This window comes from Pseudomonas sp. GM50 (assembly GCF_000282375.1).
Classification (GTDB): domain Bacteria; phylum Pseudomonadota; class Gammaproteobacteria; order Pseudomonadales; family Pseudomonadaceae; genus Aquipseudomonas.
This window is the reverse complement of record NZ_AKJK01000058.1, coordinates 1-57671: the sequence shown is the minus strand read 5'-3', so window position 1 is coordinate 57671 and position 57671 is coordinate 1. Positions and strand designations below refer to the sequence as shown.

At 59.3% G+C, this 57671-nt stretch carries 48 protein-coding genes, 2 tRNA genes and 1 pseudogene (1 of these 51 running past the window's edge); 32 read left to right on the top strand and 19 right to left on the bottom strand.

Translation table 11 applies throughout. The features are described from left to right. The 4 genes from hflC to PMI30_RS15165 form a co-directional block, all read left to right on the top strand. On the top strand, positions 1-386 hold the 3' end of the coding sequence (gene hflC, locus PMI30_RS15150; RefSeq protein WP_008009823.1) for a protease modulator HflC. 484 nt of this gene lie to the left of the window's left edge; the window shows 386 of its 870 coding nt (coding positions 485-870); its start codon lies off the left edge, out of view; the stop codon is at positions 384-386. Positions 387-701: 315 nt separating this feature from the next. Then, positions 702-1889, top strand: a complete 1188-nt coding sequence (locus tag PMI30_RS15155; RefSeq protein WP_007902665.1) for an ATP phosphoribosyltransferase regulatory subunit — start codon at positions 702-704, stop codon at positions 1887-1889. A 54-nt stretch (positions 1890-1943) separates the two neighbouring features. Next, the gene (locus tag PMI30_RS15160; protein WP_007902666.1) at positions 1944-3233 is read left to right on the top strand and encodes an adenylosuccinate synthase; all 1290 of its coding nucleotides are present in this window, start codon (positions 1944-1946) and stop codon (positions 3231-3233) included. Between the two features lie 149 nt (positions 3234-3382). Next, positions 3383-5317, top strand: coding sequence for a methyl-accepting chemotaxis protein (locus PMI30_RS15165; RefSeq protein ID WP_008009821.1), 1935 nt, complete (start codon positions 3383-3385; stop codon positions 5315-5317). 120 nt (positions 5318-5437) lie between these two features. Here the strand turns inward: PMI30_RS15165 and PMI30_RS15170 are convergent, their stop codons facing one another. The 4 genes from PMI30_RS15170 to PMI30_RS15185 form a co-directional block, all read right to left on the bottom strand. After that, positions 5438-7003 carry an ABC transporter permease gene (locus tag PMI30_RS15170; RefSeq protein WP_008009819.1) on the bottom strand — a complete coding sequence of 522 codons (1566 nt, stop codon included), beginning with the start codon at positions 7001-7003 and terminating at the stop codon, positions 5438-5440. After that, entirely contained in the window at positions 7003-8013 is a 1011-nt protein-coding gene (locus PMI30_RS15175; protein ID WP_008009818.1) for an iron ABC transporter substrate-binding protein, read from the bottom strand. The genes PMI30_RS15170 and PMI30_RS15175 overlap by 1 nt, the downstream gene beginning before the upstream one ends. Positions 8014-8353: 340 nt before the next feature. Further along, a tRNA-Leu gene (locus PMI30_RS15180) sits at positions 8354-8440 on the bottom strand. 165 nt (positions 8441-8605) lie between these two features. Beyond that, positions 8606-8692: transfer RNA gene (locus tag PMI30_RS15185), tRNA-Leu, on the bottom strand. A 226-nt stretch (positions 8693-8918) separates the two neighbouring features. Here PMI30_RS15185 and rnr point away from each other — a divergent pair. The 13 genes from rnr (at position 8919) to PMI30_RS15250 (ending at position 27227) form a co-directional block, all read left to right on the top strand. Next, positions 8919-11549 (top strand): ribonuclease R, encoded by a 2631-nt coding sequence (gene rnr / locus PMI30_RS15190; RefSeq protein WP_008009816.1) that lies wholly within the window; start codon positions 8919-8921, stop codon positions 11547-11549. Next, positions 11546-12313 carry a 23S rRNA (guanosine(2251)-2'-O)-methyltransferase RlmB gene (rlmB, locus tag PMI30_RS15195; RefSeq protein WP_008009813.1) on the top strand — a complete coding sequence of 256 codons (768 nt, stop codon included), beginning with the start codon at positions 11546-11548 and terminating at the stop codon, positions 12311-12313. Before rnr ends, rlmB begins: the two co-directional genes overlap by 4 nt. Positions 12314-12629: 316 nt before the next feature. After that, positions 12630-13052: a 30S ribosomal protein S6 gene (gene rpsF, locus PMI30_RS15200; RefSeq protein WP_007902678.1), complete on the top strand. Its 423-nt coding sequence runs from the start codon at positions 12630-12632 to the stop codon at positions 13050-13052. Between the two features lie 28 nt (positions 13053-13080). Then, entirely contained in the window at positions 13081-13311 is a 231-nt protein-coding gene (gene rpsR, locus PMI30_RS15205; RefSeq protein WP_002551829.1) for a 30S ribosomal protein S18, read from the top strand. A gap of 36 nt (positions 13312-13347) precedes the next feature. Further along, positions 13348-14241, top strand: coding sequence for a hypothetical protein (locus tag PMI30_RS15210; protein ID WP_008009810.1), 894 nt, complete (start codon positions 13348-13350; stop codon positions 14239-14241). 19 nt (positions 14242-14260) lie between these two features. Further along, positions 14261-14707 carry a 50S ribosomal protein L9 gene (rplI, locus tag PMI30_RS15215; protein ID WP_003197251.1) on the top strand — a complete coding sequence of 149 codons (447 nt, stop codon included), beginning with the start codon at positions 14261-14263 and terminating at the stop codon, positions 14705-14707. Positions 14708-14830: 123 nt separating this feature from the next. Next, positions 14831-16225 (top strand): replicative DNA helicase, encoded by a 1395-nt coding sequence (gene dnaB / locus PMI30_RS15220; protein ID WP_007902695.1) that lies wholly within the window; start codon positions 14831-14833, stop codon positions 16223-16225. Between the two features lie 189 nt (positions 16226-16414). Beyond that, positions 16415-18718: a YgiQ family radical SAM protein gene (locus PMI30_RS15225; protein ID WP_008009808.1), complete on the top strand. Its 2304-nt coding sequence runs from the start codon at positions 16415-16417 to the stop codon at positions 18716-18718. A gap of 217 nt (positions 18719-18935) precedes the next feature. Beyond that, a complete protein-coding gene (locus tag PMI30_RS15230; protein ID WP_008009806.1) occupies positions 18936-19856 on the top strand; it encodes a hypothetical protein in 921 nt (306 codons plus the stop codon). Further along, the gene (locus PMI30_RS15235) at positions 19853-20311 is read left to right on the top strand and encodes a hypothetical protein (RefSeq protein WP_008009804.1); all 459 of its coding nucleotides are present in this window, start codon (positions 19853-19855) and stop codon (positions 20309-20311) included. Before PMI30_RS15230 ends, PMI30_RS15235 begins: the two co-directional genes overlap by 4 nt. Before the next feature lie 175 nt (positions 20312-20486). Further along, the gene (locus PMI30_RS15240) at positions 20487-23762 is read left to right on the top strand and encodes a transglutaminase family protein (protein ID WP_008009802.1); all 3276 of its coding nucleotides are present in this window, start codon (positions 20487-20489) and stop codon (positions 23760-23762) included. A gap of 88 nt (positions 23763-23850) precedes the next feature. Continuing rightward, the gene (locus PMI30_RS15245) at positions 23851-26337 is read left to right on the top strand and encodes a circularly permuted type 2 ATP-grasp protein (RefSeq protein WP_008009800.1); all 2487 of its coding nucleotides are present in this window, start codon (positions 23851-23853) and stop codon (positions 26335-26337) included. Then, entirely contained in the window at positions 26337-27227 is an 891-nt protein-coding gene (locus PMI30_RS15250) for a transglutaminase family protein (RefSeq protein ID WP_008009798.1), read from the top strand. The genes PMI30_RS15245 and PMI30_RS15250 overlap by 1 nt, the downstream gene beginning before the upstream one ends. A 224-nt stretch (positions 27228-27451) precedes the next feature. On the opposite strand, the gene PMI30_RS15255 is transcribed toward PMI30_RS15250, so the two are convergent. After that, entirely contained in the window at positions 27452-27640 is a 189-nt protein-coding gene (locus PMI30_RS15255) for a hypothetical protein (RefSeq protein WP_007902706.1), read from the bottom strand. A gap of 68 nt (positions 27641-27708) precedes the next feature. Further along, positions 27709-28296 carry a TIGR00730 family Rossman fold protein gene (locus tag PMI30_RS15260; RefSeq protein ID WP_008009795.1) on the bottom strand — a complete coding sequence of 196 codons (588 nt, stop codon included), beginning with the start codon at positions 28294-28296 and terminating at the stop codon, positions 27709-27711. 344 nt (positions 28297-28640) lie between these two features. On the opposite strand from PMI30_RS15260, the gene azu reads away from it, so the two are divergent. Further along, entirely contained in the window at positions 28641-29087 is a 447-nt protein-coding gene (azu, locus tag PMI30_RS15265; RefSeq protein ID WP_008009790.1) for an azurin, read from the top strand. A gap of 163 nt (positions 29088-29250) precedes the next feature. On the opposite strand, the gene nadE is transcribed toward azu, so the two are convergent. The 3 genes from nadE to PMI30_RS15280 form a co-directional block, all read right to left on the bottom strand. Further along, positions 29251-30078 (bottom strand): ammonia-dependent NAD(+) synthetase, encoded by an 828-nt coding sequence (gene nadE, locus PMI30_RS15270; RefSeq protein ID WP_008009789.1) that lies wholly within the window; start codon positions 30076-30078, stop codon positions 29251-29253. Between the two features lie 4 nt (positions 30079-30082). Next, the gene (gene pncB, locus PMI30_RS15275; RefSeq protein WP_008009787.1) at positions 30083-31309 is read right to left on the bottom strand and encodes a nicotinate phosphoribosyltransferase; all 1227 of its coding nucleotides are present in this window, start codon (positions 31307-31309) and stop codon (positions 30083-30085) included. Between the two features lie 341 nt (positions 31310-31650). Continuing rightward, on the bottom strand, positions 31651-33108 hold the full coding sequence (locus PMI30_RS15280; RefSeq protein ID WP_008009785.1) for an alanine/glycine:cation symporter family protein: 1458 nt from the start codon (positions 33106-33108) through the stop codon (positions 31651-31653). 174 nt (positions 33109-33282) lie between these two features. On the opposite strand from PMI30_RS15280, the gene PMI30_RS15285 reads away from it, so the two are divergent. Then, the gene (locus PMI30_RS15285; RefSeq protein WP_032835450.1) at positions 33283-34092 is read left to right on the top strand and encodes a helix-turn-helix domain-containing protein; all 810 of its coding nucleotides are present in this window, start codon (positions 33283-33285) and stop codon (positions 34090-34092) included. 110 nt (positions 34093-34202) lie between these two features. Here the strand turns inward: PMI30_RS15285 and PMI30_RS15290 are convergent, their stop codons facing one another. Next, positions 34203-35114: a LysR family transcriptional regulator gene (locus PMI30_RS15290; RefSeq protein WP_008009781.1), complete on the bottom strand. Its 912-nt coding sequence runs from the start codon at positions 35112-35114 to the stop codon at positions 34203-34205. A 184-nt stretch (positions 35115-35298) separates the two neighbouring features. Here PMI30_RS15290 and amaB point away from each other — a divergent pair, with 184 nt between their 5' ends. The 8 genes from amaB to PMI30_RS15330 all read left to right on the top strand — a co-directional run bounded on the left by amaB (position 35299) and on the right by PMI30_RS15330 (position 45348). Continuing rightward, complete coding sequence (gene amaB / locus PMI30_RS15295; RefSeq protein ID WP_008009780.1) at positions 35299-36789, top strand: L-piperidine-6-carboxylate dehydrogenase; 1491 nt, start codon at positions 35299-35301, stop codon at positions 36787-36789. A gap of 153 nt (positions 36790-36942) precedes the next feature. After that, complete coding sequence (amaA, locus tag PMI30_RS15300; RefSeq protein ID WP_008009778.1) at positions 36943-38226, top strand: L-pipecolate oxidase; 1284 nt, start codon at positions 36943-36945, stop codon at positions 38224-38226. Positions 38227-38589: 363 nt separating this feature from the next. After that, positions 38590-39723 (top strand): ABC transporter substrate-binding protein, encoded by a 1134-nt coding sequence (locus PMI30_RS15305; RefSeq protein WP_008009776.1) that lies wholly within the window; start codon positions 38590-38592, stop codon positions 39721-39723. A gap of 240 nt (positions 39724-39963) precedes the next feature. Next, positions 39964-40878 (top strand): ABC transporter permease subunit, encoded by a 915-nt coding sequence (locus PMI30_RS15310; RefSeq protein ID WP_008009775.1) that lies wholly within the window; start codon positions 39964-39966, stop codon positions 40876-40878. 3 nt (positions 40879-40881) lie between these two features. After that, complete coding sequence (livM, locus tag PMI30_RS15315; RefSeq protein WP_008009773.1) at positions 40882-42165, top strand: high-affinity branched-chain amino acid ABC transporter permease LivM; 1284 nt, start codon at positions 40882-40884, stop codon at positions 42163-42165. Beyond that, positions 42162-43034, top strand: coding sequence for an ABC transporter ATP-binding protein (locus PMI30_RS15320; protein ID WP_008009771.1), 873 nt, complete (start codon positions 42162-42164; stop codon positions 43032-43034). Before livM ends, PMI30_RS15320 begins: the two co-directional genes overlap by 4 nt. Continuing rightward, positions 43031-43747, top strand: a complete 717-nt coding sequence (locus tag PMI30_RS15325; RefSeq protein ID WP_007902726.1) for an ABC transporter ATP-binding protein — start codon at positions 43031-43033, stop codon at positions 43745-43747. Before PMI30_RS15320 ends, PMI30_RS15325 begins: the two co-directional genes overlap by 4 nt. 839 nt (positions 43748-44586) lie before the next feature. Next, a complete protein-coding gene (locus PMI30_RS15330) occupies positions 44587-45348 on the top strand; it encodes an SDR family oxidoreductase (protein ID WP_008009768.1) in 762 nt (253 codons plus the stop codon). Positions 45349-45468: 120 nt separating this feature from the next. Here PMI30_RS15330 and PMI30_RS15335 read toward each other — a convergent pair whose 3' ends face one another. The 7 genes from PMI30_RS15335 to PMI30_RS15365 form a co-directional block, all read right to left on the bottom strand. Beyond that, a complete protein-coding gene (locus PMI30_RS15335; RefSeq protein WP_008009766.1) occupies positions 45469-46596 on the bottom strand; it encodes an AGE family epimerase/isomerase in 1128 nt (375 codons plus the stop codon). A gap of 186 nt (positions 46597-46782) precedes the next feature. Then, positions 46783-47355: a HupE/UreJ family protein gene (locus PMI30_RS15340; RefSeq protein ID WP_008009765.1), complete on the bottom strand. Its 573-nt coding sequence runs from the start codon at positions 47353-47355 to the stop codon at positions 46783-46785. Positions 47356-47383: 28 nt separating this feature from the next. Then, positions 47384-47998 (bottom strand): urease accessory protein UreG, encoded by a 615-nt coding sequence (ureG, locus tag PMI30_RS15345; RefSeq protein WP_008009762.1) that lies wholly within the window; start codon positions 47996-47998, stop codon positions 47384-47386. 37 nt (positions 47999-48035) lie between these two features. Then, positions 48036-48710, bottom strand: a complete 675-nt coding sequence (locus tag PMI30_RS15350; RefSeq protein ID WP_008009761.1) for an urease accessory protein UreF — start codon at positions 48708-48710, stop codon at positions 48036-48038. Next, positions 48707-49207, bottom strand: a complete 501-nt coding sequence (ureE, locus tag PMI30_RS15355; protein ID WP_008009760.1) for an urease accessory protein UreE — start codon at positions 49205-49207, stop codon at positions 48707-48709. Before ureE ends, PMI30_RS15350 begins: the two co-directional genes overlap by 4 nt. 246 nt (positions 49208-49453) lie before the next feature. Further along, positions 49454-50086 carry a TetR family transcriptional regulator gene (locus PMI30_RS15360; RefSeq protein ID WP_008009759.1) on the bottom strand — a complete coding sequence of 211 codons (633 nt, stop codon included), beginning with the start codon at positions 50084-50086 and terminating at the stop codon, positions 49454-49456. Positions 50087-50242: 156 nt separating this feature from the next. Then, complete coding sequence (locus tag PMI30_RS15365) at positions 50243-50713, bottom strand: hypothetical protein (RefSeq protein WP_008009757.1); 471 nt, start codon at positions 50711-50713, stop codon at positions 50243-50245. 386 nt (positions 50714-51099) lie between these two features. Here PMI30_RS15365 and PMI30_RS15370 point away from each other — a divergent pair, with 386 nt between their 5' ends. Continuing rightward, positions 51100-53175, top strand: a complete 2076-nt coding sequence (locus tag PMI30_RS15370) for an AsmA family protein (protein WP_008009755.1) — start codon at positions 51100-51102, stop codon at positions 53173-53175. Between the two features lie 203 nt (positions 53176-53378). Here the strand turns inward: PMI30_RS15370 and PMI30_RS15375 are convergent, their stop codons facing one another. After that, on the bottom strand, positions 53379-54320 hold the full coding sequence (locus tag PMI30_RS15375; RefSeq protein WP_008009752.1) for a LysR substrate-binding domain-containing protein: 942 nt from the start codon (positions 54318-54320) through the stop codon (positions 53379-53381). A 121-nt stretch (positions 54321-54441) separates the two neighbouring features. Here PMI30_RS15375 and PMI30_RS15380 point away from each other — a divergent pair, with 121 nt between their 5' ends. From PMI30_RS15380 to PMI30_RS15390, 3 genes are all read left to right on the top strand, one after another. Further along, entirely contained in the window at positions 54442-55080 is a 639-nt protein-coding gene (locus PMI30_RS15380; protein WP_008009749.1) for an FMN-dependent NADH-azoreductase, read from the top strand. Then, positions 55081-55386 carry a DMT family transporter gene (locus tag PMI30_RS15385; RefSeq protein ID WP_007903452.1) on the top strand — a complete coding sequence of 102 codons (306 nt, stop codon included), beginning with the start codon at positions 55081-55083 and terminating at the stop codon, positions 55384-55386. It abuts the gene before it with no gap. A gap of 106 nt (positions 55387-55492) precedes the next feature. Then, positions 55493-56383, top strand: a complete 891-nt coding sequence (locus tag PMI30_RS15390) for an esterase/lipase family protein (RefSeq protein ID WP_008009747.1) — start codon at positions 55493-55495, stop codon at positions 56381-56383. Positions 56384-56501: 118 nt separating this feature from the next. Here PMI30_RS15390 and PMI30_RS15395 read toward each other — a convergent pair whose 3' ends face one another. Further along, complete coding sequence (locus PMI30_RS15395; protein ID WP_008009745.1) at positions 56502-57389, bottom strand: DMT family transporter; 888 nt, start codon at positions 57387-57389, stop codon at positions 56502-56504. Between the two features lie 97 nt (positions 57390-57486). Here PMI30_RS15395 and PMI30_RS15400 point away from each other — a divergent pair. Beyond that, positions 57487-57671: pseudogene (locus tag PMI30_RS15400) on the top strand (AraC family transcriptional regulator); the annotation flags it as partial.

Here is a 57671-nt window from a genome sequence, read left to right as displayed (position 1 = left end):
AAGTTGTCGATGTCCGGGTCAAAACCATCGACCTGCCGAAGGAAGTGAACCGCAGCGTGTTCGAACGTATGAGCACCGAGCGTGAGCGTGAAGCTCGCGAGCACCGCGCCAAGGGTAACGAGCTGGCCGAAGGTATTCGTGCCGACGCCGACCGTCAACGCCGCGTGCTGCTGGCTGAAGCCTATCGTGAATCTGAAGAGGTCCGCGGTGACGGTGACGCCCAGGCTGCTGCGATCTACTCCAAGGCATACGGCCAGGATCAGGAGTTCTACGCGTTCTACCGTAGCCTGCGTGCCTACCGTGAAAGCTTCGCGAACAAATCCGACGTCATGGTCCTGGACCCGGGCAGCGACTTCTTCCGTTACCTGGAAAAAGCCAAGCCTTGATACGGCGTTGACCTGAATCATCCCCCGCCTGGCGGCTAAAGCCTCGGGCGGGGTGATCCTTTGGGAAAACGTGTGTATGATGCGGCAGCCGGGAAATTCCCGGCTTTTTTGCGTCTGCACGTTTGATTGCTGTTTTTATGCAGGCGCCCGAGTTGAATGACTCGACAGGTTTTTCGAGGAAAGTGGTTGGCGAAGCCGGTTTCAGGCTTTTCGCCCCGTTGTTCATGCGCGTGGTTTGCACATGAGCCGATCATTTTCTGCTTCACTCAAGGCTCGCCCAAAGGCTTGTCGCCCGGATCATAGGGGAATGGCGTAATGGCAACGGTAGACCGCTGGCTGCTGCCAGATGGCATCGAAGAAGTACTGCCACCAGAAGCTGCGCGCATCGAAGTAGCGCGTCGCCAGGTGTTGGATCTGTTCCAGAGCTGGGGTTACGAGTTTGTCGTGACTCCCCATATCGAGTACCTGGAATCCCTGCTGACAGGCGCGGGTTCGGACCTCGATCTGCGTACCTTCAAGGTCATCGACCCGCAGTCGGGCCGGCAGATGGGTTTCCGTGCCGACATCACGCCGCAAGTGGCGCGCATCGATGCGCACACCCTGCGTCGCGAAGGGCCGAGCCGTCTGTGTTATGCCGGTAGCGTGCTGCATGCCCAGCCGCGTGCCTTGTCGTCCTCGCGCAGCCCGATTCAACTGGGCGCCGAGTTGTACGGCGATGCCAGCCCGAGCAGCGACGTGGAAGTCATCAGCCTGATGCTGGCCATGCTGCAACTGGCCGATGTGCCGGATGTGCACATGGACCTCGGCCATGTCGGCATCTACCGCGGCCTGGCCCGCGCCGCCGGTTTGTCCGGCGAAGTCGAGCAACAGTTGTTCGATGCGTTGCAACGTAAAGCCATCGACGAGGTCATTACCTTGACCGAAGGCCTGCCTGCCGATCTGTCGGGCATGCTGCGAGCGCTGGTCGACCTGTGTGGCGGTCGTGAAGTGTTGAGCGCAGCGCGTGAGCGTCTGGCCAATGCGCCGGCACCCGTGCTGGCGGCCCTGGACGATCTGCTGGCAATTGCCGAGCGTCTGTCCACGCGTTTCCCGGAATTACCGCTGTATTTCGACCTGGGCGAGTTGCGCGGCTACCACTACCACACCGGTGTAGTGTTCGCTGTGTTCGTACCGGGTGTTGGCCAGTCCATCGCTCAGGGCGGTCGTTACGACGACATCGGCGCCGACTTCGGTCGTGCCCGTCCGGCGACTGGTTTCTCTACCGATTTGAAAACCCTGGTGACCCTGGGGCGTGCTGAAATCGAGCTACCGTCTGGCGGTATCTGGATGCCTGACAGTACGGATGCAGCACTCTGGCAGCAGGTTTGCCAGTTGCGCAGTGAGGGTCAGCGTGTCGTTCAGGCATTGCCTGGGCAGCTTTTGGCCGCCGCCCGTGAAGCGGACTGCGACCGGCAATTGATTCAGCAGAACGGGCTTTGGCAAGTATTGCCGCTGGCTTCTTGAGTTTTCCTGCCGGCCGCCGCCGGCACCAAGTTTGCGCGAATGAGGACAAGTGTTATGGGTAAGAATGTCGTAGTCCTGGGCACCCAATGGGGTGATGAGGGCAAAGGCAAGATCGTTGATCTGCTGACCGAACATGCTGCCGCCGTAGTGCGCTACCAAGGTGGCCACAACGCTGGCCACACCCTGGTGATCGACGGCGAAAAAACCGTCTTGCACCTGATCCCGTCGGGCGTGCTGCGCGAAGGCGTGCAGTGCCTGATCGGTAACGGCGTGGTGGTTGCACCCGACGCCCTGCTGCGGGAAATCATCAAGCTGGAAGAGAAAGGCGTACCGGTGCGCGAGCGCCTGCGTATCAGCCCGTCCTGCCCGCTGATCCTGTCCTACCACGTAGCGCTGGACCAGGCCCGTGAAAAGGCCCGTGGCGAGCTGAAGATCGGTACTACCGGTCGCGGCATCGGCCCGGCTTACGAAGACAAGGTTGCCCGTCGCGGTCTGCGCGTAGGTGATCTGCTCAACATGCCGCGCTTTGAAGCCAAGCTGCGTGAACTGGTGGAATACCACAACTTCATGTTGGTCGGTTTCTACAAAGAACCAGCCATTGACTTCGACAAGACCCTGGCCGAGTGCAAAGAATACGCTGAACTGCTCAAGCCGCTGATGCTGGACGTGACTGCCGAGCTGCACGACCTGCGTCGTGCTGGCAAAGACATCATGTTCGAAGGCGCCCAAGGTTCGTTGCTGGACATCGACCACGGCACCTACCCGTACGTGACCAGCTCTAACACCACCGCTGGCGGCGTTGCTACCGGTTCGGGCGTTGGTCCTATGTTCTTGGACTACATCCTGGGTATCACCAAGGCTTACACCACACGTGTAGGTTCGGGTCCATTCCCGACTGAGCTGTTCGACGAAGTCGGTGCGCACCTGGCTAAACAAGGTCACGAGTTCGGCGCGACTACCGGTCGTGCTCGTCGTTGTGGCTGGTTTGACGCCGTTATCCTGCGTCGCGCTATCGATGTGAACAGCATCTCGGGCATCTGCCTGACCAAGCTGGATGTACTCGACGGTCTGGAAACCATCAACATCTGCGTCGGCTACAAAGATGCAGAAGGTAAGGACGTTGCCCCGACTGACGCTGACAGCTACATGGGTCTGCAGCCGGTGTACGAAGAAGTGCTGGGCTGGACAGAGTCGACCGTGGGTGCCAAAACTCTGGAAGAGCTGCCAGCTAACGCCCGTGCTTACATCAAGCGCGTTGAAGAGCTGATCGGTGCGCCGATCGACATTATTTCGACGGGCCCGGACCGCAACGAAACCATCGTTCTGCGTCACCCGTTCGCTTAATAAGTCGTTGATGTAAAACACGAAGGCCCCTTAATTGGGGCCTTTGTCGTTTATGCCCGTCGAACGGCATGACCTTTGCTGCGAACATCTAAAAAGCATCGTTTCTGACGTGCTATCAATTTGATGGCGTCAAAGCAGAGGGATTTTCAGTGTCGGCCGTTCTCTCACTGTTACAAAGCCGTCTCTTGCGGCCCGTGTTCGTTACCCTTGGTATCGCCCTTTTGGTGCAGGTGCTGGTGGCTGTCGCTCTGACCCGGAGCACAGTGACTGCGCTGGAAGCTGATTTGGGTGTGCGGCTGGACGCCGACAGCCAAAAGCTCTCTGGTGAGCTTGAGCAGGCAGGGCGTGAGGTCACGTCGAGCCTGGATAACCTGTCCACCAGTACCCGTCAGCGCCTGACCGCCGGGCTGTCTTCGCGTCTGAAGGATGAGCAGGCGCAACTGCGTACGACACTGGAGAAGGACCTGAAGGATTCGGCCAACGACATGGCGCAGCTTCTGGCTTCGGTCGCCCCCCGCGCCATGTGGGACAGCGATATTCCCACCCTGTCCGAATTCGCTCGCCGTGCCCAGCGTAATCCCAACGTGTTGTTCGTGGTCTACGACGACGCCACGGGTCAGCACCTGACGCGCTACCTCAACCGGGAGAACCCGATCAACAAGGCGCTTCTGGAAAAAGGCCAGGGCGAGCGGGCGCTGGACAAAGTCCTGGATGCGGCGAAGAACGATCCGTCGGTCTACTACCTTGAAGCCTCGATCAACCCCAATGGGGTGGAGATCGGCAAGGTTCTGATGGGTGTCTCGACCGCCTCCGTGGAAACCGATCTGGCGGCGCTGGACAAGCGCTTCTCGGCGCTGATCGCCAGCAGCGATCAACTGGTGGGCGACAGCCTCAAGGGCGCGGCAGCTGACAGTGCTGCGGCGATGCGCGGGCGTCTGCAATCGGCGCAGTCCACCGCCACTGAAATGAAAGCCAATACCACCAGCGCCGTGCAGGAAGCTGCGGGGACTTTGCGCTGGCGCATCGGCATGGGCCTCTCGTTGGTAGGTCTCGGTGTTTTGCTGTTGCTGGCAGTGGTGCTAGGCCGTCGAGTGGTCAACCGCTTGAAAATGCTGATCGTCGCCATGGATGACCTGGCGGCAGGTGAGGGTGATCTGACCAAGCGTGTGCAGATCAACAGCCAGGACGAGATTGGCGACATGGCCTCGGCGGTCAATCGCTTTGTGGATAAGTTGCAGCCGATCGTGCGGGAGGCGGGTGATGTGGCCCAGCGTACCGGCGTGGAAATCGGCGCCATGACCTTGCGCAATGCCGGCGCCGATGCGGCGGCGGGCATGCAGCGCGATGAAGTGGCCGAAAGCTTGCGCGCGTTGTCGCAAATGGCTGATGAAGCCCAGTCTGAAAGCCATGCCATGCAGGCCGCTTTACAGCAGGTGGTGGGCATTCGTCAGGCCACGGATGAGAATACCCGGACTTCGGCGAAAGTCGGCAGTCTCATTGAAGCGTTGGCCGGACAAGTCGATACGGGGGCGAAAGTCATTGAGCGCCTGGCGCAGCAGAGTGAGCAGATTGAAGTGGTGTTGACGGTGATTCACGGGATCGCCGAACAAACCAACTTGCTGGCGTTGAACGCGGCCATTGAAGCGGCGCGTGCCGGCGAGACCGGTCGCGGGTTTGCCGTGGTGGCGGATGAGGTGCGGGCACTGGCGAGCAAGACTCAGAGCTCAACCGGCGACATTCAGGCGCACATCGTTGCGTTGCAGCAGGGGGCGCGGGAGGCTGTTGCAGCGATTGGCCAGGCCGGACGTCAGGCCAGCGAAGGGTTGCTGGTGTTGCGCGACAGTGCGCGGTTGCAGCAGTCGGTGCAGGCGTCGGTCGAGCAGGTGCATGCGGCGATCGGTCTGGCGACCCAGGCCGCGGCGCATCAGGCGCAAGGTGCGCAGGCTGTGCGTGGCCGGGTTGAGACCATTCATGCTCAGGCTGAGAAGGCTGCTCAGGCGGTGGTGGAAACCACTGCCAGCGGCAAGGTGCTGGATGGCTTGGCGGCGCAATTGAAGGCGAGCCTGGGGCAGTTCAGGGCTTAAGTTTTTCGTCCGCAAGTCTGACGCCTTCGCGGGCAAGCCTCGCTCCTACAGGAATTGCGTCGTGCGCACATTTCGCGAACGACACGGCACCGTAGGAGCGAGGCTTGCCCGCGAAGCTTTTCAGCGGCTCAGATACATCCGCGTTGTTAGTAGATAAACCGGCAACCCCGACACCACAATCAACAGCGCCGCATAAGGCGCCGCCGCCGCAAACTCCACATTCGCGGTATGCGCCCAGACTTCCGTCGCCAACGTATTGAGCCCGGTCGGACTCAGCAACAGCGTCGCCGTCAGCTCCTTCATTGCATCCAGAAACACCAGTGCAAACGCGGCCCCCAAGGCAGGGAAGATAATCGGCAGGGTTACCCGACAAAACGCGCTGAAGGACGACGCCCCCAGCGTGCGTGCGGCCTCTTCCAGTTGTGGCGCTGCCTTGTTCAGCGCGGTGCGAATCGGCGCTTGAGCCAGCGGCAGAAACAACAGCGCATAAGCAATCAGCAACAGCGCCGAGGTCTGGTACAGCACCGGCACATAATGCAGGGCGAAATACACCAGGGTCAGCGCAATCACCAATCCTGGCAATGCATGCAGCAGATACGGCAGGCGCTCGGCCCAGATTGCCAGTCGGCCTTTATGGCGCACCACCAGCAACCCCACCGGCACCGCCAGCACCAGGCACAGTGCTGCGCCGCCGATGGACAGCGCCAGAGACGACAACAAGGCCTCGCTGATCGCCGCTACCGGGAACGCCGCCGACGAACCCACCATCAGCCAGTACGCCAACATCCCCAGCGGAATGCCGCTGCCGATGATCGCCAGTAGCAGGCAGTAGAGTTGTCCGACAGCCGCCCAAGGCCCCAGGTGAACCTGCTGCGCATGTCGCGCCGCGCCTTGACCGGTACGCACATGTCGGCCTTTGCCGCGCACTCGCAACTCCAGCCATAACAGCACGAGGCACAGCGCCAGCAGCACTGCGGAAAGCATCGCTGCGTTAGCGTTGCTGAATTCCAGCTCGAACTGCTGGTAGATCGCTGTCGTGAACGTCTGCAGGCCGATGATCGACAGCGCGCCGAACTCCACCAGCATGTGCAGCGCAATCAGCAGCGAACCGGCCAGCAGCGACGGCCAGAGCAGGGGCAGGGTGATTTTGAAGAACACGCCCCAGCGATTCTGCCCCAGGGTCCGTGCGGACTCCTCCAGGGACGGATCGAGATTGCGCAGGGTTGCCGCCACCGGCAGAAAAATCAGCGGGTACTTGGACAGGGTCATCACCAGGATCGCGCCGCCTAGTCCTTCGAAGTGAGCGCTCAGGGAGACCCAGGTAAAGCTGCTGACAAACGCCGGCACCGCGAACGGCAGACACAGGATCACGCCCCATAGCCGTCGCCCCGGCAGATTGCTGCGTTCCAGCAACCAGGCGAGCGACAGGCCAATCACGCCGCAGGCCAGGGTGACGCCTACCATCAGCGCCAGCGTATTGCGCAGCAGGCCAAACACGTAAGGTCGCCACAGCAGATGCAGCGCCTCGGCCCAGCCGGCCTGCCAAGTCTTGAGGCCGACATAAGCCAGTGGCAACAGGCTGAGCACCACCAGTAGCAAAACCGGCAGCAATAACCAGATCGACGGCCGCTTGCGCCGTGGCACGTAGCTCCCGCGCAAGGCGGGGGCAGATAACGATGCGCTCATCAGTTCAAGCCAACGTCACGTTCCAGGTCCAGGGCTTCTTCGGCGTTGCCGAGATCGGCTGGCGTGACTTTTGGTGCTTGCAGTTCGCTGAACGGCTTGAGGCCACGATTCGATTCCATGCCTTTGTGCAGCGGGTATTCGGCGGTGGTCTGGGTGATCACGCGTTGACCTTCTTCGCTGGCCATGAAGGCGAGGAATTGCTGGGCTTCTTTTGGATGTTTGCTGGATTTCAGCACCGCAGCGCTGGAAACGGTGATCAACCCGCCGACGTCGCCGCCGGTGAAGTAATGCAGTTTCGAATCGAGCTGTCCTTTTTCACGCTGCAAGGCGAACCAGTAGTAATTGTTCACCAGTACGGTGGCGACTTCGCCGTTTTCCACAGCCTTCAGCGCGACCATGTTGTTGCTGTAGGTCTTGCCGAAAGCGCGCAGGCCAGTGAGCCATTCTTCGGCGGCGTCCATGCCGTGGACTTTAATGATCGCCACGGCCTGTTCCTGGAATGCGCCGCTGGTGGGCACGAAGCCCACCTTGCCTTGCCATTTCGGATCGGAGAATTCCATTACCGACTTGGGCAGGTCTTTTTCATCGATCAACTTGGGATTGAACGCAACCACGCGGACTCGCGCAGTGATACCGATCCAGGTGCCGTTGCTGGCAACGTAGTCCTTGGGCAGGACTTCAAGGGTGGCGACATCGGTTTTCGCCAGCAGGCCTTGTTCGCCGAGTTTGTTCAGTGGTGGGGATTCTTCGGTGTAGATCACGTCGGCGGGGGAGCGATCGCCTTCTTCGACGATCTGGCTGGCGAGCTGGTTACTGCTGCCCTTGCGCACATTGACGTGAATCCCGGTCTTGGCTTCGAAGGCTTTGGCGACGGCGTCGCCGACTTCCTTGTGTTGGCCGTTATAGAGTGTCAGGGAAACCGGATCGGCGGCTTGGGTGAGGGGAGTGGCGAGTGTCAGGCCGAGCAGGGTGATGGTCAGGCTACGGCGCAGGGTATTTCGAAACATCATTCGCAGGGTTCCTCACTGTCGCGTTGCAAAATCTTGCAACAATGATAAACGATATTGTTTCTCATGTGCGTCTTGCGGGGGAGGGTGAGGGGTTTGCTAAGGGGATAACGCTGGACTCTGTGGCGAGGGGGGGGGCTTGCCCCCGTTCGGCTGCGGAGCAGTCGCAAAACCTGACTATAGGGTGTGGCTGGAAGAATGGAGAGGGCCGCTTCGCGACCCAACGGGGGCAAGCCCCCTCGCCACAGGGAAGTAATGGCTTGGGGTTTTCGAAAGCCAGAAACGCAAAAACCCGCTTTCGCGGGTTTCTGTGAAATTCAAGATCGTGACCTTGAATTTGAATTGGTGCCCAGAAGAAGACTCGAACTTCCACGACCTTGCGGTCACCAGCACCTGAAGCTGGCGTGTCTACCAATTTCACCATCTGGGCATAATCGCAAGCGTTGCCGCTGTTGATGTGGCGCACTATACGGAGAGCATTTTGATCTGTAAACCCCTGATTTAATTTTAATAAACCGGAAGCCTGAAATGCAAAAACCCGCTTTCGCGGGTTTTTGTGTGAGCCTTGAAATTGTTCTAATCTCAAGCTCGAAATTGGTGCCCAGAAGAAGACTCGAACTTCCACGACCTTGCGGTCACCAGCACCTGAAGCTGGCGTGTCTACCAATTTCACCATCTGGGCAGTATCGGCAGCGCGTGTGCGTCGTCGATGGCGCGCACTATACGGAGCGTCTTTTTAACTGTAAACCCCCGACATCGAAAAAACCTGGAAAATTTCTCCAGTGGTATTCAAATCAGCTTTGCGATGTCGATAAAGGGCTTTAGATGGGCTGTCATAGCCTGAAATTTCCCGTTTCATTACGCCTATGCCAAACTAACCCGCATATAGACAAGGTGAAAACTCTCTAATGGCCGATTGGCAGTCCCTCGATCCCGAGGCCGCTCGTGAAGCGGAAAAATATGAAAACCCTATTCCTAGCCGCGAACTGATCCTTCAGCACCTTGCTGATCGAGGTTCGCCTGCTAACCGCGAGCAGCTGGTCGAAGAGTTTGGTCTGACCACGGAAGACCAGATCGAAGCCCTGCGTCGCCGCCTGCGCGCCATGGAGCGCGACGCTCAACTCATCTATACCCGTCGCGGCACTTATGCGCCGGTGGACAAGCTCGACCTGATCCTGGGCCGCATCAGCGGTCACCGTGACGGCTTCGGCTTCCTGGTCCCGGACGACGGCAGTGACGACCTGTTCATGAGCCCGGGGCAAATGCGCCTGGTGTTCGATGGTGACCGTGCCCTGGCCCGTGTTTCCGGTCTCGACCGTCGCGGTCGCCGCGAAGGCATGATCGTCGAAGTGGTGTCCCGCGCTCACGAGACCATCGTCGGTCGTTACTTCGAAGAGGGCGGTATCGGTTTCGTCGTCGCGGACAATCCGAAGATCCAGCAAGAAGTGCTGGTGACTCCGGGCCGCAACGCCAATGCCCAGATCGGCCAGTTCGTCGAAGTGAAGATCACCCACTGGCCAACGCCACGCTTCCAGCCGCAAGGCGACGTGGTCGAAGTCGTGGGTAACTACATGGCGCCGGGCATGGAAATCGATGTCGCCCTGCGCACCTACGATATTCCTCACGTCTGGCCTGAAGCGGTGCTCAAAGAAGCCGCCAAGCTCAAGCCGGAAGTCGAAGAGAAAGACAAAGAGAAGCGCATCGACCTGCGCCATCTGCCGTTCGTGACCATCGACGGTGAAGATGCGCGCGACTTCGATGACGCGGTCTACTGCGAAGCCAAACCGGGCAAGCTGCGCCTGTTCTCCGGTGGCTGGAAGTTGTACGTGGCGATTGCCGACGTTTCCAGCTACGTGAAAATCGGTTCGGCGCTGGATAACGAATCCCAGGTTCGTGGCAACTCGGTGTACTTCCCCGAGCGTGTCGTGCCGATGTTGCCTGAGCAATTGTCCAACGGCCTGTGCTCGCTGAACCCGCACGTTGATCGCCTGGCCATGGTCTGCGAGATGACCATCTCCAAATCCGGCGAAATGACCGACTACTGCTTCTACGAAGCGGTGATTCACTCCCACGCCCGCCTGACCTACAACAAGGTCAGCGCCATGCTGGAGACGCCGAAAGCCACTGAGGCACGTCAGCTTCGTGGTGAATACACCGACGTTCTGCCGCACCTCAAGCAACTGTATGCGCTGTACAAGGTTCTGCTGGCGGCCCGTCACGTGCGCGGTGCGATCGATTTCGAAACGCAGGAAACCCGGATCATCTTCGGTTCCGAGCGCAAGATTGCCGAAATCCGTCCGACCGTTCGCAACGACGCCCACAAGCTGATCGAGGAATGCATGCTGGCGGCCAACGTGGCCACTGCCGAATTCCTGAAAAAGCACGAAATTCCTGCGCTGTATCGCGTCCATGACGGCCCGCCACCGGAGCGTCTGGAAAAACTGCGCGCCTTCCTTGGCGAGCTCGGCTTGTCCCTGCACAAAGGCAAGGATGGTCCGTCGCCGAAGGATTACCAGGCTTTGCTGGCAGGCATCAAGGATCGTCCGGATTTCCACCTGATCCAGACCGTCATGCTGCGTTCGTTGAGCCAGGCGGTGTACAGCGCCGATAACCAGGGCCACTTCGGCCTGAATTACGAAGCCTATACCCACTTCACTTCGCCGATTCGCCGCTACCCGGACTTGCTCACGCACCGGGCGATCCGCAGCGTCATCCATTCGAAAATGGACACCCCGCACGTTCGCCGTGCCGGCGCGATGACCATTCCGAAAGCGCGCATCTACCCGTACGACGAAGCGATCCTGGAGCAGCTCGGCGAGCAATGCTCGATGAGCGAACGCCGTGCCGACGAAGCGACCCGCGACGTGGTGAACTGGCTCAAGTGCGAGTTCATGAAAGACCGCGTGGGCGAATCGTTCCCGGGTGTGATCACCGCCGTGACCGGTTTCGGCCTGTTCGTCGAACTGACCGATATTTACGTCGAAGGCCTGGTGCACGTCACCGCGCTGCCGGGTGATTACTACCACTTCGATCCTGTACACCACCGCCTCGCCGGTGAGCGTACCGGTCGTAGCTTCCGCCTTGGCGACACCGTTGAAGTTCGCGTCATGCGCGTCGACCTCGACGAGCGCAAGATCGATTTCGAGATGGCTGAAAAAACCATCAGCGCGCCGATCGGCCGCAAAAAGCGCGGCACTGAAACTGCAGCACCTGCTGCCAAGACAGCTGCCGAGCCGGCACCGGCAAAAACCGGCCGTCGTCCTGCCAAGGAAAAGGCTGTCGAAGCCTATCGCCCGAGCGATGCCGCGGCAAAAAATGCCGAGTTGCGCAAAAGTCGTGAACTGAAACAGGCGTTGTTGTCTGAAGCGAAAAGCGGCGGTAAAGCGGCGTCTGGGGGAAAGACCGGGCGGTCGGCGCCTGACAAGGCCTCCGGCGGCAAGCCAGCAAAACCGAGCAAACACCGTAAAGGCCCGCCAAAAGCGGGTTCCGCTCCAGCCGCCAGAAGCGGCGGGGCGCGTAAACCTAAGGCCAAGTCATGAGTCAGTTGGAAAAGATCTATGGCGTGCACGCTGTAGAAGCGTTGCTGCGTCACCACCCAAAACGCGTCAAGCAGATCTGGCTGGCTGAAGGCCGCAGTGATCCGCGGGTTCAGGCGCTGATCGAGTTGGCGAACGAAAATCGCGTGGCCGTCGGCAACGCCGAGCGTCGTGAGCTGGATGCCTGGGTTGAAGGCGTGCACCAGGGCGTGGTGGCGGAGGTGAGTCCGAGCCAGGTCTGGGGCGAGGCGATGCTCGACGAACTGCTCGATCGAACCGAAGGCGCGCCGCTGTTGCTGGTGCTCGACGGCGTGACCGATCCGCACAACCTCGGCGCTTGCCTGCGTTCGGCCGATGCGGCCGGTGCGCTGGCGGTGATCGTTCCAAAGGACAAGTCGGCGACGTTGACCCCGACGGTGCGTAAAGTGGCCTGCGGCGCGGCGGAAGTGATTCCGTTGGTGGCCGTGACCAACCTGGCGCGCACCCTGGAAAAGCTCAAGCAGCGTGGCTTGTGGGTTGTCGGTACGGCTGGCGAGGCTGAACAGAGTCTGTATCAGCAAGACATGACCGGCCCGACCATCCTGATCATGGGTGCTGAAGGCAGCGGCATGCGTCGCCTGACCCGCGATCTTTGCGACTACCTGGTGCACCTGCCGATGGCTGGTAGCGTCAGCAGTCTCAACGTTTCCGTGGCGACCGGCGTCTGCCTGTTTGAAGCCCGGCGCCAGCGCAGCGTCAAGGCTGCCGGAACCGCCAAGAAGTCCTGATCCGCAGCAAAACCCCATGTGGGAGCGAGCCTGCTCGCGATGGCGGTGTGACATTCAGCATAAGTGTTGAATTTTGCGCCCTCATCGCGAGCAGGCTCGCTCCCACAGTGGTTTGTGGTGCAGCAAGAATTGGTGTGCGAACGAACTGTTCAAATAATCACCAATTGCCTTGCACCTCTTCTGTCCCTTCTCTACAATTGCGCCCCTTGCTGTGACGGCAGGCACGCATGTGTCTATCGCAAGCAAGTCCATAAGTGTCATTCACTCCTTGTCTGACCGCTTTTGAGCGGCAGGCTACAACCCGTAAGGAGCATTCATGCGTCATTACGAAATCATCTTTTTGGTCCACCCGGATCAAAGCGAGCAAGTCGGCGGCATGGTTGAGCGTTACACCAAGCTGATCGAAGAAGACGGCGGCAAAATCCACCGTCTGGAAGATTGGGGCCGTCGTCAACTGGCCTACGCAATCAACAATGTTCACAAGGCTCACTACGTGATGCTGAACGTTGAGTGCACTGGCAAGGCCCTGGCCGAGCTGGAAGACAACTTCCGCTACAACGATGCAGTGATCCGTAACCTGGTCATCCGTCGCGAAGAAGCCGTTACCGGCCAATCCGAGATGCTCAAGGCTGAAGAAAACCGCAGTGAGCGCCGTGAGCGTCGCGACCGTCCTGAGCACTCCGACGCCGAAGGCGTTGATGGTGATGACAGCGACGCCAGCGATAACGCTGACGAGTAATCCACGGACCTTTTGAGGAGCCTATTACATGGCACGTTTCTTCCGTCGTCGTAAATTCTGCCGCTTCACCGCTGAAGACGTGAAAGAGATCGATTACAAAGATCTCAACACTCTGAAAGCTTACGTATCCGAGACCGGCAAAATCGTTCCAAGCCGCATCACCGGTACCAAAGCTCGTTATCAGCGTCAGCTGGCCACCGCTATCAAGCGCGCCCGCTTCCTGGCCCTGCTGGCCTACACCGACAGCCACGGCCGCTGAGACCGGGCAGTCGACACGTAGCAAAGGATTGAATGCATGCGCGCCTTAGCTGAGTTCATCATGCGCGGCCGTATGCAGGCCACTCTGGTAGTGGCCGGATGCGCAACATTGCCGTTGTTGTATTGGTTGGGTGCTGCCGCCGGATGCCTTGTGCTCCTGCGGCGCGGATTGAAGGACGCCTTGGGCGTTCTTGCTCTGGGACTGCTGCCGGCGTTGATCTGGTGGCTTTACTCCGACGACCCACGGGCACTTCTGGTGCTGCTGGGGTCTTCGAGCCTTGCGTTGGTTTTGCGCGCAAGCGAGTCCTGGAACCGCGTGCTGCTGGTCAGCATAGCGATGGGGTTGGTGTTTTCGGTGGTGCTGGGGGTGGCTTTTGCGCCCCAGATCGAGATGCTGGCGCAGGCTTTGATAAAAGTCATGCCGTCGCTACTCGGTGATGTCTACCAGCAATTGTCGGTAGACGAGCAAGCGCGTTTCGCGTCCCTGATTGCACCGGTCCTGACCGGCCTGATTGCGGCTTTGTTGCAAATCGTCAGTGTGCTGAGCCTGATTGTCGGGCGCTACTGGCAGGCGTTGTTGTACAACCCGGGTGGTTTTGGTCGCGAGTTTCGCGCCATCCGAATCCCGCTTTTACCGGCGATGTTGCTGCTGGTGTTGATGCTTCTGGGGCCTAACTTAGGCTCGCAGATGGCCATGTTGACACCGTTGTGCAGCGTACCGCTGGTGTTCGCCGGGCTGGCCCTGATTCACGGGCTGGTGGCGCAAAAGCGACTGGCCAAATTCTGGCTGGTGGGGTTGTACGTCACGCTGTTGCTGTTCATGCAGCTGATCTATCCGTTGCTGGTGGTCTTGGCCATCGTCGACAGCCTGATTGATTTTCGCGGTCGTTCGGCACCGAAAGATGCCGATAACGCGAACGGTGAAGGTTAAAAGTTAAGAGGATTTTCACATGCAACTGATCCTTCTGGAAAAAGTCACCAACCTGGGCAACCTGGGTGACAAAGTGAACGTTAAGGCTGGTTACGGTCGTAACTACCTGCTGCCTTACGGCAAAGCTACCGCTGCGACCGCTGCCAACCTGGCTGCGTTCGAAGAGCGTCGCGCTGAGCTGGAAAAAGCCGCAGCAGACCGTAAAACTTCGGCTGAAAGCCGTGCCGCCCAACTGGCTGAGCTGGAAGTGACTATCACTGCCACCGCTGGTGACGAAGGCAAGCTGTTCGGTTCGATCGGCACTCACGACATCGCTGATGCACTGACCGCCTCTGGCGTTGAAGTTGCAAAAAGCGAAGTTCGTCTGCCGAACGGCACCATCCGCAACGTAGGCGAATTCGACGTAGCCGTGCACCTGCACGCCGAAGTTGAAGCCACCGTACGCGTTGTCGTGGTAGCAGCTTAAGCAGCACTTGTCGGCTGGCACCCTCGGGTGCTTGCCGGTAACATCGGGCACGATCCTGTTTACAGGTCGTGCCCTTTGTCTTTCTGCGGTTCCTGATTTTCTACAAACTAATTCCAAGTGGCCATGAACGATATTTCCGCTCCCGAGCAATACGATCTGCAAACCGCTGCCCTGAAGGTGCCGCCGCATTCCATCGAGGCCGAACAGGCCGTGCTCGGTGGTTTGATGCTGGACAACAACGCCTGGGAACGTGTGCTGGATCAAGTCTCCGACGGCGATTTCTATCGGCATGACCACCGCCTGATCTTCCGTGCGATCGCCAAACTGGCCGATCAGAACTCCCCGATCGACGTCGTGACCCTTGCCGAGCAATTGGACAAGGAAGGTCAGACGTCCCAGGTCGGTGGTCTCGGCTACCTGGGTGAGCTGGCGAAAAATACGCCGTCCGTCGCCAACATCAAGGCCTATGCCCAGATCGTTCGTGCGCGGGCGACCTTACGGCAACTGATCGGCATCGCCACCGAAATTGCCGACAGCGCTTTCAACCCGGAAGGCCGCACGGCTGAAGAGATTCTCGACGAAGCCGAGCGGCAGATCTTCCAGATCGCCGAGGCCCGACCAAAAACCGGCGGCCCGGTGAGCGTGAATGACCTGCTGACCAAGGCTATTGACCGCATCGACACGTTGTTCAACACCGACAACGCCATCACCGGCCTGTCCACCGGTTACACCGACCTCGACGAAAAGACCAGCGGCTTGCAGCCTTCCGACCTGATCATCGTCGCCGGCCGTCCGTCCATGGGTAAAACCACCTTCGCGATGAACCTGGTGGAAAACGCCGTGTTGCGCAGCGACAAGTGCGTACTGGTTTACTCGCTGGAGATGCCAGGCGAATCGCTGATCATGCGTATGCTGTCGTCCCTTGGGCGTATCGACCAGACCAAGGTCCGGGCCGGTCGCCTGGATGACGACGATTGGCCGCGCCTGACCTCGGCGGTCAACCTGCTGAACGATCGCAAGTTGTTCATCGACGACACGGCCGGTATCAGCCCATCGGAGATGCGCGCGCGGACCCGGCGTCTGGTGCGTGAACACGGCGACATCGCCCTGATCATGATCGACTACCTGCAGTTGATGCAGATTCCAGGTTCCGGCGGCGACAACCGGACCAACGAGATTTCCGAAATCTCCCGTTCCTTGAAAGCCCTCGCCAAGGAATTCAACTGCCCGGTAGTGGCGCTGTCCCAGCTCAATCGCTCCCTGGAGCAACGACCGAACAAGCGCCCGATCAACTCCGACCTCCGGGAATCCGGAGCGATCGAGCAGGATGCTGACGTGATCATGTTCGTGTACCGGGATGAGGTCTATCACCCGGAAACCGAGCATAAAGGCATCGCCGAGATCATCATCGGCAAGCAGCGTAACGGCCCGATCGGCACGTCACGACTGGCGTTCATCGGCAAGTACACACGCTTCGAAAACCTGGCACCGGGCAGCTACAATTTCGACGACGAGTAAGTTGTGTAGTGTCTGACAGGGCCTCTTCGCGGGCAAGCCTCGCTCCTACAGGGATCACACCGAACCTGTAGGAGCGAGGCTTGCCCGCGAAGGGGGCGACACTAATTTCCGACCATAGCCGTCGGAATTGGTCAAATTTTGTGCTATATTCCGCGCCCGCGATTTTTCATCTCAACACCGGTCATCGACATGCAAGCAGCCAAGCCGTTATTTGACTATCCCAAGTACTGGGCCGAATGTTTCGGGCCAGCGCCATTCCTGCCGATGAGCAGGGAGGAGATGGATCAGCTTGGCTGGGATTCCTGCGACATCATCATCGTCACCGGTGATGCCTATGTCGACCACCCGTCTTTCGGCATGGCAATCATTGGCCGGCTGCTGGAGTCCCAGGGCTTCCGCGTCGGGATCATTGCCCAGCCTAACTGGCAGTCCAAAGACGACTTCATGAAGCTGGGCGAGCCGAACCTGTTCTTCGGTGTCGCGGCCGGCAACATGGACTCGATGATCAACCGCTACACCGCCGACAAGAAAATCCGTTCCGACGACGCCTACACCCCCGGTGGCCTGGCGGGCAAACGTCCGGATCGCGCGAGCCTGGTTTACAGCCAGCGCTGCAAGGAAGCCTACAAGCACGTGCCGATCGTTCTCGGTGGCATCGAAGCCTCCCTGCGCCGCATCGCCCACTACGATTACTGGCAGGACCGGGTGCGCAACTCGATCCTGATCGACGCTTGCGCCGACATCCTGCTCTACGGCAACGCCGAGCGTGCGATTGTCGAAGTCGCCCAGCGTCTGTCGTTCGGTCACAAGATCGAAGACATCACCGATGTGCGCGGCACCGCGTTCATTCGTCGTGACACGCCAAAAGACTGGTTCGAGATCGATTCCACACGCATCGATCGTCCGGGCAAGGTCGACAAGATCATCAACCCGTACGTGAACACCCAAGACACCCAGGCTTGCGCCATCGAGCAGGAAAAGGGGCCGGCTGAGGATCCGAACGAAGCGAAGGTCGTGCAATTGCTGCCGAACCCGCGCCTCACCCGCGAGAAAACGGTCATCCGCCTGCCGTCGATGGAAAAAGTCCGTGGTGACTCGGTGCTCTATGCCCACGCCAACCGCGTGCTTCACCTGGAAACCAACCCGGGCAACGCACGTGCGCTGGTGCAGAAGCATGGCGAAGTGGACGTCTGGTTCAACCCGCCTCCGATTCCGATGACCACCGAAGAAATGGACTACGTGTTCGGCATGCCTTACGCACGGGTTCCGCACCCGGCGTACGGCAAGGAAAAGATTCCTGCCTACGACATGATCCGCTTCTCGGTGAACATCATGCGCGGCTGCTTCGGTGGCTGTACGTTCTGCTCGATCACCGAGCACGAAGGCCGGATCATCCAGAACCGTTCCGAAGAATCGATCATTCGCGAAATCGAAGAGATCCGCGACAAGGTGCCAGGCTTCACCGGCGTGATCTCCGACCTCGGTGGCCCGACCGCGAACATGTATCGCATTGCCTGCAAGAGCCCGGTCATCGAGTCCGCATGCCGCAAGCCGTCCTGCGTGTTCCCGGGCATCTGTGAAAACCTCAACACCGATCACTCGTCACTGATCCAGCTCTATCGCAGCGCCCGTGCCTTGCCGGGTGTGAAGAAGATCCTGATCGCGTCTGGCCTGCGTTACGACCTCGCGGTCGAGTCGCCGGAATACGTCAAGGAGCTGGTGACTCACCACGTCGGTGGTTACCTGAAGATCGCCCCGGAACACACCGAGGAAGGTCCGCTCAACCAGATGATGAAACCGGGCATCGGCAGCTATGACAAGTTCAAGCGCATGTTCGAGAAGTACACCAAGGAAGCCGGGAAAGAGCAGTACCTGATTCCGTATTTCATCGCCGCTCACCCGGGCACCACCGACGAAGACATGATGAACCTGGCCCTGTGGCTCAAGGGCAATGGTTTCCGTGCCGACCAGGTGCAGGCGTTCTACCCGTCGCCGATGGCCACCGCTACCGCGATGTACCACTCGGGCAAGAACCCGTTGCGCAAGGTCACTTACAAGAGTGACGGCGTGACCATCGTCAAGAGCGAAGAGCAGCGTCGTCTGCACAAGGCGTTCTTGCGTTATCACGACCCGAAAGGCTGGCCGATGCTGCGTGAAGCGCTGACCCGCATGGGCCGCGCCGATTTGATCGGACCGGGCAAGAACCAGTTGATCCCGCTGCATCAACCGGCGACCGACAGCTACCAGAGCGCCCGTCGCAAGAACTCGACACCGGCCGGCAGCCACAAAGTGGCCGGGGAAAAGACCACCAAGATCCTGACCCAGCACACCGGCCTGCCACCGCGTGCCAGCGATGGCGGTAACCCGTGGGACAAGCGTGAACAGGCCAAGGCCGCGGCGTTTGCCCGCAATCAGCAGGCGGCCAAGGAGCGCAAGGATGCGGCCAAAGGCAAGGGACCCAAGCCGGCCCGCAAGCCAGTCGTGCCGCGTTAAACTTCGCGCCCTATCGCAAAACGCCAGCCTCAGTGCTGGCGTTTTGCTTTCTAGCGAGGGTGTGGCCTGTTTGCTAAGGTGACGCGCACTTCAATGGCTGCCCGGGAAGCTGATTTCCCTGTACGACGCCAAACCCTGTGGGAGCCGGGCTTGCTCGCGATGATGGCGGCACAGGCAATAAAGATCTCCCCCCCCCCGATCTTCAAGGACGATTCACATGAGCAACCCCTTACCGGGCATAGGCATGGATTACAGCCCTTCCCAGTTCATGGCCCGCCAACGCATCGAAAGCCAGATCAACCTGCCACGCCTGTTCGCCGCCATCGACGCCGACCCCGGAATCGTCGGTGCGGGCGTGGTGTACATCGACGCCGAGTTCAACGTAGTGACCCTACGCGAGTTCAAGCCGATTTGCAGTATCAAGCCCAAGCGAATCATTTTGCGCGAGGCGCAGAAGTACATTGCACCGGCTCAATTCGCTGATCAGGTGCAGAGCAATCCGCGGGAATCGCGATTGGTAGCAGAGGCAGTGAATACCACACTGTCGTGCGCCGGGGCGGTGATCAGTTGGGCTGTCATTGCCAGCGGAACGATCCTGGTTCCGTTCAGCGCGGGTGTGAGTTCGGTCGTTGTAGCTATTGCTTATACCGCCGCCGGTGCAAGCAGTCTTCAGTGCCTCAATGGCATCACACGAACCACCCTTGAAGTGGCCAAACCTGAAGTGAACGATTGGCTGGACAGCGAGGCGTGGTACCAGAATGCATCTATCGGGTTGGATGCCGCTTCACTGGTGGGTGTTGGGGCATCTGCTCTGACCACCATCAAACTGGTCAGGGTCGCCAAAGCTACTACTGGGAAAAGCCTGCGCGATGTACTTCGTGGGCTGAACAGGCAGGAACGGGCGAAGCTGACCAAGGAACTTCTGAGCATCAATGATCCAAGGTTGACATCGAAAATGTTGAAATTGAAGCAATTGGCGGGAGAACTGCCTAAGCGCTTCACGCCAACTCAACTCAAGCATGGCACGGTTACCCAGATCAAAGATTCGTTAGGGGCTGCGATCGGCCTTACTGGAAGTGCGTTGTCAGGCAATGTCAAAACTGTTGCGATCGGCCTGTATGAGGAGATCGACGAGTGAGCGAACAACTAACACTCAAGGCATTTTTCAGACGTTACTTTCTGGCATTTCTTGGCGGGATTTTTGCCGCCTACTTTTCACTCGCCTTTGCAGTTGCACTGTCGTTCGTCACCTATTTCCAGAATGCGCCGCTTGCTGACAGCGGGTTGTACATTTTTCTGGCAGGCGCAGCACTGACGCTGCTGGTTGTTCATAGCAATTTCATGATTGTGCGTGGAAGGCCGTGGTGGGTGTGGGTGGTGGCCGGGGTTTTGGTGGCATGCCTGCTGTTCGTATTGCCGATGATCCATTACGCCCCCCCCAGAGCCATTTATGTGTTGGCCTTGCTGTCCCCTTTACTGGGGCTGCTTTTTCTCAATAGCAACGGACAACGAGAAATGCGAAGCAAGCTGGTGGATATTCGCCATGAGCGAGAGCGCATGAAACAGAGCCTCAAGGCATCGCGCCGCCGTTAAGTAGGCTCGTCCATCGATCCGCCACATTTATGTGCGCCCCTGTGCACACGAAAGCGAGCAATGCGCGCTTTTAGTGCTCTACTGCCTTGAGTAACCGAAGAAAGGGTCCGACCTGCCGGTATGGCATAAGTCTTGCGCCGCTTTCGATAACGTCCAGGCTCGCAGGAGGCACGCCGTGTCGATCCATGTCGCATTGCACCACGTCACGCATTACCGCTACGACCGCGCTGTCGAGCTCGGTCCGCAGATCGTTCGCCTGCGCCCGGCTGCCCACAGCCGCACGCGGATACTGTCCTATGCGCTGAAAGTCTCCCCCGAGCAGCATTTCATCAACTGGCAGCAGGACCCCCAGGGCAACTATCTGGCGCGGTTGGTGTTCCCGGAGAAAACCGATGAGCTGCGGATCGAGGTCGATTTGCTGGCCGAGATGGCCGTCTTCAATCCGTTCGACTTTTTCCTCGAGCCCTATGCCGAAAAGATCCCTTTCGCCTACGCTGCGGATGAGCGTAAAGAGCTGGCGCCGTACCTGGAAACCTTGCCCCTGACGCCGAAATTCAAGGCCTATCTGGATGGCATCGATCGCACGCCGCTACCGAGCGTGGATTTCCTGGTTGCGCTCAACCAGCGCCTCAGCGAAGACATCGGCTACCTGATTCGCATGGAGCCAGGCGTACAGACCCCGGAATACACCATCGAGCATGCCTCCGGCTCCTGTCGCGACTCCGCGTGGTTGCTGGTGCAATTGCTGCGCAACCTCGGCCTGGCGGCGCGTTTCGTGTCCGGTTACCTGATTCAGTTGACCGCCGATGTCAAAAGCCTCGACGGTCCCTCGGGCACCGAAGTGGACTTCACTGACCTGCACGCCTGGTGCGAGGTCTATTTGCCTGGTGCTGGCTGGATCGGCCTGGACGCGACCTCTGGGCTGTTTGCCGGTGAAGGGCATATTCCGTTGGCGTGTAGTCCTGATCCGTCCTCTGCGGCACCGATCAGTGGCTTGGTGGAACCGTGCGAGTGCGAATTTACCCACGAGATGTCCGTGGAACGGATTTGGGAAGCACCGCGGGTAACAAAACCCTACACCGAAGATCAATGGCTGGCGATTCAGGCATTGGGCCGGCAGATCGATGCCGACCTGCTCGAGGACGATGTGCGCCTGACCATGGGCGGCGAGCCGACGTTCGTTTCCATCGATGACCCGGACGGCGCCGAATGGAATACCGCCGCGCTCGGCCCGAATAAACGTCGCCTGTCCGCCGAACTGTTCCAGCGCATGCGCAAGCATTACGCGCCCAAAGGCCTGGTGCATTTCGGTCAGGGCAAGTGGTACCCAGGCGAGCAACTGCCACGCTGGTCGCTGAACTGCTACTGGCGCCGCGACGGCGTGCCGATCTGGCACAACAGCGCGCTGATTGCCGATGAGCAGGAAGACTACGGCGCCGATGGTGAACTGGCCGGGCGTTTTCTGGCGAGTGTCGCCGAACGCTTGAAAATTCCGACACGCTTTGTGTTCCCGGCCTACGAAGACAATTTCTATTACCTCTGGCGCGAAGGCGCTTTACCGCAGAACGTCAGCGCCGAAGACTCACGGCTGGAAGAACCTTTGGAGCGGGCGCGCCTGCGCAAAGTCTTCAGTCAAGGCCTGGACAAGGTTATCGGCCAGGTCCTGCCGCTGGCGCGCACCGCCAAGGGCGATCAGTGGCAGAGCGGTCGCTGGTATCTGCGGGAAGAACATTGCCGATTGGTGCCGGGGGATTCTCCGCTGGGGTATCGCTTGCCACTCGGTTCGCAGCCCTGGGTGAAGGCAGCGGAGTATCCGTTCATTCATCCCGTCGACCCGAATCAGGATTTTCCCGAGCTGCCGGACACCGCCCAACTGCAGAGTCATGGCGAACCTGCTGTCACTGAAGAGCGTGCGCCAAGGATCGACGAGTCCGCCGACTGGCTGACCCGCACCGCATTCTGCGCCGAAGCGCGCGAAGGCCGGTTGTACCTGTTCATGCCGCCACTGGAGCGGGTCGAGGACTATCTGGAGCTGGTCGCGGCCATCGAAGCCACCGCCGAGGAGCTGCATTGCCCGGTGTTGCTGGAAGGCTATGAACCGCCGAGTGACCCGCGTCTGAGCAACTTTCGCATTACTCCGGATCCGGGCGTGATCGAGGTTAACGTCCAGCCGTCCGCCACCTGGGATGAGTTGGTGGAGCGCACCGAATTTCTTTACGAAGAGGCGCGCCAGACTCGACTGACCACCGAGAAGTTCATGATCGACGGCCGGCACACCGGGACCGGCGGTGGCAACCATTTCGTCTTGGGTGGCGCGACCCCGGCTGACTCACCGTTTCTGCGCCGTCCGGATTTGTTGCGCAGCCTGATCAGCTACTGGCACAACCATCCGTCCTTGTCCTACCTGTTTTCCGGATTGTTCATCGGCCCGACGTCCCAGGCGCCGCGCGTCGATGAGGCACGCAACGATTCGTTGTATGAACTGGAAATCGCCTTCGCACAGATGCCGAAGCCGGGCGAGGAGTGTCCACCCTGGCTGGTGGATCGCTTGCTGCGCAATTTGCTGATCGACGTGACCGGCAACACCCACCGCGCCGAGTTTTGCATCGACAAACTCTATTCGCCGGACGGCGCCACCGGGCGCCTCGGATTACTGGAGCTGCGAGCCTTTGAAATGCCGCCCCATGCGCGCATGAGCCTGGCTCAGCAATTGTTGCTGCGGGCGCTGGTGGCACGGTTCTGGCGCGAGCCTTATGCGCCGCCGAAACTGGCGCGCTGGGGCACAGAGCTGCATGACCGATTCCTGTTGCCGCACTTTATCGAGCAGGATTTTGCCGACGTCATCGTCGACCTCAATGCCGCCGGTTACCCCGTGCGGGCCGAGTGGTTCGCGGCGCATCTGGAGTTCCGTTTTCCCAAGGTCGGCGACTACGCCGTCAGCGGCATCCAACTGGAATTGCGTCAGGCGCTGGAGCCTTGGCATGTACTGGGCGAGGAAGGCACGGCAGGTGGCACGGTGCGTTACGTGGATTCGTCGCTGGAGCGTTTGCAGGTCAAACTCAGCGGCCTGCCGCCTCAGCGATATCTGCTGACCTGCAACGGCATTCCGGTGCCGTTGCAACCCACGGGGCGGGTCGGTGAGTTCGTCGCCGGCGTACGCTTTCGCGCCTGGCAGCCGGCCAACTGCCTGCAACCGACCATCCCGGTCCACGCGCCGCTGGTGTTCGACCTGCTCGACACCTGGATGGGGCGATCGCTGGGCGGTTGTCAGTACCACGTCGCCCATCCGGGCGGACGCAACTACGACAGCCTGCCGGTGAACGCCAATGAGGCCGAGAGCCGGCGGATGGCGCGTTTCTTCCGTCTCGGACACACGCCGGGGAAACTTCCTATACCGAATCTGGAAATTAACGACGAGCTGCCGATGACTCTCGATTTGCGACGTTTCTAAACCGTACGCGACGCTCGGATTTTTCGTATATCCGGGCGTCATGAGCCTGCGTTAGTCTGACCGTTCTTTGCTGTCTGCCGAGCTTTCCATGCCTGACCTGCTTGACCGTTACCCGCTGACCGCGGGCACTTATCACGAACTGCTCGACGACAGCGGCGTCGTGCGCCCGCACTGGCGGCGGCTGTTCGATCAATTGCAACGCAGCACGCCAATGCAACTGGCGCAGCGTCAGGCGCTGCTGACCCGGCAGATCCAGGAAAACGGCGTGACCTATAACGTCTACGCCGACCCCAAGGGCGCCGACCGGCCTTGGGAGCTGGACCTGCTACCCCATGTGATTGCCGCTGATGAGTGGGAACAGTTATCGGCCGGGATCGCTCAACGGGCGCGGTTGCTCAATGCTGTGCTGGCGGACCTGTACGGCCCTCAGCGCTTGATCGCCGAAGGTCTGCTGCCGGCTGAGCTGGTGTTCGGTCACAACAACTTTCTCTGGCCCTGTCAGGGCATTTCGCCGCCCGACGGGGCCTTCCTGCATCTGTACGCCGTGGATCTGGCGCGCACGCCTGACGGTCGCTGGTGGGTGACGGCCGACCGGACTCAAGCGCCATCCGGTGCCGGTTACGCGCTGGAAAACCGCACCATCGTGTCCCGAGCCTTTCCCGAGTTGTACCGCGATTTGAAGGTGCAGCACCTGGCTGGATTCTTCCGCACACTTCAGGAAACCCTCGCTCGTCAGGCGCCGAGCGATGACGAAGCGCCACTGGTGGTGGTGCTGACGCCGGGGCGTTTCAACGAAAGCTATTTCGAACACCTGTATCTTGCTCGCCAGCTCGGTTATCCGTTGGTGGAGGGCGGCGACCTGACCGTCCGGGATGCCACGGTCTACCTGAAAACCTTGAGCGGCCTGCGCCGGGTTCACGCGATCATGCGCAGGCTCGATGATGATTTCTGCGACCCGCTGGAGCTGCGCACCGACTCGGCCCTCGGCGTGCCGGGGCTACTCGAAGCCGTTCGCCAGGGCCGGGTGCTGGTGGCCAACGCGCTCGGCAGCGGCGTGCTGGAGTCGCCGGGTTTATTGGGCTTCTTGCCGAAGATTAATCAGTATCTGTTCGGTGAAGAGCTGATCCTGCCGTCCATCGCGACCTGGTGGTGCGGTGAAACGCCGGTGTTGGCCCAGGCCTTGGAGAAGCTGCCGGAGCTGCTGATCAAACCAGCGTTTCCATCGCAGAGCTTCACCCCGGTGTTTGGTCGTGACTTGAGTGAAAAACAGCGTCAAGCCTTGGCTGAGCGCATGCAGGCACGGCCTTACGCCTATGTTGCGCAAGAATTGGCGCAGCTGTCCCAAGCGCCGATCTGGCAGGCCGAAGGTGGCCAGTTGCAGCCGCGAGCCATCGGCATGCGCGTGTATGCAGTCGCCAGTCGGGACGGCTATCGAGTGCTGCCCGGCGGGCTGACCCGGGTTGCCGGCGAGGCCGATGCCGAGGTGGTGTCGATGCAGCGCGGCGGCGCAAGCAAGGACACTTGGGTATTGGGCGATCGCCCACCCAGCGGTGAACAATGGAAAGCCCAGCGCAACATTGGCGTTCACGATCTGGTGCGACGCGATCCGTATCTGCCGTCGCGGGTGGTCGAGAACCTGTTCTGGTTCGGCCGTTACTGCGAGCGCTGCGATGACAGTGCACGACTACTGCGGATCATGCTGGCGCGCTATGTCGATGGCGATGACCCGCAAGCCCTGGAGGCGGCGGTTGATCTCGGTGAACGCTTGAATCTGTTGCCGGAGGAGGGCGAATTGCCAGAGCGATTGCTGGCGGCGCTGCTCGGCGATGATTGGCCGTTCAGCCTGCGCTCCAACCTGCAACGCTTGCAGTGGGCGGCTTCGCAAGTACGCGGCAAGCTTTCGCGGGAAAACTGGCAGGCGTTGGTGGAATTGCAGCGTGAAGCCATGGCGCTGGAAACCGAAGAGCCGGATTTCGGCGAGTTACTGGACTTCCTCAACCGGTTAGTGATGTCGCTGGCGGCGCTGTCCGGCTTTGCCCTCGACGACATGACCCGGGACGAAGGCTGGCGTTTCCTGATGATCGGTCGACGGATCGAGCGGCTGCAATTTCTCAGCGGCAGTCTGGCGGCGTTTCTGCGTGGCGCCGGGACTTTCGATCAGGCCGGGCTGGAATGGCTGCTGGAGCTGGGCAACAGCAGCATCACTTACCGCTCGCGGTATTTGGCGGTGGCGCAATTGATCCCGGTGCTGGACCTGTTGCTGCTCGACGAGCAGAACCCTCACGCGGTGCTGTTCCAGTTGAAACTGGTGACCCGCACGTTGAAGCGCTTGAACGACGACTTTGGCGCGCCGCGCGAAACAGGTCTGCCGCAGTTGGTGGAGCGGTTGGCGCGCTTCGATCTGGGTTGCCTGGAAAACTCACTGTTTGGCGAGGCCAGTGTTCGCGCCGCCATAGAGGGGTTGGCCGATCTGTTGCAGGAGATCGCCGACGCCAGCGGACAAGTATCGGATCGCCTGGCCCTGCGCCATTTCGCCCATGTCGATGATGTCAGCCAACGCACGGTGTCCGTCTGATGAATGCCCGTTACCAGATTTTCCACGACACCCATTATCACTATGACAGCCCGGTGTCCCTGGCCCAGCAACTGGCGCACCTGTGGCCGCGGGCTTGTGCTTGGCAGCGCTGCACCGATCAGCAATTGCAGATCAGTCCCGATCCGACCTCGCGCCGGGATGAGCTGGACGTGTTTGGTAATCCGCTGACCCGGTTGGCATTCGAGCGGCCGCACGATGAGTTGCTGGTCAATGCCAGCCTGACGGTCGAAGTGCTGGCGCGACCATCGCTGGACTTCAATCAATCGCCAGCCTGGGAAGTGACCTGCAACGCATTGACCTACAGCAGTCAGCCGCTCTCTCCTGAACTGCTGGAAGCCTGCCGTTACCGGTTCGAATCGCCTTACGTGCATTTGAAGCGCAGCTTCGTCGAGTTCTCCGAAAGTTGTTTTCCTCCTGGCCGGCCATTGCTGCTGGGAGTTCAGGCGTTGATGGAGAAGATTTTCAGCGAATTCACCTTCGACGCCGAAGCGACCCAAGTGGCGACGCCGCTGGTGGAAGTGCTGGAGAGGCGGCGCGGGGTTTGTCAGGACTTTGCGCATCTGATGCTCGCTTGTGTGCGCTCCCGGGGATTGGCGGCGCGGTACATCAGCGGTTACCTGCTGACCCAGCCACCACCGGGCCAGCCACGGCTGATCGGCGCCGATGCGTCTCATGCCTGGGTGTCGGTGTTTTGCCCGGTGCTGGGGTGGGTGGATTTCGACCCGACCAACAATGTGCAGCCGGCGCTGGAGCACATCACCCTGGCCTGGGGCCGGGATTTTTCCGATGTGTCGCCTTTGCGTGGGGTGATCCTGGGCGGTGGCAGCCACGACCCCGAAGTTCGGGTCACAGTAATGCCATTGGAATAGTGGAGATCCAGTGTGGGAGCGAGCCTGCTCGCGATAGCGGTGTATCAGTCAAATAATTGCTAAGTGTGCCGCCGTCATCGCGAGCAGGCTCGCTCCCACATGGGGATGTGCAAGTCAGTTCTGGACGGGGAATTTTCAGACTGGACTGTGAGGGTCAGCAACATCGTTGCTGACCCTGGACACAGATCCGGTGGGCCTGATCAGATCATCGGGCCCTGAGGGTCTCAGGCGTCGGGCGCCTGATCTTTCGGTGCTTCAGTTTCGTCTGTAGCCACTTCGCCTTCGGTATCCGGGTTCAGTGCTGCTGCTTCTTCTTCAGCTGTAGCTTTCTTGCGCTGAAGCTTTTCCTCTTTCTTCTGCTCCTTGGCCAAGTCTCTCTGACGTTTGGCGAAGGAATAATTAGGTTTAGCCATGGGCGATCCTCTGGGGTCGAAGGTGAGGTTGAGCGGCGCATATTCTGCCCTGTATCGGCACCGAGCCGTTAGCTGGGTTTTTGCTCGGTCCATTTTGGCGGTACCGAGGGTTGCCAGGCGTCCAGTGCATCGAGCAGGGTTTGCGGCGATTCGCTCATTTGCAGCATGTCACGGTGCGCTTCGCGAACGAAGCCTTCGCCGACGATATGATCAAGAAAAGACGTCAACTTGCTGTAGAAACCGTTCACTTCCAGCAAACCCAGCGGTTTGCCGTGATAGCCGAGCTGGCCCCAGGTCCAGACTTCGAACAGCTCTTCCAGCGTGCCCAGGCCGCCGGGCAGAGCGATGAAGGCATCGCTGAGCTCGGCCATTCGCGCCTTGCGCGCATGCATGCCGTCCACCACTTCCAGGCGGGTCAGGCCGCTGTGGCCGATTTCCTTGTCTTTGAGGCTCTGCGGGATGATCCCGATCACTTCACCGCCGGCCGCCAGCGCGGCGTCGGCCACAATTCCCATCAGTCCAACGGCGCCGCCGCCATAGACCAGGGTCAGCTTGCGCTCGGCCAATGCTCGCCCCAGGGCGACAGCCGCTTCACGATAAGCCGGGTTAGTGCCGGTGCTGGCACCGCAAAATACACAAACGGACGATAAAGACATGCCTTACTCCATGGTCATCAGGGCCACAGAGTAAAGGCAGGCTTGCCCCGTTCCAAGGGTTAAACCTCGCGTTTTGGCGTTTCACAGGTGCCACTGGCGCCGCAGGCGTAGGCGGCGAGCAAACTGCACAACAAGCTGTTGAAAGACATGACAGACGCTCCAGATGAGAGATGACGGCCCTGATGATAGGGCCGTGCCAGACGTCTGGCTGGTAGATTGTTTCGATGAGTGTCATAGCCCGAAAGTTGTATACAATTTTTGATTCAGGTCATAGGAACTTGCGAAGATTTCAGGCAGTCTTCTGTCCATCAGCACTTTTGTTAACCCTGCCTTGGAGATTCACCATGTTTGCCAAACTTGTTGCGGTATCCCTGCTGACACTGGCCAGCAGCCAATTGATGGCCGCGGAATGCAAGGTCACTGTCGACTCCACTGACCAGATGTCCTTCGATACCAAGGACATCACCATCGACAAGAGCTGCAAGACGTTCACCGTGGAATTGAAACATTCTGGCAGCCTGCCGAAAAACGTCATGGGCCATAACTGGGTGCTGAGCAAAGAAGCCGACATGCAGGCGATCGCCACTGACGGCCTGTCGGCTGGCATCGACAAGAACTATCTGAAAGAAGGTGATGCTCGCGTCATTGCTCACACCAAAGTCATCGGCGCGAAGGAAACCGATTCGGTAACTTTCGATGTGTCGAAGCTCAATGCTGCTGAAAAGTACGGTTTCTTCTGCTCGTTCCCAGGCCACATCTCGATGATGAAAGGCACTGTTACCCTGAAGTAATCGATTCAAATGCAAAAAAAGCGTCTATCTGGGACGCTTTTTTTTGTGCCTGACATTTGACCCAGTCATCGTTCATCGCGAGCAGGCTCGCTCCCACAGGTACAACGCTGTCCTTGTGGGAGCGAGCCTGCTCGCGATGGCGTCGGTATCAGCGCCGCCTGCCTCAAGGCGCGAACGGCATCACACGCTTGTGATGGGTCTTTTTGTACGTGTCGCAAATTATCTTGAACGCTTCCTCACGCACCGGTTCGCCGTGCAGGAAGGCGTCGATCTCGGCGTAGGTAACACCGTGAGAGGCTTCGTCCGGTTTGCCCGGCGACAGGTCTTCGAGGTCGGCGGTCGGGATTTTTTCCACCAGCGACTCCGGCGCGCCGAAGCTGCGGGCAATCGCCCGGACCTGATTTTTCACCAGGCCGCTCAGCGGTGCGAGGTCGCAGGCGCCGTCACCGAATTTGGTGAAGAAGCCCATCACCGCTTCTGCCGCGTGATCGGTGCCGATCACCAGGCCATGAGCCGCGCCAGCGATGGTGTATTGCGCGACCATGCGCATCCGCGCCTTGGTGTTGCCCAACACGAAATCCACCGAAACCGCGTGCTTGCCTTCAAAAGCCGCCACTTCGCTGGCCAGGGATTTGACTGCAGGGCCGATGTTCACGGTATGGCGCTCATCCGGTGCGATGAAGTCCACTGAAGCCTGGGCGTCGTGCTCATCGAACTGCGTTTGGTATGGCAGGCGCACGGCGATGAATTTGTAGCTGCTGTCCCCGGTGCGCTCGCGCAGTTCACGCATGGCACGCTGGGCCAGCAGGCCGGCGGTCAGGGAATCGACGCCGCCGCTGATGCCGAGCACCAGGGTCTTGAGCCCGGAATCGACCAGGCAATCCTGGATGAAGGTGATCCGCCGGGCGACTTCGGCCTCGAGGGCGGCCTGGTCGGCGAACGGCGGCTGGACCTTGAGCTGTTCAGCAATCTCACGCTGTACGGCTTGCATGAATTCACTCCTTGCTTGATGTACTGGAAAGGGCGGCAGGTACTTGGAAAACATGTCGCAAATAGGCGACGAAATTCGGGTCTTTGCAGTGAGTCTTGCCAGGCTCATCAGAAATCTTGGCCACTGGCTGGCCGTTGCAGGCCGTCATTTTAAGCACGATGCTCATCGGTTCGACACCCGGAATATCGCAGGTCAGGTTAGTGCCGATACCAAAGCTGACATTGATCCGACCGCGCAATGCCCGAAAAATCTCCAGGGACTTGGGCAGCGTCAGGCTGTCGGAAAACACCAGGGTTTTGCTCATGGGGTCGATGCCAAGCTTGTGGTAGTGGGCGATGGCTTTTTCCGCCCACTGCACCGGGTCACCGGAATCGTGGCGCAAGCCGTCGAAGAGCTTGGCGAAGAACAAGTCGAAATCGTTAAGGAAGGCATCGGAGGTGATGCAATCTGTCAAGGCGATTCCCAGCAAACCCCGATACTCGCGGACCCAGCAGTCGAGGGCGGCAATCTGGCTGTCGATCAGCCGCGGGCCGAGTTGTTGGTGGGCCATGATCCATTCGTGGGCCATGGTGCCCAGCGGCTTCATGTCCAGTTCCCGGGACAGGTGCACGTTGCTGGTACCGACGAAGCGACCGGGGAAGTCATGCTTGAGCACGTTCACCACTTCTTCTTGTACGCGGTACGAGAAGCGACGGCGGGTGCCGAAATCGGCTACTTGCAACTCGGACAATTCGTCCGCGCTGGCGTTGGCGGTCAGCCAGTCGAACTTGCGATAGAGCTGTTCGCGGGCCTGTTCCAGAACGATTTCCCGGTAGCGATAGCGGTTGCGTACTTCGCTGACCATGGCCAGCAGCGGTACTTCGAACAGAATCACGTGCAGCCACGGCCCGCGCAGACGGATGAACAACTCGCCGTTTTCAATGCCGGTGTGGATATAGCGCAGGTTGAAGCGGAACAGCCCGAGAAAACGCAGGAAATCCGGTTTCAGAAAGCTGATGCGCTCCAGGAAACTCAGCTGATCGGCACTCAGGCTCAACTCGGCCAGTCGCTCGATCTGGAAACGGATCTCCGCCAGGTACGGGCGCAGATCCTCACTGTTACGGCAACGAAACTCCCATTCGACTTCCACGTTCGGGTAGTTGTGCAGCACCGCCTGCATCATCGTCAGTTTGTAGAAGTCGGTGTCGAGCAGGTTCTGCACGATGCGATCGGCAAACACACTCTCGCTCATAACGGGTTCTCCAGGCTGGCCGCGGCCCGTGGCAGCGACGTTGCAGCTGTTTCAATGAATGGGGCTAGTGGCGCATATCAGCGGTGAGGATTGCCAGCTTTTTTTGTGTTCATGATGGAATAATCACATGTTGCTGGCACCTTCAAATGCAAACACCTGTGGTTCCTCAATTATCTGCTGTTGCCTCAAGCGCTGCCTGAATGACGAGCGCCAGGCTTTCCCAACTTCTTAAATAGCCATCAAGTTGTGAGTGACGAGGAACAAGCCCTGTTTCAATTGCCTTGATCTTGCTTATTTGCTGAACCATCGCATAAGTGCAATGGCTCAGCGTTCATTGGGATTTATGTGAACTGAGCTTTAGCTGCGGGCCGATTCGCACAAACAGTGCTCTTCGACGAGAGAGGATTTGTTACCGCCGGCCAAGCTATCAAATCGAGATCCAGATCGCTAAATTTGCTTGAGTCAAAAACCGGGTTTTTTGTTCCTGCACGACGTTGTTCATCATAGTCGCCCAGGATTCGCATGCAGACTTTGAATAGCAGTGTCATTGCAATAAGGTTGACCAAGGCCAAAAGTGTCATGGTGATGTCGGCAAACGCGAGCACCGTGGTAAGGTCTTCAACCGAGCCCCAGAAGACCAGCAACAATACGGCTATGCGGTACGCAATTAATGATTTATGGGGTGTTGTGAAGATGAATCGTAAACTGTTTTCTCCTAGATAGTAGTTGTAGAGCATTGCCGTGAACACAAACAGGGCAAGCACTACGCTGATAAACATCCGGCCCCAATCGCCGACTACCTCAGCCAGCGAGTTTTGTGCCAACGCAATGCCGTCGCCTTCGAAACCGGGAGCATAAAAACCGGAAAGTAAAATGATCAACGCGGTACACGTGCAAATAACGATGGTATCGATGAAGACACTGAACGCTTGCACCACGCCTTGAGCTATCGGATGGGCGATTTTTGCCGCAGAGGCGACGTTGGGCGCACTGCCCAGTCCTGCTTCATTGGAGAACACTCCGCGCCTCACCCCCATAATGATTGCACTGCCCGCCAGCCCGCCAAAAGCCTGATCCAGTCCGAACGCACTTTTGACAATGCTGAGCAGCACTCCTGGGACCTGGTCGATTTGCAACACGATCACATAGAGCGTTACACCGATATAGGCAACGACTTTAAGGGGAACCAATAAATCGGCGACCGCCGCGATGCGCTTTATACCGCCCACGAACACTATGCCCAGCAACAAAGACAGTGTGAGTCCGGACCATGTCGTCGATAGACCAAAGGCATTGTTGAGAGAATGCGATACGGCATGAGACTCCAGGCCGTTAATAGCAAAGCCGAAGGTCACCAGAAGCAGGAGCGCAGTAATCGTTCCGAGCCAGCGTTTGCCCAGGCCATGCTGGATGTACCAGGACGGGCCCCCACGATATTGACCGTTTGCATCGCAGCGCTTGTAGAGTTGACCCAGTGTGCATTCGAAAAAGCTACTCGACATCCCCAATAGAGCGGTCATCCACATCCAGAACACTGCACCGGGGCCGCCCATGCTCACGGCAATGCCGACGCCAACGATATTGCCGGTTCCGACCCGTCCGGCCAGGCTGAGCGTCAATGCCTGCAATGAGCTCAAATGGTTGTTGCCGGTATGCGAGCTGCCTCGTAGTACGGAAAACATGTGTACGAAGTAGCGAAGCTGCACAAATCGCGACCGGATGGTGAAGTAGGTTCCAAGTCCAAGAACTAAAGGTATCAAAACCTTTCCAGAGAGAAAGTCATTGATGACGTCAAGCATTCAAAGCTCCTTGCTGTTTAGAGTGCTGGCGGATTGATGGTGTGGCGAGTCCTGAAAGCTTTCAGGTCCCGTAATATCCAGTCATCTATCGTTCTGCGCAATTTCGCAAGTTGGTTAAAAGTGATGCGAATTGCTGCTATGTTTGAGTCTTCTGGCACTATTGTGAAGGCTTGTATGCGTGATTTTCTTCCGGCTAACTTAAGACTGCTATGTAGTCACTACCGATCCGTCGCGGAAGTCTGTAGGAAGCTTCGAATTAATCGTGGGCAATTTAATAAATATCTGTGCGGAAATAGCCTTCCCACACCTTTTAACCTTAAACGGATCTGTGATTTTTTCGGAGTAGAAGAATACGAAATAGGTCTGCCGACAGAGCAGTTCATCATTCTTATTGGTGTTAAAGCGAGACGAATTAGTCCTTCCAGCGAGGTAACGGCGCCGCAGCGGATGCTTGATCACCTTCGTCAACAGTCTTCGTCACAGCTAAAAGCTCATACGGGTTATTACTACGAGTACTACCACGCAATGACAGAGCCGGGTTCCATTCTGTGTTCCTTGGTGCACATATACGAAGAGGGGCAGCATTTTGTATACGGGCGAAATGAACGCTTACAGATAGCTGGGCCGGATGGGGAGTTTGAGCAATATCGATACGTGGGAGTTGCCTACTACCTACAGGATCGCTTGTTCCTCATTGATTATGAATCGTTGACGTCCAACGAGATTAGCCAAACCATTCTTATCCCGAGCTTCAAAAGCTGTATTACTCGACTCAATGGCTTGAAGATGGGCGTTTCCGCAGCTGACCATCGTGCTCCTGCGTGTTCGAGGGTTGTTTGGGAGTATCTCGGACAGGAGATCAATCGAACAAATGCCAATCGCAGGGTACGGCTGTACAGCATGGATGATCCCGCCATCGATGATGACCTGCGCGGACGTCTCGCTCAAACCAAAGTCGTAGATGGCCTCTTTGTTATTGCGTGACGACATGATGAGTCTGATAACCGTGTTGCAGGTTTTAGGGCCGCTACGCGACCCAACGGGGCGATGCGGCGTTCCGACAAGCCCCCTCGCCACAGAAGTCGTGTGACATTTCAATTGTGCGGCGCATCCGGATTATCGATCTGCTCCAGCATCCATTTCACAAAATCCCGCACCTTGGGCACTTCCGCCGAATGCTCCGGATACGCCAGGTAATAGGCGTCGGTGCTGGGCATCGCATGCTTCCAGGGAATGACCAGTTTGCCGTCGGCCAATTCTTCTTCCACCAGAAACCGTGGCAACAGCGCCACGCCGCAGCCGACCTGGGCGGCGCGGATGCACATGTAGAAGGTTTCGAAACGCGGGCCGTGGTAGCTGTGTTCGGTGTGGTAGCCCTGGCTGTCGAACCAGTCGTGCCAGGCCTGGGGCCGGGAAGCGTTTTGCAGCAGGACCAGATCGGTGAGTTGCGTAGGGTCGGTGAACGGCGTGTCCGGCAGGCTGCCCGGCGCGCAGACCGGTACCAGTTCCTCGCCAAACAATTTCAGGCATTCGGTGCCGGGCCGTGAGCCCTGGCCAAAGTAGAACGCCAGGTCGCTGCGACCTTGCAGCAGATCATCCGCTTCGTGTTCGCTGCACAGGTCCAGATGGATCGAGGGGTGGCGCAGACGCCAGCCTTTCAAGCGCGGCACCAGCCAGCGCGCACCGAAGGTCGGAGGCGTGGAGACTCGCAAGACTTCGGTATCACCGCCGTAGGAGCGCAGGTAATGGGTGGACATTTCGACTTGGGTGAGGATTTTTCGCACTTCCACCAAGTACAAATCGCCGGCGGGGGTCATTTGCAGACGTCGGCGCACCCGGCGGAACAGCAGGTGCTGCAACAGTTCTTCGAGTTGCGCGACCTGTTTGCTCACGGCGCTCTGCGTCAGGTTCAGCTCTTCGGCGGCACGGGTGAAGCTCAAATGCCGGGTCACGGCCTCGAAGCACTGCAATGCGGTGATCGACGGCAAGTAGCGTTTATTCAGCATGGGTGGTCCTTTTTCTTGTTTCTCTATGCTCTTTTTTACCGGCAGATTCGCAGCATGAATAAACGGAATGATATCTCTCTTAAAGGTCGTTTGTTGGGTAACCTCCGGGGAGCTAAAACTACAGGTCTGATCAGCCGAGTTAATCCGGCTGCACGTTTTCTGTTTTTTGCTTGAGGAGTGACCCATGGTTGCCGCATTGCTTGATCGTCTTGGTGTGAACCCGGCCCTGTACCAGAACGGCAAAGTGCCGGTGCATTCGCCTGTCGATGGCAGCCGTATCGCTGCCGTGAACTGGGAAGGCGCCGCTGAAGTCGAGCAGCACATCAGTCGCGCAGATCATGCGTTCGAACTGTGGCGCAAGGTTCCGGCGCCGCGCCGTGGCGAATTGGTGCGCCAATTGGGCGACATCTTGCGCGAGTACAAGGCCGACCTCGGTGAGCTGGTTTCCTGGGAAGCCGGCAAGATCACTCAGGAAGGTTTGGGTGAAGTTCAGGAAATGATCGACATCTGCGACTTCGCGGTCGGTCTGTCCCGTCAGCTGTACGGTTTGACCATCGCCTCCGAGCGTCCAGGCCACCACATGCGCGAAACCTGGCATCCGCTGGGCATCGTTGGCGTGATCAGTGCGTTCAACTTCCCGGTCGCCGTTTGGGCCTGGAATGCCACGCTGGCGCTGGTCTGCGGTAACCCGGTGATCTGGAAACCGTCGGAGAAAACCCCACTGACCGCACTGGCTTGCCAAGCGCTGTTCGACCGCGTCCTGAAGAATTTCAGCGATGCCCCGCCGCACCTGAGCCAAGTGATCATCGGTGGTCGCGATGCTGGCGAAGCCTTGGTCGATGACCCGCGTGTTGCGCTGGTCAGTGCCACTGGCAGCACCCGCATGGGCCGTGAAGTGGCGCCGAAAATCGCTGCGCGTTTTGCCCGCAGCATTCTGGAGCTGGGCGGCAACAATGCGATGATCCTCGGCCCAAGCGCCGATCTGGACATGGCCGTACGGGCGATTCTGTTCAGCGCCGTCGGCACCGCCGGTCAGCGTTGCACCACGTTGCGTCGCCTGATCGCCCATGAGTCGGTGAAGGAAGAAATCATCACCCGCCTCAAAGCTGCTTACTCCAAGGTGCGCATCGGCCATCCGCTGGAAGGCAATCTGGTCGGGCCGCTGATCGACAAACACAGCTTCGAAAACATGCAGGACGCGCTGGAGCAGGCCCTGAGCGAAGGCGGCCGGGTGTTCGGCGGCGAGCGTCAGCTGGAAGACAAATTCCCCAACGCTTACTACGTTTCGCCAGCCATCGTCGAAATGCCGGAGCAGAGCGATGTGGTGTGCAGCGAAACCTTTGCGCCGATTCTGTACGTGATCGGTTACAACGATTTCGAAGAGGCATTGCGCCTGAACAACGCCGTGCCACAAGGCCTGTCGTCGTGCATCTTCACCACCGACGTGCGTGAAGCCGAGCGGTTCATGTCGGCAGTGGGCAGTGATTGCGGGATCGCCAACGTCAACATCGGCCCGAGCGGCGCGGAAATCGGCGGCGCGTTTGGCGGCGAGAAGGAGACCGGTGGTGGTCGTGAATCCGGTTCGGATGCATGGCGCGGGTACATGCGTCGTCAGACCAATACCGTGAACTATTCGCTGGAGTTGCCGTTGGCTCAGGGCATTACGTTCGACTGAGGTTGAGCCAAGCAGTGATCCCCTGTGGGAGCGAGCCTGCTCGCGATAGCGGTTTATCAGTCACATAGATACTGGATGTGCCGACGCTATCGCGAGCAGGCTCGCTCCCACATTGAATGGTGTGTTGGTTAGGTTTCGGATTGGAGTCTGGCAATGCCGTTACGCGAAGAGTGTCTGTGGGAAAAACTGACGCCGCAAAGGCCCGACAACGCGGCCCTCAAGGGCGAGGTGACGGTGGATGTCTGCGTCATCGGTGCCGGTTTCACCGGCCTGTCAGCGGCGGTGCATCTGCTGGAACAAGGTAAAAGTGTCTGTGTGCTGGAAGCCCATCGCGCCGGTCATGGCGGTTCGGGGCGTAACGTCGGGCTGGTCAACGCCGGGATGTGGATTCCACCGGACGAGATCGAAGCCGGTTTTGGCGAGGCGGTCGGCAGTCAGCTCAATCGCATGCTCGGTGCGGCACCGTCCCTGGTGTTCAGCCTTGTGGATAAGTACAACATCGACTGCCAGTTACGCCGCGAAGGCACGCTGCACATGGCGCACAACGCGCGTGGCGAGGCGGATCTGCGCAGTCGCGAAGAACAATGGAAACGTCGCGGCGCACCGGTGGAACTGTTGACCGGTCAAGCCTGCGAACAAGCCACGGGCACAAAAAAGATCGCCGCCGCTTTGCTCGATCGGCGTGCCGGTACGATCAACCCGATGGCCTACACCACGGGGCTGGCCAACGCGGCCATCAGCCTCGGCGGTCAGCTGTTCGATCATTCCCCGGTGACCCGACTTGAACGTCAGGGCCTGCGCTGGTCAGTGCAAACCGCCCAGGGTTCGGTGCTGGCCGAGCAAGTGGTGATCGCCTCCAACGCCTATACCGAAGGTGACTGGACGGCGCTGCGGCGCAACTTTTTCCCCGGTTATTACTATCAAGTGGCCTCGGTGCCGCTGACCGAAGACGCCGCACAACGGATTCTGCCCGGTGGCCAGGGTTCCTGGGACACCCGGCAGGTACTCAGCAGCATTCGTCGCGATGCCGAAGGGCGTTTGTTACTCGGCAGTCTCGGTAATGGCAACCAGAAACCGACCTGGTTCCTGAAAGCCTGGGCCGACCGGGTTCAGCAGCATTACTTCCCGTACCTCAAACCGGTGGAGTGGGAGTGCACCTGGACCGGTTGCATCGCTTTCACCCCCGATCACTTGATGCGCCTGTTCGAGCCGGCGCCGGGTCTGGTAGCCGTCACCGGTTACAACGGTCGAGGGGTGACCACCGGCACAGTCGTCGGTAAAGCCTTTGCCGACTATTTGTGTAACGGAAATCCTCAGGCCTTGCCGATTCCCTTCGCGCCCATGCAGCCATTGGCGGGTGTCGGGCTGAGAAGCTGCTTGTATGAGGCCGGATTTTCGCTGTATCACGCGGGCCAGTGCCTGCGGATCGTGATCTGATTGTTGAAATATGTTGCTGGAAGCGGCGCTTTTCAGCGAAGCGGCTAGCCTGTAATGGTGCGGGTTGTAGCAGTTTGCGCACCAGCAGTGTGCAGTTCGGTGACGCGGGCTGTTACAGGCTGGTTGCACATCGTTTGGCGCTGCGGTTGCAATGATGGCGCGTTCGGGTTGCGCCTTTAAAATCAAATGGTTTCACCTCCCGCGGTTTAGACGGTTGCACGCCCAATGAAAATGGGCCCGAAACAGTCGAAATAACAACAAGGCAGCGACTTTTTCAAGAATAAAAAACCAATGGCACGGCCCTTGCTCTGAGCATTCAGTGAAGTCGCAGTGCCAACTAAAAAAACCTTGGAGCACCACCTCATGTCCCAGACGTTTTACAAGAAAGGCTTTCTGGCCCTCGCAGTGGCAACTGCGTTGGGTGTTTCTGCGTTTGCTCAGGCTGACATCAAGATCGGCGTAGCGGGTCCAATGACGGGCGCCAACGCGGCATTTGGCGAGCAGTACATGAAGGGTGCACAGGCAGCCGCTGATGCGGTCAACGCCGCTGGCGGTGTAAACGGGGAAAAAATCGTACTGGTCAAAGGCGATGACGCCTGCGAACCGAAACAGGCTGTGACGGTCGCCAAGGACCTGACCAACCAGAAAGTCGTTGGTGTAGTCGGTCACTTCTGCTCCTCGTCGACCATTCCGGCCTCCGAGATCTACGACGAAGCGGGCATCATCGCGATCACCCCGGGTTCCACCAACCCGGCTGTTACCGAGCGCGGCCTGAGTGCCATGTTCCGTATGTGCGGGCGTGACGACCAGCAAGGCATCGTGGCCGGCGACTACATCGTTGACGTGCTCAAGGGCAAGAAAGTGGTGGTCCTGCACGACAAGGACACCTACGGTCAAGGTCTGGCGGATGCTACCAAGGCTCAACTGGTCAAGCGCGGCGTAACGCCGGTGCTGTATGAAGGCCTGACCCGTGGCGAAAAAGACTTCAGCACCATCGTTACCAAAATCCGCGGCGCTGGCGCCGACGTCGTTTACTTCGGTGGCCTGCACCCGGAAGCCGGTCCTCTGGTTCGTCAACTGCGTGAGCAAGGTCTCAAAGACGTCAAGTTCATGTCCGACGACGGCATCGTAACCGACGAACTGGTGACCACCGCTGGCGGTCCGCAATTCGTCGACGGCGTGCTGATGACCTTCGGCGCCGACCCACGCCTGCTGCCAGACAGCAAGACCGTGGTGGACGAGTTCCGCAAGAAAGGCACCGAGCCTGAGGGCTACACCCTGTACGCCTATGCTTCGGTCCAGACACTGGCCGCAGCCTTCAATGGCTCCAAATCCAACAGTGGCGAGAAAGCCGCCGAGTGGCTGAAGAAAAATCCGGTCAAAACCGTGATGGGCGAGAAGACCTGGGACGCCAAGGGCGACCTGAAAGTCTCCGACTACGTGGTTTACCAGTGGGACAAGGATGGCAAATACCACCAGCTGGAAAAACAGAAGTAAGGGCTGACACGATCAGTTGAACCCACAAGTCCCTGTGGGAGCGAGCCTGCTCGCGAAGACGGACTGACAGACAGCAGCTTTGTTGAATGTTCAACCGCTTTCGCGAGCAGGCTCGCTCCCACACGGAATCAGTGGGGGCCAGGCTGATCGTGGCTGACATTGCTCCGACGTAAATCTGTATTTTTCCTAGAAGAACCGCACATCACTGGTGTGCAGGTTCTCACTGCGTGAGATTGCGTTATGGATGGTATTTTCCTGCAGCAACTGGTCAACGGCCTGACCCTCGGGTCGGTCTATGGCCTGATCGCCATCGGCTACACAATGGTCTATGGCATCATCGGCATGATCAACTTCGCCCACGGCGAGGTTTACATGATTTCCGCTTACCTCGCGGCAATCAGTCTGGCTCTGCTGGCATACTTCGGTATTGAATCCTTCCCCCTGCTGATGCTTGGCACACTGGTCTTCACCATCATCGTCACGGCGGTGTATGGCTGGGTCATCGAGCGCGTCGCCTATAAACCGCTGCGCAACTCCACCCGACTGGCACCGCTGATCAGCGCCATCGGTATTTCTCTGATCCTGCAAAACTATGCACAGATTGCCCAAGGCGCCCGTCAACAGGGCGTGCCGACACTGCTGACCGGTGCATGGCGAGTTGAAGTCGGGAGCGGCTTCGTCCAGCTCACCTACACCAAGATCTTCATTCTGGTTGCCGCGTTCGTCGGGATGGGCCTGCTGACCTATGTCATCAAGTACACCAAACTCGGCCGCATGTGCCGCGCCACCCAGCAAGACCGCAAGATGGCTTCAATCCTGGGGATCAACACCGACCGGGTGATTTCCTACGTATTTATCATCGGTGCAGCAATGGCGGCCCTGGCCGGTGTGCTGATCACCATGAACTACGGCACGTTCGACTTCTACGCCGGCTTCATCATCGGGATCAAAGCGTTCACCGCGGCGGTACTTGGCGGGATCGGCTCGCTGCCTGGGGCGATGCTTGGCGGGATCATTCTCGGGATTTCCGAGTCGCTGTTCTCTGGATTGGTCAACTCGGACTACAAAGACGTTTTCAGCTTCTCGCTGCTCGTTCTCGTTCTGGTCTTTCGGCCTCAAGGCTTGCTCGGCCGTCCTCTTGTGTCGAAGGTGTAAGCGATGTCTTCAACCACTAAAAAAACCATTGATCTCAAAAGAAGCCTGGTTGACGCGATTCTTGCCGGCCTTGTTGCGCTGATTGTGTTCGGCCCGATTGTTGGCGTGGTCCTCGACGGCTACGGCTTCAACCTGGAAGCGACCCGGGTGGCATGGATTGTCGCCATCGTCATGGCTGGCCGTTTTGCCTTGAGCCTGTTCCTGCAAACCCCCAAGGGCCTGAGAATTCTCGAAGGCTTTGAAAGCACTGGCTCCGGGGTTCATGTACTGCCCCCTGATTACAAATCCCGGTTGCGCTGGATCATTCCGGTGATGATCGTCATCGCCGTGGTGTTCCCGTTTTTCTCCAACTCCTACCTGCTGGGCGTGGTCATCCTCGGACTGATCTACGTTCTGTTGGGGCTGGGGCTGAACATCGTGGTCGGTCTGGCCGGGTTGCTCGACCTGGGTTACGTGGCGTTCTACGCCATCGGTGCCTACGGCCTGGCGCTCGGTTATCAATACCTGGGACTGGGTTTCTGGACGGTGCTGCCGCTGGCGGCGATCACTGCCGGGTTGGCCGGTTGCATTCTCGGTTTCCCGGTGCTGCGCCTGCACGGTGACTACCTGGCGATCGTGACCCTGGGTTTTGGTGAAATCATCCGGTTGATCCTCAATAACTGGCTGTCCCTGACCGGCGGCCCGAACGGCATGGCGGCTCCGTTGCCAACTTTCTTCGGCCTTGAGTTCGGCAAAAGGGCGAAAGAGGGTGGGGTGCCGTTCCATGAGTTTTTCGGCATCGCCTATAACCCGGACGTAAAGTACTACTTCATCTACGCGGTGTTGTTCCTGGTGGTACTGGCCGTGCTGCATATCAAGCACCGCTTGACGCGCATGCCGGTCGGCCGGGCGTGGGAAGCGTTGCGTGAAGACGAAATCGCCTGCCGTTCCATGGGCCTGAACCATGTACTGGTCAAGCTCTCGGCGTTCACTATCGGCGCATCGACTGCCGGCCTGGCGGGTGTGTTCTTCGCTACTTACCAGGGGTTCGTCAACCCGACCTCGTTCACCTTCTTCGAATCGGCCCTGATCCTCGCCATCGTCGTCCTCGGCGGCATGGGCTCGACCATCGGCGTGGTGATTGCGGCGTTCGTGCTGACTGTAGCCCCGGAACTGCTGCGCGGCTTCGCTGAGTATCGCGTGCTGCTGTTCGGCATCCTGATGGTATTGATGATGATCTGGCGACCGCGCGGCCTGATTCGGATCAGTCGTACCGGTGTGACCCCGCGTAAAGGAGTAGCGCCATGAGCGAAGTCGTACTCTCGGTAGACAAACTGATGATGCACTTTGGCGGCATCAAGGCTCTGAGCGATGTCAGCCTGAAGGTCAAGCGCAACTCGATCTTCGCCTTGATCGGCCCCAACGGCGCCGGCAAGACCACCGTGTTCAACTGCTTGACCGGGTTCTACAAAGCGTCCGGCGGGCATATCGAACTCAACACCCGCGGTGTGAAAACCGACGTCATCAAAATGCTCGGGGAACCGTTCAAGGCCGTCGATTTCGTTTCGCCCAAAAGCTTTATCAACCGACTCCGCTACAAGATGTTCGGCGGCACGCACCTGATCAACCGTGCCGGTCTGGCGCGGACTTTCCAGAACATTCGCCTGTTCAGGGAAATGTCGGTGCTGGAAAACCTGCTGGTGGCCCAGCATATGTGGGTCAACCGCGGCATGCTGGCCGGCATCCTCAACACCAAGGGTTACCGCAAGGCCGAAAGCGATGCGCTGGACCATGCGTTCTACTGGCTGGAAGTGGTGGATCTGGTGGACTGCGCCAACCGCCTGGCCGGTGAGCTGTCCTACGGTCAACAACGCCGTCTGGAGATCGCCCGGGCCATGTGTACCCGGCCGCAGATCATCTGCCTCGACGAACCGGCCGCCGGCCTCAACCCTCAGGAAACCGAAGCGCTGAGCGCGATGATCCGGCTGCTGCGCGACGAGCATGATCTGACCGTGGTGCTGATCGAACACGACATGGGCATGGTAATGAGCATTTCCGACCACATCGTGGTGCTGGACCACGGCGTTGTCATCGCCGAGGGCGGGCCTGAAGCGATTCGACACGATCCGAAAGTGATTGCCGCCTACCTGGGCGCCGAAGAAGAGGAAGTGGTATGAGTAAACCCATCCTCGAACTCAAGGATCTGGACGTGTTCTACGGGCCGATCCAGGCCCTGAAGAAAGTCTCGTTGCACATCAATGAAGGTGAAACCGTCAGCCTGATCGGCTCCAACGGTGCCGGCAAATCGACCCTGCTGATGTCGATCTTCGGCCAGCCGCGGGCGGCTGACGGGCAAATCGTCTATCAGGGTGTGGATATCACCCACAAGTCGTCCCACTACATTGCGTCCAACGGTATTGCTCAATCGCCGGAAGGTCGGCGGGTGTTCCCTGACATGACCGTCGAGGAAAACCTGTTGATGGGTACGATTCCAATCGGTGACAAGTATGCCAAGGAAGACATGCAGCGCATGTTCGAGTTGTTTCCACGGCTCGAAGAGCGGCGTACTCAACGCGCCATGACCATGTCTGGCGGCGAGCAACAAATGCTCGCCATCGCCCGGGCGCTCATGAGTCGGCCGAAGCTGTTGCTGCTCGATGAGCCGAGCCTGGGTCTGGCGCCGATCGTGGTGAAACAGATCTTCGCGACCCTGCGCGAACTGGCCAGCACCGGTATGACCATCTTCCTGGTGGAGCAGAACGCTAACCACGCCCTCAAGCTGTCGGACCGGGCCTACGTGATGGTCAACGGCGAGATCCGCCTCAGCGGCACCGGCAAGGAGCTGCTGGTGAACGATGAGGTGCGTAACGCCTACCTCGGCGGGCACTGAGTTCTACGTTGTAACAACGAGCCCCGACGAGCAATCGTCGGGGCTTTTTTACATATCTAAAGTGCCAACAATCCCTTGTGGGAGCGAGCCTGCTCGCGATAGCGGAGTGTCAGTCGACATGCTTTTCATTGACCTGCCGCTATCGCGAGCAGGCTCGCTCCCACACGGGCGGTGTGTGCTTTTGGAAATTGTGGAAAACAATATTCACGACCTCTCGAAGCGCGACATAAAGCCGCTGCAAATTACTGTTTTGTCACGGTTTTGACTTGTCCCCGTTTGCTGTGGAGCTGGCTGTGAATAACGTGGGAGTAGCTGGCTGCAAGCCTTTGAATCCGTGGCTTGCAGTGATGTGGTTGTTTTTTGATCATGGGTTTTTGCTGGACCTCGAGCCGTCTTTGTCAACCTTTTTGTTAGGGGCAACCCAGGTATGAATCGAGGTGGACAAGCCTGTGGATAAGTCTGTGGTTAAACTCTGGAAAGAGTCGGCTGAGGGCCGTAGTTACTGGCTTGGAGCCATCGTCGGTTTGACCGCCCGGTCGTGCAAATTGCCCGGGGGTACACAGCCGGCACCTGAGGGTCAAGCAAAAAACTTTCTAATCTGCCCGCAAAGCCTTGTGGGCAGCGGCTTGCAGCTTTTGCACTTGCCCCCGGAAACTGTGGACCGGCCTGTGGATAAGGTGCGCGTACATGGCTGCAAGCCACAGCGCATATGGCGTTGCCGGTGTTGATCGTTTTTTGTACGGTTTCTGCGATGGTTGCCGCTGTGGACAAGGCCGGGCATGCTGGCAACTGATTTTCTATTCCAAGGGCTGTCGATCAGCCGAAGCAAGGAGAACACGATGTCCAACACCCTGTTTATTACCGGCGCGACTTCCGGTTTTGGTGAAGCCTGTGCCCGTCGTTTTGCGCAAGCCGGCTGGAAACTGGTGCTGACAGGTCGTCGTGAAGAGCGCCTCAATGCCCTGTGCGCCGAGTTGTCGAAGCAGACCGAGGTCCATGGCCTGGTGCTCGACGTACGGGATCGCAAGGCCATGGAGGAGGCGATTGCCAACCTGCCGCCGTCCTTCGCCAAGCTGCGCGGGCTGATCAACAACGCCGGCCTGGCCTTGGGCGTGGACCCGGCTCCCAAGTGCGATCTTGATGATTGGGACACCATGGTCGACACCAACATCAAAGGCCTGATGTACAGCACTCGCCTGTTGTTGCCGCGTTTGATCGCTCACGGTCGTGGCGCCAGCATTGTCAACCTCGGTTCCATCGCCGGCAACTACCCGTACCCAGGCAGCCACGTGTATGGCGCGAGCAAGGCGTTCGTCAAACAGTTCTCCCTGAACCTGCGCTGTGACCTGCAAGGGACTGGCGTGCGGGTCAGCAATATCGAACCGGGCCTGTGCGAGAGCGAGTTCTCGCTGGTGCGTTTCGCCGGTGACCAGGAGCGTTACAACGCCACTTACGCCGGCGCCGAGCCGATCCAGCCACAAGACATCGCCGAGACTATTTTCTGGGTGCTCAACGCGCCGGCCCACATCAACATCAACAGCCTTGAGTTGATGCCGGTGAGCCAGACCTGGAGCGGGTTTGCGATTGAGCGTAAGGCGTAAGGCCGAGTAACGGCTGTTCGCGGGCAAGCCTCGCTCCTATAGGTTTTGTGTTGAATCACGATTCTACGAACGACACATAACCTGTAGGAGCGAGGCTTGCCCGCGAAAGCAATCTCTCAGTCAGCGAAGATACTCGGACAACCCGCGATAGCAGGTCGCCAAGTGATAAGGCGTAGTCGAAGGCATGTCCTTGCGGCTCACTTCGCCCTGCTCATCACGACACTCATACCAGCCGCCCGCATGCAAAAAGCGCTGTTGCAGCGCCTGCAACTGGCGCTGCACAGAGGCTTCGCTGCCCGGGCGCAAAGTCAGGGCGCGCAGGTATTCAGCCTGGGCCCAGATGCGTTGGGTCGCATCACGAGGATGGTCGTCCAGTTCCAGCATCGCGCGTACAGCGCCTGTGTGCTGATCCACACCCAGTTGCTCAGTCAGCGTAAAGGCACGGTCCAGCGACGCATGCAGTCTGGAGCCGCGCAGCAACGGTGAGGACTCCAACAGGAAATACCATTCGAACTGATGGCCTGGCTCGAACCAGTTATCCACAGCCCCAAGCGGCTTTTCCATCAACACCGCGTGTTGCGGGTCGATGAAGCGCTTTTGCATGGCTGTGCATAACTCGACAAGCGCACTCTGCACAGCAACGTCCTCGCGCACCGAAAGGATGGCGAGGAAGGCTTCGGCCAAATGCATCAATGGATTCTGCAGCGGCCCGGAGTTGAGCGACGACCAATCACGGTCCAGGCTCGCTTCGTACAGGCCGTCACCTGTGGCGAAGCGCTGCGCCAACACTTCCAGCGCGGCGTTGAGCACCGACTCCACCAGCGGTTCGCGAACCTTGTCCCAGTAATGGGCGCAGGCGAACAGGATGAAGGCGTGGGTGTAGAGGTCTTTGCGCTGATCCAGCGGCGCACCTTGCGGGTCGATGCTGTAGAACCAGCCGCCATGCTCGGCATCGTGGAAATGCTGTTGCAAGGAGCGGAACAGCGCCGCCGCCCGCTCCTCGGCCTGAGGCACTTGGCCGATCAGGCTGGAAAACAGGTACAGCTGCCGCGCGCAAGCCATGGCCCGATAGCGCTGCGGTGGCAGCGGCTGATGCTCGGCGTCCAGCGCTTCATACGGCAATGCCATGTCGGCATTCCAGCCGGGGCCTTGCCAGAGCGGCACGATCACGTCCTGGAAGTGCTGTTGCACCGAGGCGAACAGAGCGGTCAATTCAGGCTGGGAAGCAGAGCGGGAAACATGCGGCATTGGCTGGCGTCGTCACGGCAGGGTTAGTTGCGCGACATGTTAGCAGGCCTGAGAGACGCGGTGTCTGTCAGGCCGCCTTCGCGGGCAAGCCTCGCTCCTACAGGTTATTCGTCGTGCGTAATCCGACCACAATTCCTGTAGGAGCGAGGCTTGCCCGCGAAGAGGCCATAACAGACGACAAAGAAATCAACCCGCCAGCAACCACACCCCAGTCGCCGCCGAAGCCGCACCCGCTAACCGAACCAATGGTGCGGCGGCCTGAGGCAAGATGCGAACCACCGCATAACCCGCTGCATGCAAAGCCGCTGTCGCCACCACAAACCCAGCCGCATACGCCCAAGGGCTGGACATGTCCGGCAATTCCAGACCATGCGCCACGCCATGAAACAGCGCGAACAAGGCAGTCGCAACCATCGCCAGGCTCAACGGCGGACGCACCGCCAAAGCCACCGCCAGGCCCAACGCCAATACCGACGCGGCAATCCCGCTTTCCAGCGCTGGCAGGTTCAACCCTTCAAAGCCCAGCAGCCCGCCGATCAGCATAGTGCCCACGAACGTGCACGGCAGCGCCCAGCGCGCAGGACCTTTCTGCTGCGCGGCCCACAACCCTACGGCAACCATTGCCAACAAATGATCGAGGCCGCCGATCGGGTGGCTGATGCCGGCCATCAAGCCATTGTCGCCGTGCCCAGGATGCGCGAATGCGATGGCCGGGGTCAGCAGCAGGGCCATGGCGCCCAGAATGCGTTTCAGTGTCATGGATAAGCTTCCTTGTTGATAAGTGTGATCAGGCCGCAGTCAGCAAGCCCTGGCGTTCGATGAAGGCGATGATTGTTTCCAGACCCTGGCCGGTTTTCTGGTTGCTGAAGACGAACGGTTTGCCGTTGCGCATGCGTTGGGTGTCGCTGTCCATCATCTCTAGCGAGGCGCCTACCAGCGGCGCGAGGTCGATCTTGTTGATCACCAGCAAATCGGATTTGCAGATCCCCGGCCCGCCCTTGCGCGGCAGCTTGTCGCCAGCCGAGACGTCGATCACGTAAATGGTCAGGTCGGACAGTTCCGGGCTGAAGGTTGCCGAGAGGTTGTCACCGCCGGACTCCACCAGGATCAGGTCCAGCCCCGGGAAGCGCCGGTTCAACTGATCCACGGCTTCGAGGTTGATCGAGGCGTCTTCGCGGATCGCGGTGTGCGGGCAACCGCCGGTTTCCACACCGATGATCCGTTCGGGCGCCAGGGCTTCGTTGCGCACCAGGAAGTCAGCGTCTTCGCGGGTGTAGATGTCGTTGGTCACGACGGCCAGGTTGTAGCGGTCGCGCAGGGCCAGGCACAGGGCCAGGGTCAGGGCGGTTTTGCCGGAACCGACCGGGCCGCCAATGCCGACGCGCAGAGGTTGTGTGTTCATGTGGTTCTCCAAAATAAAAGGCCCAAAATAACAGGCCCTAGGAACGGAACAGACGGCTGTACTGGCGCTCATGGGCCATGCACGCCAGGGACAGGCCGAAAGCGGCGCTGCCGGAGTGTTCGGGGTTGATTCGGGTGGCGTCTTGCTGCGCCTGTTGCAGCAGCGGCAGCAGTTCACTGGTCAGGCGCTGCGCGGCTTGCTGGCCCAGGGGCAGGGTTTTCATCAGTACTGCCAATTGGTTTTCCAGCCAGCTCCAGAGCCAGGCGGCCAGCGCATCTTGCGCGCTGATCTGCCAGGCGCGGGCCGCCAGCGCCCAGCCAAGGGCCAGGTGTGGTTCAGGGCATTGGTCGAGAAAGGCCCGGGCCGGCGCATCCAGTTCCGGTAAACCGTTGAGCAGTTGCTTCAGCGAATAGCCCATCTGCCGGCTTTCCTGATGCAGCTCACGGGTTTCCCGGCTGGCGCGATGTTCTTCGCAGCGTTGCAGCAGTTCGGCCCAGTTTTCTTCGGCCGCAGCCGTGCAATGGGCGAGCAGTAGCGGCGCTTCGAAACGCGCCAGGTTCAGCAGCAACTGATCGCTGATCCAGCGCCGCGCGCTGTCGGGATCGTCCACGCGGCCGTTATCCACAGCCATCTCCAAACCCTGGGAATAGCTATAGCCGCCAATCGGCAGCTGTGGGCTGGCCAGACGCAGCAGCGCCCAGGCCGGGTTCATAAGCGCACGCCGAACTGGTGCAGTTTCGGCGGGTAGTTGAAATCCTCGTCCCCATGCCGCGAATGGTGATGGCCGCCGCCGTAGGCACCATGTTCCGGCTGGAACGGCGCTTCGATGTTCTCGGCGTTGGCGCCCAGTTGCTTGAGCATGGCCTTGAGCACGTAATCGTCGAGCAGGCGCAACCAGCCATCGCCGACCTGCAGGGCCACATGGCGGTTGCCCAGGTGATAGGCGGCGCGGGTCAGTTCGAAAGCGTTGGCGCACGTGACGTGCAGCAGTTGTTCGGGGCGAGCACAGACGCGAACCACGCGCCCGTCTTCGGCTTGCAGGCATTCACCGTCATACAGGGGCGGCTGGCCGCGCTCCAAAAACAACCCGACGTCTTCGCCCTCGGCACTGAAACAGCGCAAGCGGCTTTTGCTCCGGGCTTCGAAGGTCAGGTGCAACTCGGCGGCCCAGACGGGTTGAGGGTCGATTCTGCGATGAATCACCAGCATCGGAAGGCTTCCAGCAATGGACAATGCTCAGGGATAGAGCAAGGGGCTTGCCAATCGGGTGATGCGTAGGAAATGCCTGTCGGAGCGGAGTGGATGTTTCAGAATTTTGGATCATGTTGGTGCGTGTGGAGTTTTCGCGCACCAATGTGGGAGCGAGCCTGCTCGCGATGGCGGAGTATCAGTCACATCAAGTGTTGACTGTGGCGACGCTATCGCGAGCAGGCTCGCTCCCACAGGGGGGTGTATTTACTCGGTGCTGCCGAGGCCTTGCCAGTGTTTTAGGCCGATGAAGATGAAGCGCAACTGCTGCGTGATTTTCGCCTGCGGCGTCAAATGCTCGGGTAGCGCCTCGGCCGGAGGATCAATAATGTCGGGCAGTGTCGCGAACACGCTTTTGACGATCAGATCAGCCATGACACTCAAGCCTGCGATGTCCAGATGCTGCAGTTTGGGCATCAGCGACAAGTCCGCCGCCAGGTCCGAGCTGATGTCTTCGCGCAAGCGGCCAATGGCTTGGCGCACCGGCAGTGAGCCGCCGTACTGCTCGCGGGCAAGAAACAGAAACTGCGAACGATTGGCCGTGACCACATCGAGAAAGATCCGCACCGAGGCGTCGATGATGCCGCCCATGACGAACTCGTTATGGCGCACCAGGCGGATGGTTTCACGGAAGGTCTGACCGACTTCGCTCACCAGCACCAGGCCCAGTTCATCCATGTCGGCGAAATGCCGGTAGAAACCGGTGGGTACGATCCCGGCGGTTCTGGTCACTTCGCGCAGGCTCAAGCTGCCGAATCCTCGGCCGCTTTCCATCAAGTGGCGGGCAGCGTCCATCAGGGCGTTGCGGGTCTGTTGTTTCTGTTCGGCGCGGGGCAGCATTGCAAGGGTGTTTTCTGGACAGGACAGCGGCGCACTCTAGCAAATCGGCTTCGCTGGCGTCGAACGACTATCGGGAGATCACGCGGGGAAATTCAGCTTCTATTAAGTCAAAAGCCCAATCCGGGGATTGGGCTTTTTTTCGGGGCCGCCATGGGCTTAGCTCACAGCGCTGTTGCGTTCGATCACACGGTCACCACCACCTTCAGCCAGGGTTTGACCTTGTGGGGTGCGGTCGGAACCGTCAGCAGCCAGGGTTTGACCTTGTGGAGTGCGGTCGGAACCGTCAGCGGCCAGGGTTTGGCCTTGTGGGGTGCGGTCGGAACCGTCGGCAGCCAGGGTTTGGCCTTGTGGCGTGCGGTCTGAGCCGTCAGCAGCCAGGGTTTGACCTTGTGGAGTGCGGTCCGAGCCATCTTGAGTGATCAGGCCTTTTTCTTTCAGGCGATCATTACCACCTTCGGCCAGGGTCTGACCCTGTGGAGTGCGGTCGGAACCATCAGCGGCAACGGTCTGGCTGAACACCGAGTGGCTGTCTTTGACTTGTGGAGTGGCCTGATCAGCGGCCGGTAAAGCAAAAGCGGTGCTGGCTAACATCGAGAGGGTCAGGCTAAGCAGTAATTCGCGTTTCATGATGGGTTGCTCCTTGGGAGGGCGATAAAGTGGGTACGAGGGCAATGCTACTCTCGATAAGTCGATACAAAAGTTCATAAACGCAATGGTAATAATCAACAGAATTGATTGTTCGGCCGCGGCGCTCTAGAACGGGCGTTTCCGGCGAGCTTTTTTGCACTGGGGTGGGTATTTTCGACCCACTCTCGCCTCGCAAAAGTGCGGGTGCGGTAACGCCGGATGAGCAGCAGGGTGTCCCCGGCCGATTATTTGAGTGTTAAGTGCCTATTCGGTTAAACCTGCGCGCCATTTTCCAGTCCTAGATGTCATGGCAGGCCGGTTCTGGCCTAACGTTTCATCAGTGCGTCGCAGTCAGGGCGCTCAGTCGTATTCAGGAGCCCTGTGCAATGACGCGCACTCGTAAAATTCTTGCCTGGACCTTCGCCAGCCTCGTTGTCCTGCTGGCCGTCCTGGTGCTGATCATCGCGTTCTTCGATTGGAACCGGATCAAACCGCCCCTGAACACCAAAGTGTCCGAAGAGCTGCATCGTCCGTTCGCCATCAATGGCAACCTTGCGGTGGTCTGGCAGCGCGAGTCTGATGAGGGCGGTTGGCGGGCCTGGGTGCCGTGGCCACATGTGGTGGCTGAGGACCTGAGCCTGGGCAACCCGGACTGGTCGAAGCAACCGCAGATGGCCACTCTCAAACGCGTTGAACTGCGCATTTCGCCGCTGGCCTTGCTGGCGCAGCGGGTGGTGATCCCGCGCATCGACCTGAGTGAACCCAATGCCGACCTGCAGCGTCTGGCCGATGGCCGCGCCAACTGGACGTTCAAGTTCGACCCCAAAGACCCGAACGCCGAGCCTTCGAACTGGGTGCTGGACATCGGTGCCATCGGCTTCGACAAGGGCCACGTCACGCTCGACGACCAGAAGCTGAAGACTCAGCTTGATCTGCTTATCGATCCGTTGGGCAAACCGATTCCGTTCAGCGACATTGTCGGGGACAAAGCGGCAAAAAAAGCGGTTGAAAAGGGCGGTTCGCCGCAGGATTACGCATTCGCTTTGAAGGTCAAAGGCCAATACCACGGCCAGAGTCTCGCCGGCCAAGGCAAAGTTGGCGGCCTGCTGGCCTTACAGGATGCCACCAAGCCATTTCCACTACAGGCGCAAATGAAGATCGCCGACACCAGCGTCGAACTGGCCGGTACGCTTACAGATCCATTGAACCTCGGCGCCCTGGATTTGCGCCTGAAACTGGCCGGTGCCAGCCTGGGCAATCTCTATCCACTGATCGGCGTAACGCTCCCGGATACCCCGCCGTACGCCACCGACGGGCATTTGATTGCCAAGCTGCATGAGCCGGGCGGGGCGGTGTACCGCTATGAGGCGTTCAACGGCAAGATCGGCGAGAGCGACATCCATGGCAACCTGACCTACGTGGCGAGCCAGCCGAGGCCCAAACTCAGCGGCGCGCTGGAGTCCAATCAACTGCTGTTTACCGACCTGGCCCCATTGATCGGTGCCGATTCCAACGCCAAGCAAGAGGCCCGCGGCGGTGAAAGCAAACAGCCGGCAGACAAGCTGCTACCGGTCGAGGAGTTCAGGACTGAACGTTGGCGCGACATGGACGCTGATGTGGAATTCACCGGCAAACGCATCGTCCACAGCGCAAAACTGCCATTCAACGATCTCTACACCCACTTGGTGCTGACGGATGGTGTGCTCAGCCTTGAGCCCCTGCGTTTCGGCGTGGCTGGCGGCAACCTGGATGCGCAGATTCGTCTGAACGGGCGCGCCGAGCCTTTGGAAGGCCGGGCCAAACTGACCGCGCGCAAGTTCAAGCTCAAGCAGCTGTTCCCCACCCTTGAGCGGATGAAAACCAGTTTCGGTGAGCTCAATGGCGATGCCGACCTTACTGGGCGGGGCAACTCGGTGGCCAAACTGCTGGGCACTGCCGACGGCAATTTGAAGATGCTGATCAATGACGGCGCTATCAGTCGTGAGTTGATGGAGTTGGCGGGGCTCAACGTCGGCAACTATGTGGTCGGCAAGATCTTTGGCGACAAGGAAGTGAAGATCAACTGCGCGGCGGCCGATTTCGATATCAAGAGCGGTTTGGCGACCACGCGGCTGTTTGTCTTCGATACCGAGAATGCAATCGTCTATGTCGACGGCACGGCGAACATGGCAACCGAGCAACTGGACCTGACCATTTCCCCGGAATCCAAGGGCTGGCGTTTGATTTCGTTGCGTTCGCCGCTGTATGTGCGAGGCAAGTTCATCAAGCCGGATGCGGGCGTGAAACCGGTGCCGTTAATGCTGCGCGGGGCCGGGATGGTTGCGCTGGGTGTGATTGCCGCGCCGGCGGCGGGCTTGCTGGCGTTGATAGCGCCCAGCGGTGGTGAGCCGAATCAGTGTGCGCCGTTGCTGGAGCAGATGAAGGCGGGCAAGGCGCCGGTGACGGTCAAGCCCACCCGGTAATCCGTTGGCGTCTGTATGACGCCTTCGCGGGCAAGCCTCGCTCCTACAGGTTTTGCGTCGTGCCCATTGTCGGCATGCGACACAAAACCTGTAGGAGCGAGGCTTGCCCGCGAAGGCGGTTCAATAGTCGCTACAGATCTTTCAGAATATCGGCCATGTCATCGGCATGCTCTACGTCCCAGGCCAGGATGTCTTCGATGCGCCTACATTGGAATGCGTTCTGCCGGAGCTGCCGCAGGCTGCGATCTTGGCAATAGACCAGACAACCGGGCTTCCTCCTGCAACCACGCAAAAAATGCCCGCACCGGCGGATGCCGTTCACGGCCCGGTACGCACAGCGCGCTGTATCCGGCCCCGTCGACCTGAATGTTCCCCCGATAAGGCAACAGCAAGCCGCTGGCCACACTCTCCGACACCAGGATATTGCTCGCCAGCACGAGGCCTTGTCCTGCGATGGCAGCTTGCAGGGCGTAATGCTCTTCGTCGTATTCACGCACCGCTGGTTGTTCGGTCAGCCAGGTTTCGCCGGACTGCGCACACCAGGCCTCCCAGCCATGGGCATAGAGCTTGGAGTTGTGCCAGCGCACGCTGATCAGAGTCGGTACCCGACTGGGCGCCAGGGCCACTTGTTCAGGCGAGCCATAGACCCCGAAGGATTCGTCGAACAGGCACAAACCATAAAGGTTCGGGTAGTCGTCGAGGCTGTAACGCACCGCCAGATCGACGCTGGCGTCCTGATGTAAATCGATGACTTCGCAGTGAGTGTCCAGGCGCAGGCTGATGTTCGGATGGCGGGCGTAAAACCGTCCCAGCCGAGGTACCAGCCAAAGGGCAGCGAAGGCGGCTGTGGTGGAAATTGTCAGGTTCGTGCCGCTGCGTTGCGGGCGCAAGGTATCGACGCTTTGCGCCACTTCGAGCAGGGCGCCGTGCAGGCTGCGGAACAGTCGTTCGCCACACTCGGTAAGGCGTACCTGCCGTGGCAGTCGTTCGAACAACGGCACGCCGAGCCAGTTTTCCAGGGAGCGGATCTGATGGGAAACCGCCGTCGGCGTCACGGAGAGTTCTTCGGCGGCGGCCTTGAAACTCAACAGGCGCGAGGCAGATTCGAAGGCACGCAGGGCGGTCAGCGGCAACGAGGCAAACATTTACAACTCCATGGATGAAATAAATTCATCCAAAATGATTTTTGTTCATTTGAAGAGGCACGGCAGCCAGCTTCAAGCTGCAAGCCACAAGCAGTTTGAGTTTAGCCTTCAGGAGATTCAGATGAACAAAATTCTTGCCATTCACGCCAGCCCCCGTGGCGAACGCTCTCATTCGCGGCGTCTGGCCGAGGTGTTTCTTTCGGCCTGGCAGGTCCGCAACCCACAGTCGCAGCTTACTCGCCGTGAAGTCGGTCGGACGTTGATTCCTCCCGTCAACGAAGCCTTTGTGGCGGCCGCTTTTCATCCGGAACCTGAAGCGCGACCGCTGTCGATGCAGGCCGACCTGGCACTCAGCGATGAGTTGGTGGGGGAGTTGCTCGGCCATGATCTGTTGGTGATTTCCACCCCGATGTACAACTTCAGCGTGCCCAGCGGCCTCAAGGCCTGGATCGACCAGATTGTGCGGCTCGGGCTGACGTTCAATCACACCCTGGACAACGGCGTCGCTCAGTACGAACCGCTGGTGCAGGGCAAGAAGGCGTTGATCGTCACCAGTCGCGGCGGGTTTGGCTTCGGCCCCGGTGGTGAACTTGAAGCGATGAACCATGCCGATCCGTTTCTGCGCACCGCTTTGGGGTTCATCGGCATCACCGACGTCACCGTTGTCGCCGCCGAGGGCGAAGAGTCTGCCGAACGCACTTTCCAGGTGTCCGTGGCCGAGGCCGAGCAGCGTTTGCTGGCGCTGGCCAGGGAGTTCTAGATGGCCTGGTTGTTCTTGCTGATCGCCGCCGGGTTCGAGGTCACCTTCGCCATGGGCATGAAGTACGCCGAAGGCTTCACCCGGCTCTGGCCCTCGGTGATTACCGTGGTGGCCGCGGTGGGCGGGATTTACTTCCTGACCCTGGCCATGCGCGAATTGCCGGTGAGCATCGCCTACCCGATCTGGACTGCCATCGGTTCACTGGGCACGGTGTTTCTCGGCTTTGCGCTGCTGGGCGAAAGCCTGACCGCGCTCAAGCTGGTGTCGGTCGGGCTGATAGTGGCGGGCGTGGTGGGGTTGAAGTGAGCGATGTCATAGACTGGTCGTTGAGTTGTCATCTTGGGTGGCGATGCTTGGCTAATGCCTTGCATCCGGCCTTGCTTCATCTCACCGATCACAAGGATGTTCATCCATGTCGCAAGGTTCTGCCACGCGTTACCCCTTGGTGCTGGTCCCGGGAATGCTCGGTTTTATCCGTCTGCTGCTCTATCCCTATTGGTACGGAATCATTTCGGCGCTGCGCCGGGATGGGGCGACCGTGATTGCGGTGCAGGTCTCGCCGCTCAATTCAACCGAGGTGCGCGGTGAGCAATTGCTGGCGCGGATCGACGAGATTCTGCGCGACACCGGGGCCGAGAAGGTCAACCTGATCGGTCACAGCCAGGGCTCGTTGACCGCCCGTTACGCCGCGGCAAAACGCCCGGACCAAGTGGCTTCAGTCACTTCAGTGGCCGGGCCGAATCACGGTTCGGAGCTGGCGGACTATCTGCATACTCATTATCCGGCAGACAGCTCCAAGGGCCGGCTCCTGAGCTTTTTACTGTGGCTGATCAGCGCGCTGATGTGCCTGCTGGAAACCGGCTATCGCGGGCCGAGACTGCCGGTGGATATCCCGGCGTCGCACCAATCGCTGACCACGGCAGGCGTGGCGCTGTTCAATCAGCGTTATCCACAGGGTCTGCCTGAAACCTGGGGCGGGAACGGCCCGGAAGTGGTCAATGGCGTGCGGTATTACTCCTGGTCCGGAACATTGCAGCCGGGCAAGACCGATCGCGGATGCAACCTGTTCGACGGGACCAATCGCAGTTGCCGGTTGTTTGCCAGGACCTTCGTGCGTGAAGCGGGGCATTGCGACGGGATGGTCGGGCGTTACAGCTCGCATCTGGGGACGGTGATCGGTGATGAATACCCGATGGATCACTTCGATATCGTCAACCAATCGTTGGGGTTGGTGGGCAAGGGGGCGGAGCCGGTGCGGTTGTTTGTCGAGCATGCAGCGCGGTTGAAGGCAGCCGGTGTGTGAACGGCAGTGGGACCGCGTTATCGTTCTTCGCGGGCAAGCCACGCTCCCACAGGTTTGGTGTGTGCCACGAAACACCGCATGATCTGTAGGAGCGAGGCTTGCCCGCGAAGGCGTCATATCAGGCAACACTGACCCTACGACCAAGCACCGTGGTCCAGCGTTCTGAAAGAATCACCCCACCCAACGTCAACACCCCACCCACCAGGTGATACAGCGCCAACTGCTCATGCAGCACCACCGCCGCAATCAGCGCGGTGATCAACGGCAGCAGATTGAAAAACAGCGTGGTCCGGCTTGGTCCCAGGCGCACCACGGCCTGCATCCACGCCAGCGGCGCAAGCATCGAGGCCAGCAGGCAAGCGTAGAGCACAAGCGGAATGTTCTGCAGGGTCGGGCCGATTTTCGGTGAGGTGAGGAACAGCGGAAACAGCACCACCACCGCGACCAACACCTGCAAATACAGCAGCACCAGCGGCGGCAAACGCAGCTGCCATTTTTTCAGCAGGGTGCTGTAAATCGCATACGCCAGCGTGGCAATCAGCATCATCGCGTCACCCAGGTTCACCCCGTGTTCCAGCAATGCGCCAAGGCTGCCGGACGACACCACCACCAAAACACCCGCAAACGACAGCACCGCGCCGGCCAGTGCTCCGGCGGTCAGGCGTTGGCCGAGGCTGATAATCGCCATGGCCAGCGACATCAACGGCATCAGCGACAGAATGATCCCCATGTTGGTGGCTGAGGTCAGCGTCGCGGCGAAGTAGGCCAGGCTTTGATAAACCGCCATACCGAGTACGCCGAGGATGAAAATCCTGCCCAGATTCGGGCGGATCAACGGCCAGTGAGCGATCACCGGTTTAAGCATGAAAGGCGTGAACAGCATTGCGGCCAGCAACCAGCGGTAGAAGCCGATTTCGGCGGGAAAGATCGCGCCGACCGCGAGTTTGTTGATCACGGTGTTGCCGGCCCAAATGAAAATGGCCAGCAGGGGATAAGCGTATTGCATCGGGAAAAACCAGAACGTTAATGAAGGGTGATTATCCGCTTGTCTGAATCAATGCCTATACTTCGATCCAGCCAACCTGCCTCTGATTCCGGACAGCATGAACAGCAAACACATCGACCTGCTGGATTTCAGCGAGCTGCCGGCCCCGGTCTATTTCCGTTATGCCGACTTCAACACCCATGAATACGCCTCGGCCCACCACCACCCTTGGGGCACTCTCGAGTACTCGGCCAATGGGGTCTTGCACATGGAAATCGGCAGCCGCCGCTTCATGTCGCCGCC

Coding starts and splice junctions, on each gene's coding strand:
- PMI30_RS15210 (WP_008009810.1), top strand. CDS start 13,348: ATGCGCGCCTTAGCTGAGTTCATCATGCGCGGCCGTATGCAGGCCACT.
- PMI30_RS15170 (WP_008009819.1), bottom strand. CDS start 7,003: ATGAGCGCATCGTTATCTGCCCCCGCCTTGCGCGGGAGCTACGTGCCA.
- PMI30_RS15350 (WP_008009761.1), bottom strand. CDS start 48,710: ATGAACCCGGCCTGGGCGCTGCTGCGTCTGGCCAGCCCACAGCTGCCG.
- PMI30_RS15230 (WP_008009806.1), top strand. CDS start 18,936: ATGAGCAACCCCTTACCGGGCATAGGCATGGATTACAGCCCTTCCCAG.
- PMI30_RS15330 (WP_008009768.1), top strand. CDS start 44,587: ATGTCCAACACCCTGTTTATTACCGGCGCGACTTCCGGTTTTGGTGAA.
- rplI (WP_003197251.1), top strand. CDS start 14,261: ATGCAACTGATCCTTCTGGAAAAAGTCACCAACCTGGGCAACCTGGGT.
- PMI30_RS15360 (WP_008009759.1), bottom strand. CDS start 50,086: ATGCTGCCCCGCGCCGAACAGAAACAACAGACCCGCAACGCCCTGATG.
- PMI30_RS15175 (WP_008009818.1), bottom strand. CDS start 8,013: ATGATGTTTCGAAATACCCTGCGCCGTAGCCTGACCATCACCCTGCTC.
- ureG (WP_008009762.1), bottom strand. CDS start 47,998: ATGAACACACAACCTCTGCGCGTCGGCATTGGCGGCCCGGTCGGTTCC.
- PMI30_RS15395 (WP_008009745.1), bottom strand. CDS start 57,389: ATGCAATACGCTTATCCCCTGCTGGCCATTTTCATTTGGGCCGGCAAC.
- PMI30_RS15335 (WP_008009766.1), bottom strand. CDS start 46,596: ATGCCGCATGTTTCCCGCTCTGCTTCCCAGCCTGAATTGACCGCTCTG.
- PMI30_RS15280 (WP_008009785.1), bottom strand. CDS start 33,108: ATGCTTGACGTCATCAATGACTTTCTCTCTGGAAAGGTTTTGATACCT.
- PMI30_RS15325 (WP_007902726.1), top strand. CDS start 43,031: ATGAGTAAACCCATCCTCGAACTCAAGGATCTGGACGTGTTCTACGGG.
- azu (WP_008009790.1), top strand. CDS start 28,641: ATGTTTGCCAAACTTGTTGCGGTATCCCTGCTGACACTGGCCAGCAGC.
- amaA (WP_008009778.1), top strand. CDS start 36,943: ATGCCGTTACGCGAAGAGTGTCTGTGGGAAAAACTGACGCCGCAAAGG.
- PMI30_RS15260 (WP_008009795.1), bottom strand. CDS start 28,296: ATGTCTTTATCGTCCGTTTGTGTATTTTGCGGTGCCAGCACCGGCACT.
- amaB (WP_008009780.1), top strand. CDS start 35,299: ATGGTTGCCGCATTGCTTGATCGTCTTGGTGTGAACCCGGCCCTGTAC.
- PMI30_RS15390 (WP_008009747.1), top strand. CDS start 55,493: ATGTCGCAAGGTTCTGCCACGCGTTACCCCTTGGTGCTGGTCCCGGGA.
- PMI30_RS15305 (WP_008009776.1), top strand. CDS start 38,590: ATGTCCCAGACGTTTTACAAGAAAGGCTTTCTGGCCCTCGCAGTGGCA.
- rnr (WP_008009816.1), top strand. CDS start 8,919: ATGGCCGATTGGCAGTCCCTCGATCCCGAGGCCGCTCGTGAAGCGGAA.
- PMI30_RS15320 (WP_008009771.1), top strand. CDS start 42,162: ATGAGCGAAGTCGTACTCTCGGTAGACAAACTGATGATGCACTTTGGC.
- PMI30_RS15160 (WP_007902666.1), top strand. CDS start 1,944: ATGGGTAAGAATGTCGTAGTCCTGGGCACCCAATGGGGTGATGAGGGC.
- PMI30_RS15385 (WP_007903452.1), top strand. CDS start 55,081: ATGGCCTGGTTGTTCTTGCTGATCGCCGCCGGGTTCGAGGTCACCTTC.
- PMI30_RS15370 (WP_008009755.1), top strand. CDS start 51,100: ATGACGCGCACTCGTAAAATTCTTGCCTGGACCTTCGCCAGCCTCGTT.
- rlmB (WP_008009813.1), top strand. CDS start 11,546: ATGAGTCAGTTGGAAAAGATCTATGGCGTGCACGCTGTAGAAGCGTTG.
- livM (WP_008009773.1), top strand. CDS start 40,882: ATGTCTTCAACCACTAAAAAAACCATTGATCTCAAAAGAAGCCTGGTT.
- PMI30_RS15245 (WP_008009800.1), top strand. CDS start 23,851: ATGCCTGACCTGCTTGACCGTTACCCGCTGACCGCGGGCACTTATCAC.
- rpsF (WP_007902678.1), top strand. CDS start 12,630: ATGCGTCATTACGAAATCATCTTTTTGGTCCACCCGGATCAAAGCGAG.
- PMI30_RS15375 (WP_008009752.1), bottom strand. CDS start 54,320: ATGTTTGCCTCGTTGCCGCTGACCGCCCTGCGTGCCTTCGAATCTGCC.
- PMI30_RS15290 (WP_008009781.1), bottom strand. CDS start 35,114: ATGCTGAATAAACGCTACTTGCCGTCGATCACCGCATTGCAGTGCTTC.
- PMI30_RS15155 (WP_007902665.1), top strand. CDS start 702: ATGGCAACGGTAGACCGCTGGCTGCTGCCAGATGGCATCGAAGAAGTA.
- dnaB (WP_007902695.1), top strand. CDS start 14,831: ATGAACGATATTTCCGCTCCCGAGCAATACGATCTGCAAACCGCTGCC.
- PMI30_RS15380 (WP_008009749.1), top strand. CDS start 54,442: ATGAACAAAATTCTTGCCATTCACGCCAGCCCCCGTGGCGAACGCTCT.
- PMI30_RS15285 (WP_032835450.1), top strand. CDS start 33,283: ATGCGTGATTTTCTTCCGGCTAACTTAAGACTGCTATGTAGTCACTAC.
- PMI30_RS15225 (WP_008009808.1), top strand. CDS start 16,415: ATGCAAGCAGCCAAGCCGTTATTTGACTATCCCAAGTACTGGGCCGAA.
- PMI30_RS15255 (WP_007902706.1), bottom strand. CDS start 27,640: ATGGCTAAACCTAATTATTCCTTCGCCAAACGTCAGAGAGACTTGGCC.
- PMI30_RS15340 (WP_008009765.1), bottom strand. CDS start 47,355: ATGACACTGAAACGCATTCTGGGCGCCATGGCCCTGCTGCTGACCCCG.
- PMI30_RS15365 (WP_008009757.1), bottom strand. CDS start 50,713: ATGAAACGCGAATTACTGCTTAGCCTGACCCTCTCGATGTTAGCCAGC.
- PMI30_RS15310 (WP_008009775.1), top strand. CDS start 39,964: ATGGATGGTATTTTCCTGCAGCAACTGGTCAACGGCCTGACCCTCGGG.
- pncB (WP_008009787.1), bottom strand. CDS start 31,309: ATGAGCGAGAGTGTGTTTGCCGATCGCATCGTGCAGAACCTGCTCGAC.
- rpsR (WP_002551829.1), top strand. CDS start 13,081: ATGGCACGTTTCTTCCGTCGTCGTAAATTCTGCCGCTTCACCGCTGAA.
- nadE (WP_008009789.1), bottom strand. CDS start 30,078: ATGCAAGCCGTACAGCGTGAGATTGCTGAACAGCTCAAGGTCCAGCCG.
- PMI30_RS15250 (WP_008009798.1), top strand. CDS start 26,337: ATGAATGCCCGTTACCAGATTTTCCACGACACCCATTATCACTATGAC.
- ureE (WP_008009760.1), bottom strand. CDS start 49,207: ATGCTGGTGATTCATCGCAGAATCGACCCTCAACCCGTCTGGGCCGCC.